The 57671-nt window shown below is 33.0% G+C and carries 53 protein-coding genes and 1 pseudogene; 23 read left to right on the top strand and 31 right to left on the bottom strand.

Going from position 1 to position 57671, the window contains the following annotated elements:
* Nucleotides 1-252: 252 nt before the first annotated feature.
* The 4 genes and pseudogenes from MK119_RS16300 to MK119_RS16285 all read right to left on the bottom strand — a co-directional run bounded on the left by MK119_RS16300 (nucleotide 253) and on the right by MK119_RS16285 (nucleotide 4530).
* Nucleotides 253-816 (bottom strand): hypothetical protein, encoded by a 564-nt coding sequence (locus MK119_RS16300; protein WP_290680734.1) that lies wholly within the window; start codon nucleotides 814-816, stop codon nucleotides 253-255.
* Nucleotides 817-894: 78 nt separating this feature from the next.
* Nucleotides 895-2979, bottom strand: a complete 2085-nt coding sequence (locus MK119_RS16295; RefSeq protein WP_290680732.1) for a DUF2306 domain-containing protein — start codon at nucleotides 2977-2979, stop codon at nucleotides 895-897.
* 146 nt (nucleotides 2980-3125) lie between these two features.
* Nucleotides 3126-3866, bottom strand: coding sequence for a LytTR family DNA-binding domain-containing protein (locus MK119_RS16290; RefSeq protein WP_290680730.1), 741 nt, complete (start codon nucleotides 3864-3866; stop codon nucleotides 3126-3128).
* Nucleotides 3867-4005: 139 nt separating this feature from the next.
* Nucleotides 4006-4530, bottom strand: a pseudogene (locus MK119_RS16285) (peroxiredoxin-like family protein).
* Between the two features lie 320 nt (nucleotides 4531-4850).
* Between MK119_RS16285 and MK119_RS16280 the strand changes: the two are divergent.
* Together MK119_RS16280 and MK119_RS16275 are read left to right on the top strand one after the other, a co-directional pair.
* The gene (locus tag MK119_RS16280) at nucleotides 4851-7361 is read left to right on the top strand and encodes a YCF48-related protein (RefSeq protein ID WP_290680728.1); all 2511 of its coding nucleotides are present in this window, start codon (nucleotides 4851-4853) and stop codon (nucleotides 7359-7361) included.
* A complete protein-coding gene (locus MK119_RS16275; RefSeq protein ID WP_290680726.1) occupies nucleotides 7361-7777 on the top strand; it encodes a hypothetical protein in 417 nt (138 codons plus the stop codon). Before MK119_RS16280 ends, MK119_RS16275 begins: the two co-directional genes overlap by 1 nt.
* A 165-nt stretch (nucleotides 7778-7942) precedes the next feature.
* On the opposite strand, the gene MK119_RS16270 is transcribed toward MK119_RS16275, so the two are convergent.
* Entirely contained in the window at nucleotides 7943-9940 is a 1998-nt protein-coding gene (locus MK119_RS16270) for a dehydrogenase E1 component subunit alpha/beta (RefSeq protein WP_290680724.1), read from the bottom strand.
* Between the two features lie 325 nt (nucleotides 9941-10265).
* On the opposite strand from MK119_RS16270, the gene MK119_RS16265 reads away from it, so the two are divergent.
* From MK119_RS16265 to MK119_RS16240, 6 genes are all read left to right on the top strand, one after another.
* Nucleotides 10266-11216 (top strand): 2-oxoglutarate and iron-dependent oxygenase domain-containing protein, encoded by a 951-nt coding sequence (locus MK119_RS16265; protein WP_290680722.1) that lies wholly within the window; start codon nucleotides 10266-10268, stop codon nucleotides 11214-11216.
* Nucleotides 11217-11328: 112 nt separating this feature from the next.
* Nucleotides 11329-11679, top strand: coding sequence for a translation initiation factor (locus MK119_RS16260; protein ID WP_290680720.1), 351 nt, complete (start codon nucleotides 11329-11331; stop codon nucleotides 11677-11679).
* Nucleotides 11680-12609, top strand: a complete 930-nt coding sequence (locus MK119_RS16255) for a DUF1835 domain-containing protein (protein ID WP_290680718.1) — start codon at nucleotides 11680-11682, stop codon at nucleotides 12607-12609. It abuts the gene before it with no gap.
* A complete protein-coding gene (locus tag MK119_RS16250) occupies nucleotides 12602-13471 on the top strand; it encodes a nucleoside phosphorylase (protein ID WP_290680716.1) in 870 nt (289 codons plus the stop codon). Before MK119_RS16255 ends, MK119_RS16250 begins: the two co-directional genes overlap by 8 nt.
* A gap of 11 nt (nucleotides 13472-13482) precedes the next feature.
* Nucleotides 13483-14334 carry a substrate-binding domain-containing protein gene (locus MK119_RS16245; protein ID WP_290680714.1) on the top strand — a complete coding sequence of 284 codons (852 nt, stop codon included), beginning with the start codon at nucleotides 13483-13485 and terminating at the stop codon, nucleotides 14332-14334.
* 345 nt (nucleotides 14335-14679) lie between these two features.
* On the top strand, nucleotides 14680-14841 hold the full coding sequence (locus MK119_RS16240) for a hypothetical protein (protein ID WP_290680712.1): 162 nt from the start codon (nucleotides 14680-14682) through the stop codon (nucleotides 14839-14841).
* 188 nt (nucleotides 14842-15029) lie between these two features.
* On the opposite strand, the gene MK119_RS16235 is transcribed toward MK119_RS16240, so the two are convergent.
* Nucleotides 15030-15695 (bottom strand): uracil-DNA glycosylase, encoded by a 666-nt coding sequence (locus MK119_RS16235; RefSeq protein WP_290680710.1) that lies wholly within the window; start codon nucleotides 15693-15695, stop codon nucleotides 15030-15032.
* A 116-nt stretch (nucleotides 15696-15811) separates the two neighbouring features.
* Between MK119_RS16235 and MK119_RS16230 the strand changes: the two genes are divergently transcribed.
* A complete protein-coding gene (locus MK119_RS16230; RefSeq protein ID WP_290680708.1) occupies nucleotides 15812-17983 on the top strand; it encodes a DNA mismatch repair protein MutS in 2172 nt (723 codons plus the stop codon).
* A 43-nt stretch (nucleotides 17984-18026) separates the two neighbouring features.
* On the opposite strand, the gene MK119_RS16225 is transcribed toward MK119_RS16230, so the two are convergent.
* On the bottom strand, nucleotides 18027-18362 hold the full coding sequence (locus MK119_RS16225; RefSeq protein WP_290680706.1) for a tRNA-binding protein: 336 nt from the start codon (nucleotides 18360-18362) through the stop codon (nucleotides 18027-18029).
* Between the two features lie 44 nt (nucleotides 18363-18406).
* Here MK119_RS16225 and MK119_RS16220 point away from each other — a divergent pair, with 44 nt between their 5' ends.
* Nucleotides 18407-18961: a thioredoxin family protein gene (locus MK119_RS16220; protein WP_290680704.1), complete on the top strand. Its 555-nt coding sequence runs from the start codon at nucleotides 18407-18409 to the stop codon at nucleotides 18959-18961.
* Nucleotides 18962-19016: 55 nt separating this feature from the next.
* Here the strand turns inward: MK119_RS16220 and MK119_RS16215 are convergent, their stop codons facing one another.
* Both MK119_RS16215 and MK119_RS16210 read right to left on the bottom strand, forming a co-directional pair.
* Nucleotides 19017-19526 (bottom strand): YfiT family bacillithiol transferase, encoded by a 510-nt coding sequence (locus tag MK119_RS16215; RefSeq protein WP_366512831.1) that lies wholly within the window; start codon nucleotides 19524-19526, stop codon nucleotides 19017-19019.
* A gap of 82 nt (nucleotides 19527-19608) precedes the next feature.
* Nucleotides 19609-20541 (bottom strand): peptidylprolyl isomerase, encoded by a 933-nt coding sequence (locus tag MK119_RS16210; RefSeq protein WP_290680701.1) that lies wholly within the window; start codon nucleotides 20539-20541, stop codon nucleotides 19609-19611.
* Nucleotides 20542-20989: 448 nt separating this feature from the next.
* Here MK119_RS16210 and MK119_RS16205 point away from each other — a divergent pair, with 448 nt between their 5' ends.
* From MK119_RS16205 to MK119_RS16195, 3 genes are all read left to right on the top strand, one after another.
* Complete coding sequence (locus tag MK119_RS16205; protein ID WP_290680699.1) at nucleotides 20990-21154, top strand: hypothetical protein; 165 nt, start codon at nucleotides 20990-20992, stop codon at nucleotides 21152-21154.
* Nucleotides 21155-21247: 93 nt separating this feature from the next.
* The gene (locus MK119_RS16200) at nucleotides 21248-23245 is read left to right on the top strand and encodes a sensor histidine kinase (protein ID WP_290680698.1); all 1998 of its coding nucleotides are present in this window, start codon (nucleotides 21248-21250) and stop codon (nucleotides 23243-23245) included.
* 15 nt (nucleotides 23246-23260) lie between these two features.
* Nucleotides 23261-23932 (top strand): response regulator, encoded by a 672-nt coding sequence (locus MK119_RS16195; protein WP_290680696.1) that lies wholly within the window; start codon nucleotides 23261-23263, stop codon nucleotides 23930-23932.
* Nucleotides 23933-24006: 74 nt separating this feature from the next.
* Here MK119_RS16195 and MK119_RS16190 read toward each other — a convergent pair whose 3' ends face one another.
* Entirely contained in the window at nucleotides 24007-26205 is a 2199-nt protein-coding gene (locus tag MK119_RS16190) for an ATP-dependent DNA helicase RecQ (RefSeq protein ID WP_290680694.1), read from the bottom strand.
* 85 nt (nucleotides 26206-26290) lie between these two features.
* Between MK119_RS16190 and MK119_RS16185 the strand changes: the two genes are divergently transcribed.
* From MK119_RS16185 to lptB, 4 genes are all read left to right on the top strand, one after another.
* Complete coding sequence (locus MK119_RS16185; protein WP_290680692.1) at nucleotides 26291-27259, top strand: KpsF/GutQ family sugar-phosphate isomerase; 969 nt, start codon at nucleotides 26291-26293, stop codon at nucleotides 27257-27259.
* 20 nt (nucleotides 27260-27279) lie between these two features.
* Nucleotides 27280-28077, top strand: coding sequence for a twin-arginine translocase subunit TatC (gene tatC, locus MK119_RS16180; RefSeq protein WP_366512830.1), 798 nt, complete (start codon nucleotides 27280-27282; stop codon nucleotides 28075-28077).
* Complete coding sequence (locus MK119_RS16175) at nucleotides 28070-28417, top strand: carboxymuconolactone decarboxylase family protein (RefSeq protein ID WP_290680688.1); 348 nt, start codon at nucleotides 28070-28072, stop codon at nucleotides 28415-28417. Before tatC ends, MK119_RS16175 begins: the two co-directional genes overlap by 8 nt.
* Before the next feature lie 138 nt (nucleotides 28418-28555).
* A complete protein-coding gene (lptB, locus tag MK119_RS16170; RefSeq protein ID WP_290680686.1) occupies nucleotides 28556-29311 on the top strand; it encodes an LPS export ABC transporter ATP-binding protein in 756 nt (251 codons plus the stop codon).
* Nucleotides 29312-29375: 64 nt separating this feature from the next.
* Here the strand turns inward: lptB and MK119_RS16165 are convergent, their stop codons facing one another.
* Entirely contained in the window at nucleotides 29376-30683 is a 1308-nt protein-coding gene (locus tag MK119_RS16165) for a right-handed parallel beta-helix repeat-containing protein (RefSeq protein ID WP_290680684.1), read from the bottom strand.
* A 4-nt stretch (nucleotides 30684-30687) separates the two neighbouring features.
* Nucleotides 30688-31440: a CDP-alcohol phosphatidyltransferase family protein gene (locus MK119_RS16160; RefSeq protein WP_290680682.1), complete on the bottom strand. Its 753-nt coding sequence runs from the start codon at nucleotides 31438-31440 to the stop codon at nucleotides 30688-30690.
* A 143-nt stretch (nucleotides 31441-31583) separates the two neighbouring features.
* Here MK119_RS16160 and MK119_RS16155 point away from each other — a divergent pair, with 143 nt between their 5' ends.
* Both MK119_RS16155 and MK119_RS16150 read left to right on the top strand, forming a co-directional pair.
* Nucleotides 31584-32645: a PorV/PorQ family protein gene (locus MK119_RS16155; protein ID WP_290680680.1), complete on the top strand. Its 1062-nt coding sequence runs from the start codon at nucleotides 31584-31586 to the stop codon at nucleotides 32643-32645.
* Nucleotides 32646-32729: 84 nt separating this feature from the next.
* Nucleotides 32730-33923, top strand: coding sequence for a DUF4105 domain-containing protein (locus tag MK119_RS16150; protein WP_290680678.1), 1194 nt, complete (start codon nucleotides 32730-32732; stop codon nucleotides 33921-33923).
* A gap of 40 nt (nucleotides 33924-33963) precedes the next feature.
* Here the strand turns inward: MK119_RS16150 and MK119_RS16145 are convergent, their stop codons facing one another.
* From MK119_RS16145 to MK119_RS16130, 4 genes are all read right to left on the bottom strand, one after another.
* Complete coding sequence (locus MK119_RS16145; protein ID WP_290680677.1) at nucleotides 33964-34146, bottom strand: hypothetical protein; 183 nt, start codon at nucleotides 34144-34146, stop codon at nucleotides 33964-33966.
* A 183-nt stretch (nucleotides 34147-34329) separates the two neighbouring features.
* Nucleotides 34330-35187, bottom strand: a complete 858-nt coding sequence (locus MK119_RS16140) for a patatin-like phospholipase family protein (RefSeq protein ID WP_290680675.1) — start codon at nucleotides 35185-35187, stop codon at nucleotides 34330-34332.
* Between the two features lie 119 nt (nucleotides 35188-35306).
* On the bottom strand, nucleotides 35307-36686 hold the full coding sequence (locus MK119_RS16135) for a sugar transferase (protein WP_290680673.1): 1380 nt from the start codon (nucleotides 36684-36686) through the stop codon (nucleotides 35307-35309).
* Nucleotides 36687-36713: 27 nt separating this feature from the next.
* Nucleotides 36714-37991: a phenylacetate--CoA ligase family protein gene (locus tag MK119_RS16130; protein ID WP_290680671.1), complete on the bottom strand. Its 1278-nt coding sequence runs from the start codon at nucleotides 37989-37991 to the stop codon at nucleotides 36714-36716.
* A 161-nt stretch (nucleotides 37992-38152) separates the two neighbouring features.
* Between MK119_RS16130 and MK119_RS16125 the strand changes: the two genes are divergently transcribed.
* The 4 genes from MK119_RS16125 to MK119_RS16110 all read left to right on the top strand — a co-directional run bounded on the left by MK119_RS16125 (nucleotide 38153) and on the right by MK119_RS16110 (nucleotide 41351).
* A complete protein-coding gene (locus tag MK119_RS16125; protein WP_290680669.1) occupies nucleotides 38153-39031 on the top strand; it encodes a methyltransferase domain-containing protein in 879 nt (292 codons plus the stop codon).
* A gap of 254 nt (nucleotides 39032-39285) precedes the next feature.
* Entirely contained in the window at nucleotides 39286-40002 is a 717-nt protein-coding gene (locus MK119_RS16120) for a hypothetical protein (RefSeq protein ID WP_290680667.1), read from the top strand.
* Between the two features lie 33 nt (nucleotides 40003-40035).
* Entirely contained in the window at nucleotides 40036-40533 is a 498-nt protein-coding gene (locus MK119_RS16115) for a hypothetical protein (RefSeq protein WP_290680665.1), read from the top strand.
* A 185-nt stretch (nucleotides 40534-40718) separates the two neighbouring features.
* Nucleotides 40719-41351 carry a hypothetical protein gene (locus MK119_RS16110; RefSeq protein WP_290680663.1) on the top strand — a complete coding sequence of 211 codons (633 nt, stop codon included), beginning with the start codon at nucleotides 40719-40721 and terminating at the stop codon, nucleotides 41349-41351.
* A gap of 4 nt (nucleotides 41352-41355) precedes the next feature.
* Here MK119_RS16110 and MK119_RS16105 read toward each other — a convergent pair whose 3' ends face one another.
* The 15 genes from MK119_RS16105 to MK119_RS16035 all read right to left on the bottom strand — a co-directional run.
* Nucleotides 41356-42360, bottom strand: coding sequence for a glycosyltransferase family 4 protein (locus tag MK119_RS16105; RefSeq protein WP_290680662.1), 1005 nt, complete (start codon nucleotides 42358-42360; stop codon nucleotides 41356-41358).
* Complete coding sequence (locus tag MK119_RS16100) at nucleotides 42357-43037, bottom strand: class I SAM-dependent methyltransferase (protein WP_290680661.1); 681 nt, start codon at nucleotides 43035-43037, stop codon at nucleotides 42357-42359. Before MK119_RS16100 ends, MK119_RS16105 begins: the two co-directional genes overlap by 4 nt.
* 10 nt (nucleotides 43038-43047) lie before the next feature.
* On the bottom strand, nucleotides 43048-44016 hold the full coding sequence (locus MK119_RS16095) for a hypothetical protein (protein ID WP_290680659.1): 969 nt from the start codon (nucleotides 44014-44016) through the stop codon (nucleotides 43048-43050).
* A gap of 44 nt (nucleotides 44017-44060) precedes the next feature.
* Entirely contained in the window at nucleotides 44061-45653 is a 1593-nt protein-coding gene (locus tag MK119_RS16090) for a hypothetical protein (protein ID WP_290680657.1), read from the bottom strand.
* A complete protein-coding gene (locus MK119_RS16085) occupies nucleotides 45650-46606 on the bottom strand; it encodes a glycosyltransferase family 2 protein (RefSeq protein WP_290680655.1) in 957 nt (318 codons plus the stop codon). Before MK119_RS16085 ends, MK119_RS16090 begins: the two co-directional genes overlap by 4 nt.
* Nucleotides 46603-47919 (bottom strand): hypothetical protein, encoded by a 1317-nt coding sequence (locus MK119_RS16080; RefSeq protein WP_290680654.1) that lies wholly within the window; start codon nucleotides 47917-47919, stop codon nucleotides 46603-46605. Before MK119_RS16080 ends, MK119_RS16085 begins: the two co-directional genes overlap by 4 nt.
* A complete protein-coding gene (locus tag MK119_RS16075) occupies nucleotides 47920-48987 on the bottom strand; it encodes a glycosyltransferase (RefSeq protein ID WP_290680652.1) in 1068 nt (355 codons plus the stop codon). It abuts the gene before it with no gap.
* Between the two features lie 48 nt (nucleotides 48988-49035).
* A complete protein-coding gene (locus MK119_RS16070; RefSeq protein ID WP_290680650.1) occupies nucleotides 49036-50088 on the bottom strand; it encodes a hypothetical protein in 1053 nt (350 codons plus the stop codon).
* The gene (locus tag MK119_RS16065; protein WP_290680648.1) at nucleotides 50089-51204 is read right to left on the bottom strand and encodes a glycosyltransferase; all 1116 of its coding nucleotides are present in this window, start codon (nucleotides 51202-51204) and stop codon (nucleotides 50089-50091) included.
* A 1-nt stretch (nucleotide 51205) separates the two neighbouring features.
* Complete coding sequence (locus tag MK119_RS16060) at nucleotides 51206-52231, bottom strand: glycosyltransferase (RefSeq protein WP_290680646.1); 1026 nt, start codon at nucleotides 52229-52231, stop codon at nucleotides 51206-51208.
* Nucleotides 52232-52238: 7 nt separating this feature from the next.
* Nucleotides 52239-53081, bottom strand: coding sequence for an FkbM family methyltransferase (locus tag MK119_RS16055; RefSeq protein ID WP_290680644.1), 843 nt, complete (start codon nucleotides 53079-53081; stop codon nucleotides 52239-52241).
* The gene (locus tag MK119_RS16050) at nucleotides 53081-54220 is read right to left on the bottom strand and encodes a glycosyltransferase family 4 protein (RefSeq protein WP_290680642.1); all 1140 of its coding nucleotides are present in this window, start codon (nucleotides 54218-54220) and stop codon (nucleotides 53081-53083) included. Before MK119_RS16050 ends, MK119_RS16055 begins: the two co-directional genes overlap by 1 nt.
* Nucleotides 54220-55620 (bottom strand): hypothetical protein, encoded by a 1401-nt coding sequence (locus MK119_RS16045; RefSeq protein ID WP_290680640.1) that lies wholly within the window; start codon nucleotides 55618-55620, stop codon nucleotides 54220-54222. Before MK119_RS16045 ends, MK119_RS16050 begins: the two co-directional genes overlap by 1 nt.
* Nucleotides 55605-57179, bottom strand: coding sequence for a hypothetical protein (locus tag MK119_RS16040; RefSeq protein WP_290680638.1), 1575 nt, complete (start codon nucleotides 57177-57179; stop codon nucleotides 55605-55607). Before MK119_RS16040 ends, MK119_RS16045 begins: the two co-directional genes overlap by 16 nt.
* Nucleotides 57176-57671, bottom strand: a 496-nt coding sequence (locus MK119_RS16035; protein WP_290680636.1) for an acylneuraminate cytidylyltransferase family protein, incomplete at its 5' end; no start/stop codon positions are given. The genes MK119_RS16040 and MK119_RS16035, both read right to left, overlap by 4 nt.

Here is a 57671-nt window from a genome sequence, read left to right as displayed (position 1 = left end):
ATATCTGTTTTTGACACTATTTTTTTATTTGTAAAGAAGCTACTGGATTGTTTCATGGTATCAAAACTTGTGAAACGTTATTTAATAAAGATGATTTGAAAAGTTCTACTAACTTCTCAATGAGGTACAAATACCCATATCATCTCTTATGTAGAATAGATTGTAAAAATCTACATTAAACAAATAATATGGGTATTCGCGAGTGCTTATACAAATCATCCTATTAAACAAAATTAGGAAGAAGTGCTGCAGTTATCGTTGTTGCAACTTGTTTTTGATTTCATTTCTAAAAAGAATGATTCCAAAAGCAATAAAAGTGAAAGAATACCCAAAAAGTAATCTATGAGGTGTTGGAATGACATGCCATAAAATCAATGTAGCAATACATAAAACTCCTATTCCGATTTTTTCAGTCTTAAGATAATTGAAACTTAAAATAAGTAAGCCCAAATTAAATACCTTTGAACTTGGTCCTATTGTCATAAACGTTTTCCAAACCGATGGCACTTGTACTAGATGTTTGGCAAATTCGTTACGTAGCTCATCATTTGGGTAACTCCAAAAAATGAAGTCAATTACACACATTCCGATCATACAGGTGATTCCTATCATAGTAATCGGTATTCCGATAAAACCCATTGGTTTTTTAGGGAAAGAAATTACTTGTGGAATTAAAAGAACAACTCCAACCAGCAAACACCAATGAGCAAAATCAATTGGTTGTAAATTGTAGACAAATTCATTCCCTTTTGATAGAATAATTTGCCCTATTAGGATAAAGCCAATACCAGTTTGAAATAAAATTTTGTTAGTCATATTTTTTTTCGTTTTTCAGTTTAAAGACATACACACTACAGATTTTACTGAGTGCTTACGGTGATGATATATTGATTCCTATGATTTTAATCGCTCAATTTCTTCTCCCAATTCTTTGTTCCAAGGATTTACCTTGAACGACCTTTCCATCCATGGCAATACTTCATCTTCTCTTTCAAGTGCTCGTAAACTTCTTATATAATTGTCATACGCACGATGTGTATAATAACCTTCTGGAAACAACGCTATAACTAATTCATAAAATTGAATCGCTTCTTTATGCCTTCCTTGTTCAGCTAGCGATTCACTATATCTATTGATTAAGCCTTCAGAAATATTATATCCTGAATCATTTTTGTATTCAGCCTTAATAAATGCAATAACTTCGTCCGTCGACTTATCTTTTGCCAATTCAGCAATCGATTTTCCATTCAACATCAACTTTTGTAAAATCCACCAATAACGCCAAGCTGGAGTTGATGTTCTATTCGAAAAACCTAATAGTGTATAAACATCTGGAGTTGTTTTGTGCACTACTACAACATTTCGTTTTGGAATCACTGTAATGTATTGTCCAAATGCACCTCTGGCAGTATATGCACCTTCAAAACTAGGGTTGTCATAAAATCGATCAAATACCCACCACATATATCCATACGAAAATTGAACTGGTGACGAAACATCTTCATTGTAACGTTTGTTTACAGTGTCTTTCGGAGTAATGAGAGTCGTGATCTTTTTAACCCAATCTTTAGAAACTAATTGTTTGCCTTTCCACTTTCCTTCTTGCAACATTAATTGACCAATTTTTGCCATATCACGTGTTGAAAGGTGCATGTGATAAGCGGAATAACGTGACTTTTCAGGATTTACAGTTCGATCTTGATTCTGGATATTCCAATCTTGAAAACCCAATGGAATTGCTAATTGTTCTTGCAGTTCTTGATAGACTGTTTTCCCTATTTTATCTTCTAGAATAAATCCTGCTACATTAAAATCCCAATTGTTGTATAAAAAATATGCTCCGGGTTTTACACTTCCTCGTTTCTTTAGATTTTGAGTGTCATAACCTCCATTTACTGGTTGATGAAATACACCTGATCGCGCAGTAATAATATGATCAATGGTGGCTTGTTTTTCAATAGGAAGCAATCCGTCATCTTCGTCAATTCCCATATTACCTATAGTTTGATTCAAATCGATAGTTCCATCTTCAACATATTTTCCATACAATATTGCCAGAATACTTTTTCGCACTGAGGCATTGTAACTTATTTCAGAAACATCTCCGTATTCATATACGACTTTTCCATGTTCTAACACAATCATGCTTGTCGTTTGCGATTCTTCCTTAAGATAGGTTTCAATTTTCTCAAACTTTTCTTTTGTAAAGAACGAATTGGTCAAAAAAGATTGTTTTTTAAGGGCTTCTCCTTTAAACGCAGCAGCTTTATACAACCATGTTTGTGGACTCATATAAGAAACTAGTAGCATAGTTCCCACTAGTAAAAACATACCAATTAAAACTTGCTTGATTCTGTATTTTTCATAAATCGAAACTAGTAAATCCTTTTTGTGAATCCATAAATACGCAATTCCAAAATTTGGCAACCAACTTGCCCATACAGAAATACTATAGGCAAACGCAAAATCTCCCGTGATATTAATTAGCGGATAAAGGATAAAACGCAGCATTACGGCAGCAAAACTTCCTACATAACTATAAATCATATATTCTCTATGTTTTGCAACGTTTCCTTTTCGAATGGCATTGTACGCTATATAAGTAACTACAAACCATATAAATGCTCCAAACGTGAATCCAACTTGTGTGACAATACCACCACTAGCAAAAAATCCAATATAAAAACCAACAGGCGCACTTATCAATACAGAAAGCACATATATTTTTCCAATAATTCGATGTGCTTTTCTGAATTTATCACGAAACTTTTTAATGAATTGTACCCAACCAACGAGTAACGCAATTCCGCCAAAAGTGATGTGAATGTAAAACGTTGTCATATATACAACACTATTTAATACTTCATCGGGTTTGTTAGCGAGTAAATCAATTGGTCCATCTGCTAAGAAATATTTGAATGGACGAAAACTAATGTAGAGACATAAATAGGCAAAGATTAGCCAAGCTATTTTTTTCATTTTTAATATTCATTTTGATTGATGAATTCAAAAATAATATCAAAAACAGCCTTTTAAAATAGGTAAAGGCTACAAAGGTATAAAGTCAGTGATTTTGGTTGAAAACATGGGTTTTAGGTATAAAATATGTGATTTTAGGTATAAAATTACAGTGCCAAAACCTTTTCTTTATAATTTTTAGATACAGGAAGTTCCATTTGTGTCAATAGAATGGTAGAAGAATCTTTCCACGATTTAAAATGTGTTGGGTTTATTAAATGTGATCGATGGATTTGTAATAGAAATTCGAAATCGTTTTGCAGTTTTTTCAATGAACTTCTAATTAGTTTTGATTTCAATTCTCCATGTTCTACATAGAAAATTTCCACGTAATTTTGAGCATTCGAAATTGAGATTAAATCTGCCTGTTTGATTTTCAAAATATCAAGCTTGTTCTCTCCTTTTATGGTAATGCTATCATCTTTTACAGGAATCAACTTGATAGTATATGTTCGTATTAAAATTAAAATTGGTGTTATAATCAGTGCAGAGTTTAAAATAATTTCTCTTGAAAAAGTTGTAAAACTGTACACTCCTTTTATTATTGGGCTTCTATAAAAAATATACGTGACAATGGTATAGAGCATAAAGAAGAGTAACAATGTAATGACTTCAAGTAATATACTCCATTTTGATTGTTGTTGATATACTATTTTTTGAAAAATAATGATAACTCCATAGCATACAAAAGCTAAAATACTAAAACCTAAACTCACCTTAGTCCAAACTAACAAATCCATTGTTCCATGCTCAAAAGGACGAATAAAAAAAGCAAATAAAAATATCCATACACTCAAAAGTACTCCGATAACTATATGCAATTTTATAGATGGGTTTAGTTGTTTCATGCTACAAAAATAAAAATGTTCTAAAAATAGACACCCATTTTTATACTTTGTTACAGTTGATTTACCAATTTTCAATAAAAAAAGAGATTACACAAAATCCATTTTATATAATCCTTATTAAGTAGCTAATCAATATTGTTTACAAAGCCACCAAAATATCTTGCGGGTCAGCTCTTATTTTGTAATCTTCTTCTAAAAAATGATATGAAATTGTACCATCTTTCTTTACGACATAAGTAGCTGCAATTGGCAATTCTTTATTTTGATTTCCTTGACTTGAATCTAAATCAATTCCGAATTTCTTATATAGTTCTCGCAAGTCTGAAGGTAATTTGTATTCTAAATTTAGACTGCGAGCAACATGCATGTCAATGTCTGATAATACTTCAAAAGTCAATTCATTCTTCTCTTTTGTTGTCAATGAATTATCAGGTATTTCTGGACCAATCAATACCAACTTTGCTCCTTTTACTTCAAATGCTGGAATTACTACTTGAAATGCTCTTAATTAAATATTGCAATACGGACACCAATTTCCACGATAAAAGGCAATAATTACTTTGTGCTCTTTCAAAATATCTTGTACTCGTACTTGTGCTCCTATGGCATTTCCTAAAACAATTTCAGGAAGGATATCTCCAGTTTTATAGGCTTTACTAATCATATAGGAAGCTATCAAATCGTCAATAGCTTTTTTCATAATAACTTGTGCTTCTCCTTGATGACGTTGTGCACTTGCGTCTGCATATTTCTGTAATTCAATAGTTAAACTCATTTTGATCTTTTTTTAGCTTTGGACATAAAAAAACTATAAAAATTACAGGATTCGCAAAATATTTCACAATTAACTAAACATCAACATTGTAAATTTTATGTTTCAAAATCATTCTTAATTATTTATTGTTAAAAAGTAGGGTGTTTTAGAAATAGACTGTTTTACTTCAAAATTGTTAACTAACGCTAAACTAAACAAACGCTTACTTTATGAAAAGGAAACTCTACCTTGCCTTAGCAGGAATTACTATTTTTGGTTTTTCTGTAGAAACTCAAGCACAAAATTATCGAGCTTCTGTTCTCGATGAAGACAGTAACTTTTTTGAAATTGTTGAACAAGAAAATCAAATTTTAGCTCCAATTAGAAGTAACCAAGATCGAAAAAGTAAAAAGCAAATCAAACAATTTGAACGCTGGAAAGCATTTTGGAAAGATCGTATATTGCCTAATGGACATTTTATGTCTGCAGCACATACTGCAAATCTATGGGCTTCCGAACAAGCACGTCATGCAAATGCTATTGCTAATGGCAGAAGTGTAGCTTCTGTAGCTTGGAGCTTATTAGGTCCAACCACATTTCCTGTTTCTAATATTGGATTTTACCCTGGTATGGGACGATTAAATGCCGTAGCTTTTGCTGGAAATGATACAAACACCATGTATGTTGGCGCGCCAGGCGGAGGTGTTTGGAAAACTACGGATGCAGGAACAACTTGGACACCGCAAGGTGACGAATTTCCTAATATGGGAATTTCTGATATTGTTATCAATCCTACGAATACTAATGTTGTATATGCTGCTACTGGTGACGCAGACGGATTTCAAAACAGATCTATTGGCGTATTAAAAACAACAGATGGTGGCGCAAACTGGAATATTACAGGGTTAGCATTTACTTTAGGTCAAAATAATATTATCACTAAATTATTGATAGACCCTAATAACCCTGATACCGTTTTTGCAACTACTCGAAATAACATTAAAAGAACTACGGATGGCGGAGTAACTTGGACTGATGTTTTTACACAAGCTAATGCTCGTTTTAATGATATAGAATATAAGGCGGGTAGCAATACTACGTTATTTGCTACGTCAAGAGCTGGACGTTTTTATAGATCTACTGACAATGGTACTACTTGGGTACAAGTTTCTGCTCCTACATTTAATAGATTAGACATGGCAATTACAGCTGCAAATTCTAATTTAATTTTAACATTAGATTCTAATGGAAGAATTCGAAGATCAACAAATGATGGAGATACTTGGACATTAGTTTCAAATATTCCAGGATTTAATTCTCAAGGTGGATACAATATAACATTGGCAATTTCTCCATTAAATGAAAATCTAATACTAGCAGGCGGTGTTGATGGATGGCGTTCTACTGATGGAGGTCAAAACTGGGAAAAATATCTTGATGGTTATTGGACAGCAGGAAATCCTTATTTCTATGTTCACTCTGATCATCACGATATGAAATTTGTACCAGGAACTAATATGGCAATTTCCGTAAATGATGGTGGAATTTTTATAGGTAATGCACAGTTTGATAATGCTTGGGCAGATTTGTCTTCAGGAATTGCTATTACACAATACTATAATGTATCTGGAACTCCACAAAATGCAAACTTATTAATTGCTGGAGCACAAGATAACGACATAGGACAATATGATGGAACAGATTGGATAGGAAGAAATCCTGGAAGTGATGGTGTAGAAGGTTTATGGGATTACTCAAATAGTGATATTGCATGGACATGTAGTCAAGCAGGATCTATGTTAAGAACTACCAATGGTTTTACTACTTCTCAATTTATAAGCACACCTAATGGCGCACCATTTGTATGGGAATTGGAAATTCACCCAACAACTCCAACGACAATATATGGAGGATTCGGTGATATTTACAGATCCACAGATCGTGGAAACACATGGACAAACTTAAACTCAAATGTAGGTCCAGTTGAATTCATATCAATTGCTCCTTCTAACCCTTTTGTTATTTATGTTTCTGGAAACGGTACTGTAAGAAGAACAGATGATGGCGGTACTTTTTGGACAACACTTCCGCTTCCACAAGGTGGAAATGTAAAAAGTATTGAAGTTAATGCTACCAATCCTGCCGAAGTGTACATTGCGTATTCCGGATATCAAGCTGGAAAAGTATATAAATCTAATGATAGTGGTGCTACATGGACAAATATTACAGGAAGTTTACCAAATATTCCTACACATAAAATTTTATACAAAACAGGAACTACAGACGAAGAATTATTCTTAGCTACCGATTTAGGTGTATACTATAGAACTGCTTCTGTTGGTGACTGGGTTAAATTAGGACAAGGATTACCAAATGTGATTGTAAATGATATTGAAATCCACTATGCTACAGAGAAATTACGAGCAGCAACTTTCGGACGTGGTGTTTGGGAAGTAGCTATTGATCAAAATTCTCTTTCTGTTGAAGACAATCAATTAGCATCAAATGCAGTACAGGTATACCCAAATCCAACTGTAGATAAAAGCTTTACCATCAAACTTAATGGCTTATCAGGTGATACAGACGTATTAGTATACAACTTGATTGGCTCAGTAGTAAAACAAATGAAAACGACTTCTTTAGAAGAAAAAATTGATTTGGCAGGTTTTGCTGGTGGTTTATACTTTGTAAAAATTACAAATGATGGAAAAAGTCTAACAAAGAAAATTGTTGTTAATTAATGAAGCGGTTTCTGATTTTATTGATTCTAAGCACTATTACACTCAATATAATGGCTTGTAATGAAGGTATTAAGCTGATAACTTCTAAAAAACAAACCATTATACAAGGGATCAAAAAATCAGCTCCGTATACTAAGTATCTTTTTGAGATAGCACTTGATAACACTGTCGATATTAACGTCGACAGTGTTATTGTATTTGATTCAAATCGCTGTTTAAAAGTTAATCATTACTTATCAAAAAGTACAACAGGAAAGAAACTCACCCTACAAGCTTCTGTGAAAGAAGGAAATTTTACAGTATTAAAAGACTGCAAAGGTTCTTCTGAAAAAGTTTTGATTCATTACAAAGTCAACAACAAAAGCGGAAAATTAAAAGTATCCTCTTTTCAAAAGGAAACTGTGACAAGAAGATAATTCTTAAGCACTCTATTCACTACTACTAAATATGCAAAAATCCCGATACGCTTCATTAACGTTCGGGATTTTTTATGCTTTAATTTCTGTCTACATCTCGACTCCGGTAGTATATAGAAATGAGAAGAGTCTATATTTCTAAAAAAACCTAACAATCTAGCTAATCTAGTAGTCTAAGACTTCTTTCAATGCAGCTTCAAATTCATTTTTAGGCAAATATTGTTGTTCCAATCCTTGATCAAAAGGAATTGGCGTTTCCATACTAGCAATACGCTTTACAGGTCCGTCTAAATACTCAAAGCAGTTTTCCATAATCATGGCAGAAATATCACTTGAAATACTTCCAAAAAGAGAGTCTTCTTGCAGTATAATAGCTTTTCCTGTTTTCTTAACTGATGCGTAAATTGCTTCTGTATCTATAGGTTGTAAGGAACGTAAATCGATCAAATCAGCAGAAACTTCAGGATTATTTTCTAAAGTATTTAACGCCCAATGCACTGCCGAACCGTATGTTATTATAGTAATATCATTTCCTTCCTTCAACAAAGAAGCTTTTCCTAATGGTAAAGTATAATAATCAGTCGGCACATCTTGATACACACTTCTATACAATGCTTTATGCTCAAAAAACAATACCGGATTTGGATCGTTCACAGCAGTAGCTAGCAAACCTTTTGCATCATACGGAAATGCAGGATATACCACTTTTAAACCTGGTGTTTTGGTAAACCAAGCCTCATTGGTTTGTGAATGAAAAGGTCCAGCTCCAACACCTGCTCCACATGGCATACGCACAACAACATCTGCATTCTGATTCCAACGATAGTGTGATTTTGCTAATAAATTTACGATCGGATTAAAACCACTTGATACAAAATCTGCAAATTGCATTTCCATCACTGCTTTCATTCCGTTTACCGAAAGTCCGTAAGATGCTGATACAATTGCCGATTCACAAATTGGCGTATTTCGCACACGTTCTTTTCCAAACTGATTGATAAAATTGTTTGTGATTTTAAAAACACCTCCATATTCCGCCACATCTTGCCCCATAATGATTAAATCATCATGTTTTTCCATCGATTGTTTCAATCCTTCAGATACTGCATCTACAAAACGAATATTCTTTGTTTCAGTATTTGGTGTTACTTCTTCGTATGCAGTGTCTCTATATACATCGTTTAATTCAGCTTCTTTAGTAGATGTAATTTTTTCTTCATCAAAAGCTAGCTTAAGATTTTCATTAATTTCAGTAGAAATTTCTGCTCTAAACGCTTGCTCTATTTCATCTGTTAATACACCTTCTAGCAATAAATAATTACGGTAATTATCAATTGGATCTTTCGCAGCCCAAGCATTCATCAATTCTTTTGGAACATACTTTGTTCCACTAGCTTCTTCATGTCCACGCATACGGAAGGTTTTGAACTCTAATAAGATTGGTCTTGGATTTTCACGAATACTATCCGCTAATTCAGAAACTTTTGTATAAACTTCCAAGATATTATTTCCATCAATAATATGCGATTCCATACCGTACCCTTTTCCTCTATAGGCCAAGTGCTCGCAATTATATTGTTCTGCTGTTGGTGTTGAAAGTCCATAACCATTATTTTCAATACAGAATAGCACAGGTAAACTCCACACAGAAGCTACGTTTAAAGCTTCATGAAAATCTCCTTCACTCGTTCCTCCTTCTCCTGTAAATACGGCACAAGCATGTTTGCTATCTTTCAATTTATTTGCTAATGCAATTCCACTTGCCACGCCTAATTGCGGACCTAAATGTGAAATCATTCCCACAATATTATAATCCTGTGTTCCAAAGTGAAAACTACGATCACGTCCTTTGGTAAAACCGTTTGCTTTTCCTTGCCATTGAGAAAACAAGCGATACAATGGAATTTCACGTGTTGTAAATACACCTAAATTTCGGTGCATTGGTAGAATATATTCATCCTTTGTCAGTGCAGAAGTCACACCGACTGCAATGGCTTCTTGCCCAATTCCGCCAAACCATTTTGAGATTTTACCTTGACGCAGAAGAATCAACATCTTCTCCTCTATCATTCTCGGTTTTAGCATTTTTTTATATAAACTGATCAACGCTTCGTTGGTCAAATTTCCTTTTTCGTATACCATTGATTCTTTTGTGGTTGGCATGAGTTGTCTTTCTTTATAATAGATATTCAAAAATCAAGAAAAAAAACGGTTCATCAAAGCACAAAGAGATAATTTTTTCAATTGTTAATAACTCTCTTTTTTCAACCGTATATTTTTAGCTACATTTGTAAAAACAAGCCTTTAACGGTTATAAAGTTATTAACAATTGGTTTTTACGAACGACACCTAATTTTACATAATACCAAAAGTTTCGTTAAAAATTAAACTTGAATTACATGAACCGAGCATGCAGAAAAGTAAATCATTTAACAATGGTGATGATTCGTTAACTATATGTGACCGTTGAAACAATAAATATAAACACATGAAAAATATTCCAAGCGTAGATCTTACCGATTTCTTGTCTGATGATCCAACTAGAAAACAAAAATTTATTGATGAAATAGGAAAAGCCTATGAAGATATTGGTTTTGTTGCTCTGAAAGGACATTTTTTAAGTAATACATTGGTAGAAAATCTATATGAAGAAATTAAGAAGTTCTTCTCAATGCCTGTTGAAGCGAAGAGCAAATATGAAATAGAAGGTATTGGAGGACAACGTGGATATGTTTCTTTTGGAAAAGAAAGTGCCAAAGGAAGAAAAGTTGGAGATTTAAAAGAGTTTTGGCATTTTGGTCAATATGTAGAAGATAATGACGCGCTAAAAGCTGAATATCCAGACAATGTAACAGTTACAGAATTACCTGAATTTAATGCTGTTGGAAAGGAAACCTATAAAATGCTTGAAAAAACAGGTGTATTTGTATTAAGAGCATTGTCTTTATATTTAGGATTAGATGAATTTTATTTTGATAATTTTATTAAAAATGGAAATAGTATTTTACGTCCAATTCACTATCCACCAATTACAAGTGAACCAAAAGATGCAGTTCGTGCAGCAGCACATGGAGACATCAACCTGATTACCTTATTAATGGGTGCACATGGAAAAGGATTGCAAGTGCAACGTCATGATGGTGAATGGTTAGATGCAATTGCCGAACCAGATGAATTGGTAATTAATGTAGGTGATATGTTATCACGTCACAGTAATAATAAGCTAAAATCAACAATACACCGAGTAGTAAACCCACCAAAAGAACTTTGGGGAACTTCTCGTTACTCTATTCCTTTCTTTATGCATCCAATTAGTGAAATGCCATTGGATTGTTTAGACAATTGTATTGACGAAAATAATCCGAAACAATTTGATGATATTACAGCTGGTGAGTTTTTAAATCAGCGTTTAATTGAATTAGGATTAATCAAAAAGTAATAAAATTACAATTCTTAGATAGTTTATATAACACTGATAGCGGCTGCTATTGGTGTTATTTTTTGAAGATAAATCGGTGATTTTTTATACATTCACTATATAAAATTAAAGTATGGCAAAGAAAAAACTCAATAGTTTGGAAGATTTGGGAGGATTTGTATTCTCTACAAATGATGATTTTGAATTGGAAAACGAAACTGTTGAAGATACCCTAGTTCCAAAAGAACAACACTTAGAAGCTCATTTTAGCAATAAAGGTCGTGGCGGAAAAGTTGTCACGGTTGTCAAAGGTTTTGTAGGAACAGAAGATGATTTGAAAGCCTTAGGAAAATTATTGAAAGTAAAATGCGGTGTTGGAGGAAGCGCAAAAGATGGAGAAATCATCATTCAAGGAAACTATAGAGATAAAATTGTACAAATTCTTGAAAAAGAAGGATACAATGTAAAACGTGTTGGCGGATAAATGCAGCAACGGACACTACATATGTTAAATGGAGATAGCTTAACACCTAGACTCGCAGCAATAAATATCAAAGATGATCAATTGGTTTGGCGTGAAATGCTTTGTGAAGGAAAAACAAGTTATGACTTAAGGTCTGAAACATTCAAGCAAGAACGAATTTCATTCTTAACTCCGTTTGGAGCTGATGGAAAAACCTATACGGAATCATTTTTAAACCCATTACTTACTACAAATTTCTCAAAATATACTTCTATTGTACTGTGGTTTGAATACGATTTATTCTGTCATATTAATATGATAGCCGCATTGAGTTATTTACAACAATCAAACGTTTCAGCGGAAATCTATTTGGTATGTAGCGGATGGATTGAAAATGACCCGAATTTAAAAGGACTTGGAGAACTATCACATAAGCAACTTATATCACATTACCAACAAAAAATCAAGTTGACTACTTCAGATATAGAATTGGCAGATAGATTGTGGCGATTGTATTGCACAGACAATCATGTAACGTTTAAAAATTATGTTACACTTAGCTCTTCATTTCCATACCTTTCCAACTGCATCAATGCACATTTAAAACGATTTCCATCGGTTACTAACGGATTGAACGTTTTAGAGACACATATTTTAAAGATCATTCACAAAGAAGAAATAAAAAATACACGACAACTTACAGGATATATATTACAGTATCAAGGGTATTATGGTTTTGGTGATTTACAAATCGCAAAAATCATAAAAAAATTAGCTGATTTTTACGAATTAAAATCCAAAAGATTATCTCTTAACAGAGATGGTTTGTTAGCCATTGGCGGTTTACAAAATTCCTATGACAAGTTATCAGATGATACCGTTTTTGGCAATTGCAACAAATATGAATATTGCTATCATCCTGAACAACAAATATTGACAAAACATGAATAGAATAGCAGAATCTGAATTAATTATAAACCCTGACGGGAGTATTTATCATTTAAATCTACTTCCTGAAGATATTGCAACTACCATTATTACGGTTGGTGATCCTGACCGAGTTGGTTCCGTAAGTAAATATTTTGATACTATTGAACTGAAAAAAGCAAAACGTGAATTTGTAACGCATACAGGAACACTTCGCGGAAAGCGCATTTCAGTCATTTCTACCGGAATCGGAACTGATAATATTGATATCGTATTTAATGAGTTAGATGCATTGGTAAATGTAGATTTCAGCTCACGAACAGTAAAAGAAAAATTTACAGCTTTAGATATTGTTAGAATCGGAACATCAGGTTCTATTCAATCTGACATTCCTGTAGATAGTTTCTTAATTAGTGAATATGCTATAGGTTTTGATAGCTTATTACATTTTTATGAAAGTGATCATGTTCTACAAACAGAATACTCTGATGCTTTTTTACAACAAACAAATTGGTCTTCTCGAAAGTCAGAACCATATGTAGTGAAAGGAGATCAAAAGTTAATCGACCAACTAGCGTCCGAAAGAACTGTATTAGGCTTTACAGCCACAAATGTTGGTTTTTACGGTCCACAAAGTCGAAAAATACGATTAAATGTACAAGATGAACAATTAAATGACAAACTTGCTACCTTTAGTCACAACAACAAAAAGATAACAAATCTAGAAATGGAAACGGCTGGTATCTATGGATTAGCAAATCTATTAGGACATCGTTCCGCTTCTATGAATGCCATCATTGCTAATAGACCTCTTGGTGAATTTATCAAAACTCCTAAAGAAACGGTAGATGAATTGATTCAGTATACTTTAGGTAAATTAGTATAAAAAAGTCCCGAATGAAGAAAATTAATATTGGAGGTGTTCCTGAACATTTCAACTTATCTTGGTATTTAACATTAAAAGAACGTGCTTATGAAAAAGAAGGCATCAGTCTACGCTGGAAAGATTATCCTGGTGGAACTGGCGCTATGTGTAAAGCACTTCGAAATGAAAAAATTGATATTGCTGTCATTCTAACAGAAGGAATCATTAAAGATATCATTGCTGGAAATCCTGCTAAAATTGTACAAACTTTTGTGCAATCACCTCTAATATGGGGAATTCACGTTGCTGCAGATGCTTCCTATGACACGATAGGAGATTTAGAAGGAACCAAAGCCGCTATAAGTCGTTATGGATCTGGTTCACACTTAATGGCGTATATAAATGCAGAAAACAATGGTTGGGACACTGACAATTTGGGTTTTGAAGTCATCAACAACTTAGAAGGTGCTATTGATGGATTGAATAAAGGAAAAGGAGATTATTTTATGTGGGAACATTTTACCACGAAACCTTTAGTAGATCAAGGAATCTTTAAACGTGTTGCTGATTGTCCTACACCTTGGCCATGTTTTGTTATTGCCGTTCGCACAGAATTGTTAGAAGAAGATGAAGAAACCGTAAGGACCATTTTAAATATTATCAATGAAATGACGGCGAAATTCAAAAGTCTTCCCAATATCGACGAAACGATTGCAGCGCGTTACGAACAACAATTAGAAGATGTTCAAAAATGGTTGTCATTGACCGAATGGAGTCAAGAATTAATTGATGAAGAAACCATTGAAAAAGTTCAAAAAAAGCTACTCAGCTTGGATATTATATCTGAAAAATGGGATTACAACGATTTGACACACAAAATGTAATAAAAAATTAAGTGGATTTTGTAAGTCGCTAAGTAATTTTACAACAGATTGAACAAATTTTCATAATCCTGCAACTTGTAAACCACGTAGAAATACCTGAATTCTCAGGGGATTTTCCCCCTTTTAAACAGGGGCTTTTTGTCGACGAATGGATCATTTCACCCTTTGAATCGACAAAAAAGAACGTTTTTATGTCATTTAACGAGAATTTAAACAGGTAATCGAGAAAATGTTTCGATTAATAGTCGGCACACTAAATTTGGCATCAGAAAGTAATAAGGGCAAAACGTTACTTTCAAAAAAAATCAAATTTATCAGATTATTAACATTACAAGTACTATCATTATGAAAAAATCAATCTTATTATTAGCTGCAGCAGGTTTATTATTAGCGTCATGTGGATCAAATTGTATGGGTAAAGGAGTTAACTTTGCTGATACAGACGACGCAAAGGAAATTTACATTATGACTGCAGACACAGCAGATAACTGTGTAGAAGTATACTAGTAAAACACTTTCCAATTACATATAAAAGGTTACAATATTTTATTGTAGCCTTTTTTTTAACTTAATTCAACAAAGAAAACCTCTTGCTAATAAACATATGTACTTAGTATAGAAAGTTACTCTAACCCTACAGAGAAAAATATTTTTATCTAGTACGCTCCTAAAAAACCTAGAATTAGTAAGTATAATTACCAACGAACACCTTCAATACGTTGGCTAACTAAATAATCATTGCAACGACTAAAATGCTTATTGTCAAACCAATATCCACGATTTGCACTTAAAGGAGATGGATGTCCAGATGTTAAAACGTAATGCTTACTTTTATCAACCTTTGCTCCTTTTTTCTTGGCATAACCGCCCCAAAGCAAGAAAACAACATTTTCTTTTTTCTCTGAAATCACTTTAATTACCGCATCTGTAAAAGTTTCCCATCCTTTTCCTTGATGACTTCCTGCTTGGTGTGCTCGTACAGTCAACGTTGCATTCAACAATAAAACACCTTGTTTTGCCCAACGTTCTAAATTTCCGCTAACGGGTGTATCAACACCAATATCACGTTTAATTTCTTTAAAAATATTAATCAACGATGGAGGATGCGGAACACCATCATTTACGGAAAAGCACAAACCATTCGCCTGTCCTACTCCATGATAAGGATCTTGACCAATAATGACAACTTTTAATCGATGAAACGGACAATGATCAAATGCTGCAAAAATATCTTTCCCCTTAGGAAAACATTGTTGTTGCGTATATTCTGATTTTACAAAATTTGTCAATTGTTTAAAATACGGTTGTTCAAATTCGTTCTCTAAATGAAATTTCCAACTTTCTTCAATTTTTACGTTCATGGATTTCGTTTTTCGTCATGTTGAAATTCATTTCAAATTCAACATATAAATAAGTACCTTTGCCATCGGCTAAAAATCTGTGCTACTATGCCGATTAAAATTAGCTCAAATTTACAATGATTAAAATACATTCCAAAACATTAGATGATTTAGAGTTTGAAACGGTTTTACAACAAGTTTCAGAACATGCCGTTACGACTTACGGAAAGCAAAAAATTAACAACACACAGCCTTTTGCAGATAAAGATGTGTTGTTAACAAACTTGTCGTACGTTAATGAGTATCTAGCATCTTTCGAAAATGAAAACGTGATTCCGAATCACGGTTTTGAAGGAATTTCACTGGAAATTAAGATGTTAGCGATTGAAAATAGCTTCTTGGAAGTTCAAGGTTTTCGTAAAATTTCTGCAATTTCAAGCGCAGTGAATTTACTGATCAAGTTTTTTAAAAAATTTCAAGAATACTATCCAACATTACAATCACGAGCTGAACAAATTGAACTTACTAAAGTTCTGATTACTGAAATAGACAGTGTTATCAATCGTTTTGGAGAAGTAAAAGATACTGCTTCACCAGAATTGGCTCGTATTCGTCGTGGAATTTTAAGTATACGCGGAAAAATCAATCAAAGTTTTTCTTCAGCATTGAGCAGATACAGTCAAGCAGAATATTTAGATGAAATTCGTGAAACTGTGGTTGATAACCGTAGGGTTTTGGCAGTAAAAGCCATGCATAGACGGAAAGTCAAAGGTGCAATCATGGGCAGTTCTAAAACAGGAAGTATTGTGTATATTGAACCAGAGATTACACTGCAATACTCAAGAGAATTGACCAATTTAGAATATGAAGAAAAAGAAGAAGTTACGCGTATTTTAAAAGAATTGACTGACTTTACACGTCCATTTACGCCATTATTAGAAGAATATCAGGATTTTCTAAGTGATTTAGACGTAAGTTACGCAAAAGCAAAATATGCGACTTCTATGAATGCTATTCTTCCTGAAATTTCAGAAAATCGTGAATTATTCCTAAAAGATGCATACCATCCACTACTCTTTTTAACCAACAAAGAGCGAAATGAAACTACCTATCCACAGACAATTGAGTTAAGTAGCGATAATAGGATTATCGTGATTTCTGGACCCAATGCTGGAGGAAAAAGTATTACCCTGAAAACCATTGGTTTATTACAAGTAATGCTACAAAGCGCAATGTTAGTTCCTGTACACGAACGTAGTAAAATGTGCTTATTTGATCGTATTTTAACAGATATTGGCGATGGACAATCTATTGAAAATCATTTAAGCACCTATAGTTATCGCTTAAAGCAGATGAATTACTTTTTAAAGAAATGTAACAATAAAACACTGTTTTTAATTGATGAATTTGGTACAGGAAGTGATCCAGAATTAGGAGGTTCTTTGGCAGAAACTTTCTTGGAAGTTTTTTATGAACGTGAAGCATTTGGAATCATTACAACGCATTATTCTAACTTGAAGCTATTGGCAAACGAATTACCACATGCAACCAATGCTAATATGATGTTTGATCGTAAAACTTTGCAGCCAATTTATCAGTTAGCACTAGGACAAGCGGGAAGTTCGTTTACGTTTGAAGTCGCGCAGAAAAATGGTATTCCATATAGTTTGATCAACAAAGCAAAGAAAAAAATTGAACGTGGAAAAGTACGTTTTGATGCCACTATTGCCAAGTTGCAGAAAGAACGTAGTGCCATGGAAAAGACTTCAAAGTTGCTTCGTGAAGAAGAAATCAAAGCACGCGAAGAAAACGATCGATTGGAAACGTTAAATACCAAGATTAAGTCAAAGTTAGAAAGCTACCAACAATTGTACGATCATGATAAACGCATGATTCATTTGGGAAATAAAATCAATGAAATTGCAGAACGTTATTTTGACAATAAAAAGAAGCGTCCGTTGATTTCTGAGTTTTTACGCATTGTAGAAACTGAAAATTCCAAACGTAAAAAACAATCTGTCAAAGAAAAGAAAGCACAAAAAGCCAAACAACAAGCCGCTAAAAAAGAAGTCATTCAAAAAGTAGCTGTAATTCGCGAAGAAAAGAAAATCGAAAAGAAAAAAGCAGCTAAAAAAGAAGCACAAAAACCAAAGCCTATTTTAAAAATTGGGGATCGTGTCCGCATGCCAGATGGAAAAGCTGTGGGAACTATTGACAGTCTTGAAAAAGGCAAAGCTGTTGTAAACTACGGACTTTTCACTACTACTATTTCTGTAGATCAACTGGAATTGGTACAGGCTAAGAAGTAAATCTTAGGCAGGAAAAGTTTGGTGTTTGGTGAAAATCATAAATCTAAGAAACCTTCAAACCATTTGGAATTTTTACAGAAGGCTGCATGAGAATCACATCATCACCATCTACAGCGCCCATAACGAGACATTCTGAGAAAAAATTTGCAATTTGTTTTTTAGGAAAGTTTACAACAGCCATAATCTGTTTACCTACCAATTCTTCTTTGGTATAACGTTTTGTAATTTGCGCTGAAGATTTACGGATTCCTATTTCAGCTCCAAAATCAATTGTAAGCTGATAAGCTGATTTTCTGGCTTTTGGAAAATCGTTCACCTCTACAATAGTACCAATGCGCATATCTACTTTTTCAAAATCGCTCCAACTTAAGTCTCCCATTGTATTTTTTTGATTAAATTTAGACTTTTAAAATTAAATTCCAAATGGCACTTACCCCATCAAACATGCTTTCTTTAGGAACAAAAGCTCCAGATTTCTCACTAATCGACACAATTTCAGACACTATTATTTCTTTGAATGAATCTAAAGGAATTAACGGAACTGTCATTATGTTTATTTGCAATCATTGTCCTTTTGTAAAACATGTAAATGAAGGAATAGTTCAATTAGCAAACGATTATATTTCGAAAGGAATTGGTTTTATTGCAATTTCTAGTAATGATGTAGAAAACTATCCTGCCGATGCACCACATTTGATGAAAGCAAATGCTGAAGAATTCAATTTTTCTTTTCCGTATTTGTATGACAAAACTCAAGAAGTTGCCAAAGCATATGATGCAGCTTGCACACCTGACTTTTATATTTTTGATGCAGAATTAGCATTGGTCTATCGTGGACAATTAGACGATTCTCGTCCAAACAATGGAATTCCAGTGACCGGAAATGACATGCGTACGGCCTTAGATGCTTTATTAAAGAATGAAAAAATCTCCGAGTTTCAAAAACCAAGTATTGGCTGCAATATAAAATGGTTTTGATTTAGCGAAGAAATTTACTAATCTAATAACATCTTGTAACTGAGCGTAGTCAAAGTCACTTCCACCCCTTACGAATCATTAGTTGGTTGATGTGCTCATAATGATGATTGCAATGCCAAGCATAAATTCCGATATTTTCTTGTAGGCTGACTTTTTCGTTTCCTTCTGGATGAATAAAAACTTGTTCTAAATCACTTTTCGAAAGTCCTTTTAAAAAGTACACCCATTTTGCATGTAAGGCTTTTATTGTATTGATTGACAATTCAATTGGAGCTGATTTACTATCAAATAATGCTGCCCAACGATCTTCATAATACGCTTTAATTACAGGTTGATTCTCTGTTAAAGTCCATTTAAAGCGTGTATAACTATTATGATGACTGTCTGAAATATGGTGAACTACTTGTCTAACTGTCCAACCTTCTGGTCGATAACAAGTATCTAACTGTACTTCCAAAAGATTTTCGACCAAACTTTTTAAACGTTCAGGAAAAACTTCTAATACTGTTATCCAATCTGAAATATGAGCATCTAAGATAACTTCAGGAATTTGTGGTTTCCCCATGGGATATTTTAATTTTTCTAAATCCATTATAATAAATAGAATAAAAAAACGCTCTGAGATTTTCAGAGCGTTTTTGTATAATTTATTTTACATCCATCAATTCAACATCGAACATTAACGTGGCATTAGGAGGAATAACACCTCCAGCGCCTCTTGCTCCGTATCCTAAATGTGGTGGAATTACAAATCGTGCCTTGTCTCCTACTTTCAACAATGCTATTCCTTCATCCCAGCCGGGAATTACATTTCCTTGTCCTAATGGGAAATCGATTGGTTCATTTCTCTTGTAAGAAGAGTCAAAAACTCCACCATCAGGGAACATTCCTTTATAATGTACAAAAACTGTTTTTCCAGCTTCTGCTTGTACTCCGTTACCTTCTTGGATAATTTTATAACGTAATCCGCTTTCTGTTTTATCAAAACCAGTTGCGATTTCTTCTAATTCTTTTTCAGCTTTTTCTTTAGCTGCCTTTTCTCTTTCAGCTTTAGCTCCATTAAATATTCTAAACGCTTCTATAGCATTAAAAGCTTCTGCTTCTGCTCCTACACGAATAATTTCAACTTTTTCGATTGAATCTCCTTGAGCAACTGCATCCACTACTTCTTGTCCGTGCGCAACATGTCCAAAAACTGTATGCTTACCATCTAACCAAGGTGTTGGAACGTGTGTGATAAAAAATTGACTTCCATTTGTTCCTGGTCCAGCGTTTGCCATAGAAAGTACTCCTGGCTCGTTGTGTTTTAATTCTGGATGAATTTCATCATCAAAATTATAACCAGGGCTTCCTGTACCTGTTCCTAAAGGACAGCCTCCTTGAATCATAAAATCTGGAATTACTCTATGAAATTTAAGTCCATTATAATATGGTGTTCCTTGTGGTTTTGCATTGTTTTCTAAATTACCTTCTGACAAAGCCACAAAGTTTCCAACTGTTCCAGGTGTTTTTTGATATGTCAAGCTAACAAGGATTTCTCCTTTGCTCGTATGAAATTTTGCGTATAATCCGTCTTCCATCTCTATATTTTTAATTTACACTGCGAAGATACGCATCCTAAAACAATTTGGAAATACATAGAACAAAATAATACTTACATCGATATTATTGTATTCCCATATTTCTTTTACTGAAAAACCATACCTAAAGATTATTTTTAGATAGTAACTTGATTTTTGAAATCAAGTTATAAAACTATCAAATTTCAATTGCTGATTTTCAGGTAGTTAAATTGATTTTAAGTTCTTAAAAACATCAAAAAACAAAATGTAAGGTGAATAAACTAGAATTTTAAGAAAAGCTTCTAGAATAATTAGGAAGTATAATTAGTTTTTTGATAATAGTGAGATTTAAAACAAGAAAATTAGTAAGGTAATAACCTAAAAATCACTTTTATAGAGCTTTACAGAGAAATAGGAAAAAATGACAAACCAAATAGAACTAGTAACTTAATTAAAATTTAAAGAGATGAGAAAAGTATTCGGATTATTCGCATTATTATTAGTAGTAAACTTAGGATTTATAGCTTGTGAGCCAAACAGCACATCAGACGCAGGTGATGATAATGTTTTTGAAAATGTAACAGGAACAGAAGATGGTGACATTGAAGATGACCAAAACCCAAATGGATAAAATATCACTTTAGGATAAGAAAAGTCTTAAACAATTGTTTAAGACTTTTTTTTTGTAAAAAATAAAAATAACTTTGTTAGAAACCTATTTTTTATGGACAAGCATTTCATTTTAATAATATTCTTTTTTTCTTTATTATGCACAGCTCAAAATAAAGAAAAAAATGAAGTGCAAATACTTATTGATAATTCTAGAAATCAAAAAATTAGCATAGCAGAAAGAATAGCAGCTATTAACAAAGCCTATATATTACTTTCAAAAAGTAAATATCAAGATTCTATAAGAAGTAAGCAATTACAAAGTATTTCAAAATCTTATTTCAATTTAAATGATACTATTAACTTCAAAAAAACTTATAGAGAGGGATTAGATTTTGCATTCAAAGTAAAAGATTCAATGTCTGCAGCTAACCATTATTGGAATATTGCATTTTATTACAGACGGAATGATATTAAAGATAGTGCCTTCTATTTTTATGATAGAGCAAAAAATATATTTCAACATATAGATCCTGAACATCAAGACATAGGAAAATTACTTCTCAATATGGCTAGGATTCAAAAAGAATTAAAAGACTACTCTGGAAGTCAATTTATGCTCACCAATGCCATAAAATTATTTGAGTTACATAACGATAGTAAAAGATTATATAGTTGCTATAATAATTTAGGTATTATTTCTATGAATCTCGAAGATTATGAAAAATCTCTAGAATATCATAATAAAGCATTAGAATATCTTCAAAAGATAAAAGAAAATGATAGATTGAAGACATACACACTGAATAACATAGGACTTGTTTATAGAGATCAAGGTAAATATAAAGACGCAATAGATAATTTTGAACAGGCACTGAGTTTTGATAGTTTACATATAAAAAATCCTAAGCATTATGCTACTCTGTTAGATAATTTAGCCTATTCAAAATTTTTGTCAAATGATACTTTAAAACTACCCAATTTATTTTATAAATCATTAAAAATAAGGGAAAGTTTAAACTATAAGTCTGGTATTGCTATCAGTAAACTACACCTTGCAGAATATTACCATAAAAAGAGAGATACCGTTTTAAGTCAAAAATATATCTCACAAGCTAGGACAGCCGCTATAGAGTCTAGCAATATGAAACAATTATTACTTTCTTTATTGGCATCTTCAAAAATTGACAGCGACAATGGTACTGCTTATTTAGAAACTTATATCCATTTAGATGATAGTTTATTAAGGCAAGAACGAACACAATTAAATAAGTTTGCAAGAATCCAATTTGAAACGGATCAATATATAACCCAAAACCAAAGACTAAGTCTCCAAAATACATGGATTGTAGCAATCTCAACCGCAATTATCTTTTTTGGATTTTTGATTTACGTGATTACGCAACAACGCACGCGTAACAAGGAGTTAGAAATGGAACAACAGCAACAACGTGCCAATGAAGAGATTTATAACTTGATGATTGATCAACAAGATAAGATCGAAGAAGGTAGAAAACGTGAAAAAGAACGTATTTCTTTAGAGTTACATGATGGAATTTTGGGAAGATTGTTTGGAACTCGTATTAGTTTGGGAAGTTTAAATGCAAAAGATGATGTTAATTCTAAAAAGGTAAGAGAGCAGTATATCAATGAACTTCAAAGTATTGAAGAAGAAGTTCGGAACATATCCCATGAGCTCGGATTGGATAATTTTGATAAAACAACGAGTTATAGTACAATGATCACAAATCTTTTGGAAGAACAATCCAAAATAACTAACTTTAAATATCAAATTGAAGAAGATGATAGAATCGTTTGGACGGACATTCCGGGGCATATAAAAATTAATATTTACCGTATTATTCAGGAGTCCATCCAAAACATAAATAAATATGCGCAAGCAGAAAACACAATACTAGATTTTAAGAAGAATGATGATCGCATTATCCTTACCATAAAAGACGATGGCGTCGGTTTTGACCAAGATAAAAGAAGTAGCGGTATTGGATTAAAGAATATGAAATCGAGAGTCACTTTACTTCATGGACAATTTACCATTAACTCCATTCCAGGTAAAGGTACTTCTATCAGTGTTGACGTTCCTTTAACATAGAACTAACCTTACCATATGAATAAAGATATAAAAGTACTGATAGTAGATGATCATCCAATGATCATTGAAGGCTATAAAAATGCCCTTTTAGGTATTAATTCTGAAGAAATGACTTTGCGAATTGATACTTCTGACAATTGCGATGGCGCTTATGCAAAAATTAAAAATGCTTCCACTGGAACTGCATACGATGTTGTATTTTTAGATATTAAATTACCTCCATCAGCAGATGGAAAAATTATTTCAGGAGAAGACTTAGGAATCAAAGTAAAAGAATTGTTACCCGATACGAAAGTTGTAATCCTTACCATGTTCAATAACAACTTTAGAATTCACAACATCTTGAAAAACATCAATCCTGATGGTTTTTTAGTAAAAAGTGATGTCACTTCAGATGAATTGATGCGTGCCTTCCAAGTAGTATTAACCGATCCGCCGTATTATAGCCATACGGTAACAAAATTATTGCGAACCCGAATTATCAACGAAGTAGTATTGGATGATATTGACAGAAATATTCTTTTTCACCTATCAAAAGGTATTAAAACTAAAAATCTAACGGAACATATTCCTTTATCGTTGGCAGCTATAGAAAAACGTAAACGACATTTGAAAGAAGTATTTGATGTTGAAAAGAAAGGAGACGAATCTCTACTAGAACAAGCAAGAAATACAGGCTTCTTATAGAAGCCCAATTACATAAAAGCAAAAAGCGGTTTGATAATTTATCAAACCGCTTTTTGTATGGGTATATTTTTGATCTAATTTGCTACATCACTAATAAATTTGATACGATAGAGTCGCAATTCTTCATCGTCATAATCACCATCAAATTCTTCCATAGCTTCAGAAATTTTATCACTTTCAGATTCTAAAAAGTATTCATGAATTTCTTCTTGTTGATCTTCATCTAAAACTTCATCGATCCAATAGGTAATATTCAACTTTGTTCCACTATATACAATCTGCTCCATTTCCTTTATAAAATCATGCATTTCGAGCCCTTTAGCAGCTGCAATATCATCTAATGGAAGTTTTCTATCAACACTTTGAATGATATATAGTTTTAGTCCAGAATTCATTCCTGTACTCTTCACTACTAAGTCATCTGGGCGAACGATATCATTTTCATCTACATACTTTTTGATGAATTCGATAAAGTCTTTACCATACTTTTTAGCTTTTCCATCACCTACTCCATGAATGTTTTTCATTTCATCGATAGATATTGGATATTTTAACGCCATATCTTCTAAAGAAGGATCTTGAAAAACCACAAATGGCGGAACACCTAAACGCTTAGAAACTTTTTTTCGTAAATCTTTCAGCATGCCCATCAATTTTTGATCGGCTACAGCACCACCACTTTTAGATGCTGTTATAATACTGGCATCATTTACTTCATCAAAATTATGATCTTCTGTCATCATAAATGAATCAGGAGCTTCCAAATATGCCAAACCTTCTGGTGTCAATTTAATAACACCATACGATTCAATATCTTTTCGCAACAATCCCGCAACCAATACTTGACGTATTAATGCCATCCAATACTTGTCATCATGAGATTTTCCAGTACCAAAGAAAGGTTGTAAATGTGTTTTATGCGATTTAATCAGAGCATTTTCATTCCCGATTAAAACATTTACCACGTTGCGCGATTTATATGTTTGTTTTGTAAGTTGTATCGTTTTTAAAAGTTCTACAACTTGGTCTTTTGCTTCAACTTTACTTTTTGGATTACGAACATTATCATCCATATCAGCTCCTTCTCCATCATCTGGGAATTCTTCTCCGAAGTAATGCAATATAAATTTTCGTCTAGAAATAGAAGTTTCTGCATAGGCGACTACTTCTTGCAGTAAGGCATGACCAATTTCTTGTTCTGCCACTGGTTTTCCAGCCATAAATTTTTCTAGCTTCTCAATATCTTTATAAGCATAAAATGCCAAGCAATGTCCTTCTCCACCATCACGTCCTGCTCTACCTGTTTCTTGGTAATAACTTTCAATACTTTTTGGTATGTCATGATGAATTACAAAGCGAACATCTGGTTTATCGATTCCCATACCAAAAGCAATTGTTGCCACAACTACGTCGCAATCTTCCATCAAAAACATATCTTGATGCTTGGCTCTCTTTTTAGGATCTAAACCTGCGTGATATGGAACTGCATTAATTCCGTTGACCTGAAGTACTTGTGCCAACTCTTCTACACGTTTACGACTCAAGCAATATACAATTCCACTTTTTCCTTGATTTTGCTTAACAAAACGAATAATATCTGCATCAACATTTTTCGTTTTTGGTCGTACTTCGTAGAATAAATTAGGTCTATTAAAAGACGCTTTAAAGGTATTAGCATCCGACATTCCTAAGTTTTTCAAGATATCTTCTTGAACTTTTGGAGTAGCAGTCGCTGTCAAACCAATAATAGGTATATTATCTCCTATCTTTTTAATAATGTTTCTTAAATTTCTGTATTCGGGACGAAAATCATGTCCCCATTCTGAAATACAATGGGCTTCATCAACCGCCATAAAAGAAATTTGAACAGTACGCAAAAACTCAACGTTCTCTTCTTTGGTTAATGATTCTGGAGCTACATACAATAATTTTGTAATTCCATTTGTAATGTCTTCTTTAACTTGTCTTGTCTCCGCTTTCGTAAGTGAGGAGTTCAACACATGTGCAATACCATCTTGGGAAGATATTCCGCGTAAGGCATCTACTTGGTTCTTCATTAAGGCAATTAGGGGAGAAACAACAATCGCTGTACCATCTTTCATTAACGCTGGCAATTGGTAACATAAAGATTTACCACCTCCAGTTGGCATGATAACAAAGGTATTATGATCACTGATAATGCTTTTAATAACTTCTTCCTGTAGTCCTTTGAATTGACCGAACCCGAAGTGCTTCTTTAGTTCCTTGTATAAGTCAATTTCTACTAAACTCATTCTATCTTTTTACTATTTTACATACATTTGCATACACTAAAGATACTATTTTCTTTAGTAATGACAATTATTAAAATTAAACATTTTGAAATATAAAGATAGTATTATTAGTGTTGCTAAGCAAACCATTGAAACAGAATATAATGCAATAAAAAATTTAATCCCATTAATCGATGATGAGTTTGCCGAGGCTGTCTCGTGTATCTACAACTCCAACGGTAGAGTTGTGGTTACTGGAATTGGAAAAAGCGCCAATATTGCTACCAAAATTGTAGCCACACTGAATTCTACAGGAACTCCTGCAATTTTTATGCATGCTGCAGATGCTATTCACGGTGATTTAGGTATTATTCAAGAACACGATACCGTAATTTGCATTTCCAAAAGCGGTAATACTCCTGAAATCAAGGTTTTAGTTCCACTAATTAAGAATAGTAAAAATAAATTGATTGCTATTACCTCCAATAGAGAATCGTTTTTGGGAACGCAAGCTGATTATGTATTGCATGCATATGTTGAAAAAGAAGCTTGTCCAAATGGTTTGGCGCCAACAACAAGCACAACTGCTCAATTAGTATTGGGTGACGCTTTAGCTGTTTGTTTGTTAGAATTACGAGGATTTTCAAGTAAAGATTTTGCTAAATATCATCCTGGTGGCGCTTTAGGTAAAAAATTATACTTACGTGTAAATGATTTGTCTTCCGTAAATCAAAAACCTAAAGTATTTGCTAAGAGTTCGGTAAAAGATGTCATTGTAGAAATTTCTAAAGGAATGTTAGGCGCTACAGCAGTTGTAAATGATGCTGATGAAATTTTGGGTGTAATTACCGATGGAGATATTCGACGTATGTTATCTGATAATGATTTTATTGGTAATTTAACCGCAGAAAATATCATGTCGTCCAATCCAAAACGAATTGAAAACGAAGCCATGGCAGTAGAAGCTTTGGAAGTCATGGAGGACAACGGAATTTCACAAATACTTGTAGAATCGCAAGGAAAATACGCAGGAATCGTACATTTGCATGATTTAGTAAAAGAAGGAATACTATAATGGGGAAAAATAAAAACGAAATGTCATTTTTAGCTCACTTAGAAGAACTAAGATGGCATTTGATTCGAAGCTTTGCTGCAATATTTATCATTGCCTGTGTCATTTTCGTATTTATTACACCAATTTATAATCACTTTTTGATTGTACATTTGGATGGTGAATTTATTACGTACAAATTCTTCTGTGAAGCCTTTCAATTGTTCAGTATTGATAGTGATTTTTGTTCATTAACTTTTGATGATAAATTGGTTAATTTGAACGTTACTGGGCAATTTACCATGGCAATTTGGACCTCTTTAATCTTAGGACTTATTTTAGCATTTCCTTATGTTTTGTATGAAGCATGGAAGTTTATTGCTCCAGGATTAAACCCAAAAGAACGTAGAAAATCGAGATGGTTTATCTTTTTAGCTTCGCTATTATTTTTAGTTGGTTTGGCATTTAGTTATTATGTAATTATGCCAATGTCATCGTATTTTTTCTATAACTTTTCTGTGACAGATTCTATTGAAAACACAATTACTGTACAATCGCACATTAGCTTACTAACAAACACATTACTAGGAGTTTCTCTAGTTTTTGAATTACCTTTAATTATATATTTCTTATCAAAATTAGGATTAATTACTCCTGCATTCTTACGTAAGTATAGAAAACACGCGCTAGTAGTTGTACTAATTCTAGCTGCTATTATTACACCGCCAGATGTTGCCAGTCAAATTGTAGTGGCAATTCCTATTTTGATCTTATATGAAGTTGGTATTATAATCTCAAAAAGAGTCGAAAAAAATTATAAAAAGAAATTTAAACATGGCTAATCCCGTAGAAGAATTTAATGAATACAGAGCTAAAATGAATGATAAAATTTTAGCTGACAACAATAAAATAATCAAACGTATTTTTAATCTAGATACCAATGCATTTACTGCTGGAGCTTTAGATGTACAAACAAAGGAATTACTAGGTTTAGTAGCATCAACAGTGTTGCGTTGTGACGATTGTATAAAGTACCATTTAGAATCCTGCTACAAAGAAGGTTTGAGTAAAGAAAAAGTGGTAGAAACTTTGAGTATTGCTACGTTAATCGGTGGAACTATTGTGATTCCTCATTTACGTAGAGCTTATGAATATTGGGAAGCTTTGGAAGCACAAAATTAGTTAGAGAGCTTCGCTTTTTAGACTTATTATATGAAGTCTAATTGAATCTAAAATAATACTCGAAGTTAATTTCGTATTAAAAAAGTATTAGCGTTGTAGCGAAATTGTTATTTTTACCCTTTATAATGACCAAATTATATGATTTTAAGAGCTGATAGTATCATGAAGTCCTACAAAGGACGAAAAGTTGTAAAAGGAATTTCCTTAGAAGTAAATCAAGGAGAGATTGTAGGATTGTTAGGTCCTAATGGAGCTGGAAAAACAACTTCTTTCTACATGATCGTAGGATTGATAAAACCTAATGGCGGAAAAATCTATTTGGACAACATGGAAATTACCAAGTTTCCCATGTACAAACGTGCACAAAATGGTATTGGATATTTGGCACAAGAAGCTTCTGTTTTCCGTAAATTAAGCATTGAAGAAAACATTTTAAGCGTGTTACAATTAACGAAGCTTTCAAAGAAAGAACAACATCATAGAATGGAATCGTTGATTGAAGAGTTTGGTTTAGGACATATTCGTAAAAATCGTGGAGATTTATTGTCTGGTGGGGAACGAAGACGAACTGAAATTGCACGAGCCTTAGCTACAGATCCAAAGTTTGTATTGCTAGATGAACCTTTTGCAGGTGTCGATCCAGTTGCCGTAGAAGATATTCAGCGCATCATAGCACATTTAAAAAATAAAAACATTGGAATCCTGATCACAGATCACAACGTACAAGAAACACTTGCAATTACCGATAGAACCTACTTAATGTTTGAAGGCAACATTCTGAAAGCTGGAAAGCCAAGAGAACTCGCAGAAGATGAAATGGTTCGAAAAGTATACTTGGGACAAAATTTCGAACTACGAGAAAAGAAACTCGATTTCGAAAATGCAAAAGAATAATGAAAGAGGCGAACTTTTCGCCTCTTTTTTGTTTTTACAAATTAGTGTTTATACCATGTATTTTTTATAAAATCTCAGTATCATCAACTTCGTTAAAAATGGCTCCATGTATCTGATCCGAGCTCATATTATTAGCAACTTTTACAGCACTCGGATATAGTTTTACACCTTTTATATTCGTGTGTTTAATAACAATTCCATATTGTTGAGTCAATTTTGCTTCTGATGCTAAATGATAAAATTCATTATTTTCCAAAGTAATATTGTGACTTGCATACTCTATTCTGATGCCTCCATACGGATGATTTCTGTAGATACCATCTCTAGTTTGCTCATTACTTCCGCATTTGTTGTGTACTAATGTCAGATAGGAAGATCCCCAAACGGCAATTCCACATGAATTGTTTTCTTCTGCTCTATTATGACTTATCTCACCTTCATGACAACGTTCAAAAGCAAAACCTAAATCACCAGAACCACAGGATACATTATGTCTACATTGAAAGTGTTTTACATCTTTTACCGAAATCAAATCTGCTGAACCTCCATTAAAAAACCCCAATCTTGGCCCTTCAACATGGTTGTGAGAAATATTTACATTGAGATGAAAATTTGAATTTCCGGTATAATCTTTATCTCCACAGGTCAAATAGATTGCACTAGAACTATCAGGTCTTCCTTTTGCTTTTCCATCCTTTCCGATGACAGACTTTTTGGCTGGTACTTTTACTACATTTCTTTGTATGCTAACATCACTGCTGTATTCTTCTTTTGAAGTATCTGTATTTCCTATAATTCGAATTGCAGTATTGGTAATTGTGTTTGAAAAAGTATTGTCTAACAAGGATATCCCAGAGTTTCGTTTCCATATTCCTATTCCAATGCAACTATCTTTAAAACAACAGTTCTTTATAGTTAACCCGTTAGTTTTTTGAATTCGAACTGCACAAGCGCCTTTTGTATTAATACCTTTAAAATCACAATTTTCTATTGTAATATTCGAATTCTCTATAGCTTTTTCTTTATACCCCGTAATCAAAATAGCCGCAACAGAAGGACTTTGGTGTCGTGTATCAAACACGATATTGGAAATATTTATATTAGCAACACTGTTTCCTGTAAAAAGATGTTTGGTTTCAGTATTCTGTGCATTGTAATATTTGATTCTAGCTTTACCACTATGTGCAGTAATTTTTACGTTACTGGGTAATGAAATAGATTTAGAAATACACACAAAAGCATCTTCTGGGAATATAATAGTTCCTCCGCCTATTCTTTGAATCTCTGCAAAAGCTGCTTCTAAGGCCTTTGTATCGTCATGAGATCCATCTGCGGAAGCGTTGAAGGGCGAACTTGTAATATCTATAAGCATATAATCATTTTTTTAATAGAGAAATCAACACATACAAAATGATGATGATTGGAATAGCAACAAATTGTAAGATGACCATTAATAACATACTTAAAATAATGAAAATATATTTTACCATATTTTTTTTAAAACTCCAATCTTTAAATTTTAAAGCGAATAATGAAATTTTAGCATTAAGCAAATAACTACTTAATAGTGTCATTGTTATTAAAAACCACTTGTTTAAGATAATTGCATGTACATCAATAACCGTAATATCTTGATATGCCAGTATTAATGGAAATGATACGATTAATAAAGTGTTGGCTGGTGTTGGTAATCCAATAAAAGAAGAGGTTTGGTTTTCGTCAATATTAAATTTTGCCAAGCGGTATGCTGAAGCAAGCGTGATTAAAAGTCCTAAAAGTGGTAATATATGTACTTCATTTTGAAACCAATGCCAAGTATCTGACCAAGAATGTCCATCATTTACTTTCTCATGAATATCTAAAGCCCTGTTGAACAACTGGTACATTACAATTCCAGGGACAACTCCACTGGTAATCATATCTGCGAGCGAATCTAATTGTAAACCTAATTCGCTTTGCACCTTTAACAATCTGGCTGCTAAGCCATCAAAAAAGTCAAAAAAGATACCTAAAAACACAAAAAAAGCAGCTATTTCTAATTGGTTTTTTACTGCAAAAATTATTGCCAAACAACCGCAAAAAACATTTAATAATGTGATGAAATTTGGAATGTGTTTTTTGATATTCATGTACTTGATTTTTTGTAAAAATAAATAAACTTTACAAACTCTATAGTCCATAAGTAGATATGTTGATTATTTCCGCACAATATCTATGTGTTTTTTGAGTTTATTAGGGTAGAAAATTGCATATTTGTATAAAAATTACACTCTTGAAAAAGTTACTTGTATTCCTCTTTATAATAATTGCACATGTTGCAAACGGACAATCTGTGGCTAAATATTCTAATGAATTCATGAATATTGGTGTTGATGCTGGCGCGTTTGGGATGGGAAATGCCGTAGTGGCAAATATTGGTGATGTAAACTCTGGATATTGGAATCCTGCTGGTTTGGTTCAATTAGAAGACAAGCAAATCGCATTGATGCACTCTAGTTATTTTGCAAATATTGCACTGTATGATTATGCCGCTTTTGCAATGCCTATTGACGACAGAAGTGCTTGGGGAATTTCATTGATTCGCTTTGGAGTTGATGACATCTTAAATACTACTCAATTAATCGATAGCCAAGGAAATATTGATTTTAACCGTATCAGCCTCTTCTCTGCTGCCGATTATGGAATTACATTTTCTTATGCAAGAAGAATGCCCGTACAAGGTTTAAATTGGGGAGTTAATGCTAAAGTAATCCGAAGAATTATTGGGGATTTTGCTTCTTCTTGGGGATTTGGTTTTGACTTTGGTTTACAATTTAGACATGACGATTGGAAATTTGGTTTGATGGCGCGTGATATTACCACAACATTCAACACATGGAGCATTGACGAGGATTTATTCAACAATGTTAGTGATCAAATTCCAACACAAGATTTACCAGAAACGACAGAGATTACCATTCCAAAATTACAATTTGGTGTAGCACGTAGCTTTACATTTAATTATGATTATACACTTACAGCAGAAGTAGATTTAAATATGCGTTTTGCTGAAACTAATGATATCATTTCTACATCATTTGCAAGTGTAACGCCTGCCGTTGGTTTACAATTTGCTTATACTGATTTAGTATTTTTAAGAGCTGGCGTCGGAAATTTCCAAAACGAAAACAATTTTGGATCTGAATCATTAACGTTTCAACCAAATTTGGGAATTGGCTTTAAGTATAAAGGAATTCAGGTTGATTATGCTTTGACAGATATTGGAGATCAAAGTGCTGCTGTATATTCAAATGTATTTTCGTTAAAAATTGATTGGAGCTTGTTTAGAAGATAAATCTTGCTTTAACATAAAAATAACGAAGCCGTTGTTTCCTCTCAAAGATAAAAAGTGATATTTTTATCAGATAAAGTCACACTGATGAAAAAACTTGTATTTCTTCTATTTCTTTATGTTGGAATTGTTTTTGGGCAAGAAAAAACACAAATTAAACTTTCTCCAGAAGCCACTTTTTCTGTTATTACTTGTGGTCCTGGTTCCGAGTTGTATTCTACGTTTGGACACAATGCATTTCGACTAAAAGATCCTGTATACGGTTATGATATGGTATACAATTATGGAACTTTTGACTTTAATACACCGTTTTTTTATATAAAATTTGCACAAGGAAAACTTCCATATCAATTAGGCAGAACACAATTTAGAAACTTTGTATATAGTTATAAACGTGAAAAACGTTGGGTAAAAGAACAAGTTTTAAACTTAACGCATGACCAAACACGTTCGCTTCTCGCCTTTTTAGAAGATAACTACAAAGAAAAAAACCGATCTTATGAATACGACTTCTTTTTTAATAACTGTGCGACGAAAATTAGAGAAGTAGTCAACAAAACCTTTGGTAATGACATAGTTTTTAAGGAAGAGCATATTACTACTAGCAAAACATTTCGAGAACTTATTCATGATTATGTAGTCCATAATTCTTGGTCTAGCTTTGGAATCAATATTGCTTTAGGTGCTGTTATTGATAGAAAAGCTACCGTATTAGAATATGAGTTTTTACCAGATTATGTGTTTCAAGCTTTTGAAAATGCAACAACTCAAGATGGTTCTCCATTAGTAAAAGAAGTAAAAGTGATTTTAAAAGAACCAGAAAATGCAAAAGTAGCAGGCAATATACTTATGAGTCCGTATGTAGTATTTTCTATTTTATTATTGATCACACTTATTGTGACGTTTCTAGATTTTAAAAATAAGAAGCGTACACGTTGGCTAGATGCTTTTATAATGCTTTTTAGTGGTTTGGGTGGAATTATGATTCTATTACTTTGGTTTGCCACTGATCATTCCATGACAGTGAATAATTGGAATATTTTGTGGTTTGCACCTATAAACATATTCTTTATCCGCAAGTTTTTTGTGAAACGGAAAGAGTGTAAAGCATTGTGGAAACATTCTGCAACATTGATTGGTTTAATCGTAATTATGCTGTTTTTGTGGCTTATTAATTTTCAAGTATTTGCTCTGGCTGCTATTCCACTCATTTTAAAGTTTTTAGTTCGTTATGTATATATCACGTACTACTTTTTAAAAATAGCAAAAGATAAACTCTAAGATAAAGTCCATCTTTTGCCATATTTACGATGCATAAAAGTTATGCTTGCTGAATATCACACATAGGATCCATTCCTAGAATTGTTGGACATCTAGGACACAGAGTAAGCGCTGATTGCGTCCTTTTAACACTACTATCGTGTCTTGCTCCTTTTATTTCAAACATTAACTTCGCAATTGACTTCTTGTCTAAATTTAATTCTTTTAACTTTCTTTTTTTCATGATATATAATTTCACTACAATATATAGAAGATAAAACATCTAGTATTACTGAAGTAAAATTGTGAAACACATGAGATAATCACTTTCTAACTATTTATTTTTAATATAATTATCAATAAAAAAGCAAACTACACCTCGATTGCGCTCAGTGTAGTTTGCTTTTAAATATTTTTGTTATGTTAATTACGAATTCTGCTTCAAATATGCTTCTGTTGACTGAAATCCTGAGTTATACAAAGCCTGTTCTTGCTCGTCAGTTATATCAAAGTCTATCGCCGAAATTCCTAAATCGTCAATTTTTACAGTCACTTTATTTTCAATAGAATCTTTATCAAAGTCTATATTTTGTGCATTCATCAGTGTTTCAAACAAATCTTTTACATAATGAACAATGCTATCATAACCTAAGTCAGTTACTTTTTCATCTTTACTATGCAAAAAGAAACCTAAAGTATTCTCTATAGGCTTAAATGCGGTAATTGGATAGTTATACACAGTTCCTCCATCTACATATAAATGGTCGTCCGGATTATTGTTTGTAAACTTCCACGCTTCAAAGAAAAATGGAATTGACATGGAAGCGCGTACAGCTTCAGCTACAACAACATTTGGTGTATGTGCATTTGAAAACTCTCGAACATTTTTAGTATTCAAATCTGTAGAAAACACATGCAAATCTCTGTATCCATCAGCAACTAACTCTGCAAATGTGATGTTTTCATTTCCTGTTTTTTCTTTGATGATACCTTTTAACCAATTCAAAAAATAATCACCTTCATACAATCCGTATTTAGTAACAATTCGCAATGGGTTAAATCCATCTTCAAATTTCTTAAAATTCGTAGCTGCTACAATTTCTTTAATTTTTGGTGCCGAATACTTTAAACTGACTAAAGCAGCAACAATAGAACCTGCTGAAGTTCCTGCAACACCCTTAATTCCATTTAATATGTTGTGATTTTCTAATACTTGAAGTGCGCCTGCATAAGCAATTCCTAAAACGCCTCCACCTTTAAAGACAAGGTTTTCAATGTTTCTCATGATGATTTTTTAAAATGGTTGGTTTGTAGATTTTATTTTACCTAACCAAGGTAGTTTTTTTCTGTTAGAAAGTTAGAAAGTTTTAATCAAAAAAATCCAGAATACCCAAGAAATATAAATTATCTACCTCTATAGAATAATACAGTACTTAGGGTCTTCACAATAATATTTAAATCCAAAAAGAAGCTTCGGTGTTTTATGTAGTATAAATCATATTGCAGCTTTCGTAAACTGTCTTCTACAGAAGCGCCATAATCTGTTTTTACCTGTGCCCAACCTGTTACACCAGGTTTTACAACATGTCGAATTTCGTAAAACGTTAAATCTTCTGACAATTGCTTTACAAACGCAGGTCGTTCTGGACGTGGACCAATCATGCTCATATCTCCTTTTAAGACATTTATAAACTGTGGCACTTCATCCAAACGTGATTTGCGTAAAAAACCACCAAATTTTGTAATTCGTGAGTCATTCTGAGTTGCCCAAACAGCGCCATTTTTTTCGGCATCGACAACCATACTTCTCAATTTGTAGATTTTAAACGGCACACCATTTTTTCCAACACGTTCTTGTGTGTATAGCAACGGACCACGATTTCCAATTAAATTCCCAATCAAAACAAATGGAATAAATACAAGACTCGCCAACAATCCTACTGAAGAAAGTACAATATCAAAAAAGCGATGAAAAAATAGATATAATTTATTTTGGTTGCTTCGACTGAACGGAAAATATTTATAAAAATCCTTTCCGATGTACTGAACAGGCACACGAAATGTCAATTCTTCATATACCTGAATGTATTCTTTGATAGGCAATCCAGTCTCCAACAATCCAATTAAACTATCAAACAAAGGCTTGCTTAACTCTTCACGCTGATTACTTGCTATGATAATTTCTGAAACATATTTTTCTTCTGCCACTTTGTTCAAATCCAAACTAGTGATTTCTTCCAAATCAGCCAATACTCCATTTTTTTCTTTATCGTTTGGGTTTGAGTTGATGTATCCTACAATTTTATAATACTTTGTATTGCGTTCAATAGCATCGGACATGATTTTGATTTCTTCCGTGTTTCCAATAATGTGAATATTTTTAAAGAAACGTGGAGACGAAATAAAGAAAATATAGGCACATCGCCACAAAAATATCGTAACCGCAATCGCTAAATAAAAGTAGAGAATTTGCAAACGATTCTCAGGCAATTCTGGCGTTAAAATTGGTGTCAACAAATAGCATAACACCGTAATAGAAACTGAAAGTATAATCCCCTGAAAAGTAGAATCATAACGACTCGATTTTTGCAAATCATACAATTCTAAAATCGTAGAAAATAATACATAATATACAATTAGCACGACGCTCCATAACCAGCGTTCTTCTGTAAATTTGAAATAATCAAAATTAAAAACATTCGAACCGACATATAGCCCGAAAAGTAGTGCCACTAAATCGACAACACGTAAAAGGAGTTTACGTTCCGATATTTCGAAATGCATATTTGAGGTTGAGGCCATGACTTGCTATTAAAGATAAGAGATAAAACTTTTAGTTTTTTCTTTACCAGCTTTCTTTTTCACATTTGGGCAAATAGTGTAGTCAATATCGCTAGCAAAATAATTATGAATCTCTTGTCTTAACTTTTTTTCATTTGTATTGCTTAAGTTTTCTTCGAGGTTAAATATAAGAATTCCTTTTTCTTTTTGGATAATTTGATACGTAAGTTTTAGGTTATGCTTGTTTGCTAAGTTTTTAAAGATGTAATAGAAGTACAAACTCGGGTAAATTTCTTTCTTTCCATAGACGTTCTCTCCTATTCTTCCTGTTACTTCTTCTAAAATGCAATGAACTTTCCCACAAGCACACTTTTTTTCTTTGGAGGCCAACTCAATATAATCGCCTAATTGATAGCGAATAATTGGAAACGACTTCATCTGTAAATTGGTAACTACAATTTGATGGTCTATTTCTTCAACAATTACACCTTCCATATTGATATGCATATTGCCTTCTTTACATTCAAAAGCAATGATTCCTGTTTCTGCAGCACCATATTCACTGATGATAGGCACACCAAAAGCTTTTTGAATTTCTTCTTTATAACTGTCATAGATCTTCTCAGAAGTTCCTTTGACCATTTTAATGTGCTTAGGTTTTGGAAGATTTTGATCATTAATCAGTTTTGCAGATTGGTAAATCATGGAGGAATATCCGTGAATATATCGTGCACGTTGTAATTTTTTAACAAACTTTTTAAATGCTTTTTCTTTGTAATCAAACACACGAAAACGATTCTGAAAGGCATCTAAGAGACAGATTTTAAATCGTTTAAAAGTTGAAAAATCAAATCCCCAAAAATAGCCATTACGCTCCCAAGGTTGTACATTGTGCCATGAATACCCTCTAAAAATAGAAGCTCTGTTAAATGAATCGGCGCTTTCTTCCCGTTGATATACTAAAGGATCTCCTGAAGAGCCTGAAGTTGTAGCATTAAAAACCTTTTTAAAATTATGTTTCGTGTGAATTTCTTCTGTGTGAAGCAATACGTCCTGCTTAGATAATAGTGGTAATTGTTGAATATCTTCTAGCGTAGAAAATGATGTTGGATCAATATTAGCAAACTTTTCTTTGTAATAGTCTGAGTTTGCTTTGGCAAAAGTTACCAATTCTTTCAATTGTTGTAACTGATAGGCTTCCAAAGCTTCTATTGACCATTTTTCAGACTGTTTTAAAAATGCAAACCACTTCCGTATCGAAGGATTTCGTAAGCGTTCACCTAATTGAAAAATAAACTTGTGGAGCATAATTTTAAAACTAATCAGTGGCGAAATGTACCATAAAAATTGGGGATTTCCAATCAATTCAAAAACAACTAAGCTTTATTACAAAAATTAATTGAATACATATAAAGAGGTGAAGATAATCCGTTTTTATTTGTTATTTTGCAAGCGAATCTATTCATGATATGAATCACAAAACCAAATCTTTTATTTTTAAGTCCTTAGATATTTTACCAAATTCATTAGGATACGGGATTTATCACCAATTGCAGAAGTTTCTCAACAGAAACAGTGTCAATTTTAAGGTAAAAACAAATGGTAGATCTTTTGAAGAAGCTCTGGAAATTCTTTCGAAAGAAGCTATTAATTTGGAAAATAAAACGATTTTAGAATTAGGTTCTGGTTGGGCGCCAATTATTCCCTATTCATTCATACATTCTGCGGATGCTGCGCTTGTTGTTACTTATGACATTAACGAGCATTACGATTCAAAAACAATCAACAAATTAAACACGTATTACAAAGAACATTACAATACAGATATTGCTTCAGAAAAGGGAAAGTATGCGCTACCTAACAATGTTAAATATTATCCTAAAACGAATTTAGCAGATACTTCTATAAACATTGGCGAGCATGTTGATCTGGTTTTTTCCCGATTTGTCTTAGAGCATATTCCTCCCGAGGATTTATTAAAAATTCATCAAAACTTTGCTAAAATACTACCGAAGTCGGCGTATATTTTACACATGATTTCGCCAAGTGATCACAGAGCCTATGATGACAAGTCTCTTTCGTATTACGATTTCTTAAAATATAGTCCAGAGGAATGGAAAAAGCAACATACAAAATTTGATTACCACAATCGCTTGCGCTTGCCAAACTATCTGGAAATATTTGAAAAAGCAGGTTATGAAGTCATTTCATTAGACTATGATACTTGCGACAAAAACTCTGAAAAATACCGTAAATTCAAAGAACTCACTCTTCATAAAGATTTTCAAAACTACACCGAAGAAGAATTATTAGCAGGTAGTATCAATGTGCTGCTAAAATTGGCATAATACGATACCGATAATCAAATTCAAAATTAGTTCTTGTTTCTTCAAATCATGCAGAAGCAAATTTCATGTATTCTTATATTTCAAATTAGCTGTATACAATATTGGTATTTACAAAAACAACTACTTCGTATATGATTAAGAAAAAATAACAAGTTTTTAAATGCAACTAAGTTGCGTTTAAAATTAATTGCATATCTTTAGGACAGTTAAAGTGGAACATTTAACTAACTATTTATAACACAAAATTATCATATATGTTACAAAGAAAATTCGACACTGTCGTAAAAGATTTTTTCCCAAATGCTATGGGAGCAAAAGATACTTCTATTCATTATTTAGGAAGATTACAAAATGAATACAATCTTGATGTTTCAAAAGTATTAATGGCTACTTCTGTATGCTCTGATGATATTAATATTCCTTCCACTACATTTTTTAATGTACTATTTGGACCTTTTGTAATGGGCGGTTTAGGAGGAATTCCATTTGTTGGACAAACAGGTATGACTGCTTTTGCACATCACATTCCAGATGATGGTAGTGCATTTATCTTTTACGGTCCGCATATTGGTGTTACTCTTGATGGAGATTTAGGAAAAATGTATCGTCCACGTCAAGAAGCTACTGGAAACTCTTGTGGAGCATTAATGTTAGCATTGAGCAGATTTCAAGAAGAAGGATATACTCCAAATACCGACAATGATGATGATTATCAACAAATGAAGTTAGAAGAAAGTTTATTGCCATACAAAAAACAAATTCTAGAAAGTGACAATCAAGAAAAAGCCATTACTGAAGCTACCTATGAAATCATCAATAAAAAAATTCATGAACATTTAAAGACATGTAAAGATGAATTTCATGTAGATAAAGTAACATTGCTTGGTGGTATTATCATTAATACAGAGTATGGAATTGATGATTATTTTGATGCTAGAAATTTTGAAGTTATTGATATGAAAAGTCTCTAAGACCTTAATTTTCTCACATTGCATACATTCTCAATGAAAAAACATTTATATTTTATTTGCCCTACCGATCATTTAGAAGCAGTCATAAATGATGTTTCCAAAAGTGAAAATTATTATATAACCTCACTAGGAAACTCTATTGTTTTTGATAAGGATACTATTGATGAAATAAGTGTATTAATTGCTAGGAAAGACATTGACGAAATTACTTTTGTTTTATCAGATACAAACAAAATCATTTTAGATGCGCTAGATCATGAAAATTTCACCAATATAAGAGGATTGAATATTTTGTATGATGAAATGAAAAAGCAGAAAGAGTATAAACAAATCATATGGGGAAATCGCGACCTTAGAACTCCTATTCTCTCCTATCATCTTAACCAGAAAGTGTATGAACTAATCTCAAAATTACACCACTGGAACCTTGACATTTTAAAAGTAAATGCCAAAATTTACAACAAGCAAGATGATATTTTTAATGATGTTTTTTCTGATTTGATCTATGAAAAGCATTTTAGTTTAAATTAAAGTATATTAATTAGAATCATAAAAAAAGAGCATTGACAATTGGTTGATGCTCTTTTTTTATGCGAGCTTCTCTAAAAAATAAAAACCTAAATATATAATTAACTCACTAAAAAGACATATTTACTCAATTAGTACAGTAAGTTTTCTAAAATAAAAGTAGTTTTAATGAAAATAAAATTCAAATAATGAAATTTTTAAAGTTTTGCACTCTATTTCTACTGGTATCTTGCACATCACAAGAATCAATTGTTGGCTTATACGGTAAATGCAAAAAAAACTATTTCGCCTGTAGTCAACTTGAGTTAAAAGCCGATAAAACTTTTGAGTATTTTGTATTTATGGATGTTGGCGGCGCAAATATTATCAAAGGCAATTGGAAGCAGATAGCTGCTGACAGCATAGTCCTAAATACTTTTGAACAACCAAAAAATCTAACCACCACATACATAGGTAAAATAAACCCTGAAAGAAAAGGGAACGTAAAAATTACGATAACAGAAACTGGACTTCCACTCTCATCTGCAAATATTATCATCAATAATGATATAAACAAAGGAGAAGTTGCAAATATTAATGGAATGGTAGAATTTGAAACTCAGAGGATTCAAACAATTACATATTATTTTTTAAATGAAAGCGAAACCATCATTATTGATAATCCAAATTATAATGAAATAGAAATTAAAACTAAAAACCTGAATAACAACAACATACAAAAATACCTAACCAATGAAGTAGTAGTTATAGATGGTAAAAAGCTATTTTTTCAAAAACTAAACGCAATGAAAAAAACTAGTTTAAAAAATAAACAATGGTAATTGGTTACATAAGCAACGATTTCCATTGTTCTTTAACTATTTCCCAATCAAAACTCTCTGCTTTTTTTCGTGCATTTTGTGATAATTGTTGAGCAATTTCTGGAGTAGTAACTAGTTTTTTAATGTGAAAAATCATTTCTATGGGATTATTTGGATTGACCAATATACCATCTTTTTGATCGTTTATCAAATACGGAATTCCACCAACATTGGTTGAAACAATTGGTATTCCGAGTGCCATCGCCTCTATTAAGCTCACTGGCGTATTGTCAAATTTTGTAGTATTGATAAAGATATCGTAATCTTCAGAAAGTGAAATCCAATCTTCTTTGGAAAGTCTTCCCGTAAAGGTTACTTCAACATCTAATTCTTTGGCAAGTTGTTGTGTTTTTTCAAACGAATCATCTTTTCGTGGTCCAACCATGCACAAAGATGCATCTACTCCATTCAATTGCAAACCATGTAAAACTCTAATCGCCAATTGCGGATTATAAATCTCAGCAAACGAACGAACCCATAACAACTTCGCTTTAACAGCTTTTCGTTCTTTAAAAGGATATACTTTTAATTCTACATTATTAGGAATGTGTATTAGATTTGAATAGCCGTATTTTTCAAAAACCGTTTTCAAAAATAATGATGGAGAAATGTTGGCGTACGCATTCTTAAAAATTAGTTCGCTTTTTGCTTTGCTGCTTTTTAAACGTTCTTCTAAATTTCCACCATGCAAAATAGGAATGTACTTTATTTTAAGTGAAATACACAGTTTACTCACATAATACGCATACAGAAAATTTGTGGTGCTATAGGTATCAATTAATACATAATCCAGCTTTTTTCGGTACTTAAAAACCGCCCAAAGCATGTCTGCTAAACGTAATATTTTGTTCTGTTTGTTGGAAGTCAATTTTAGCTCAAAACCTTCTTTTTGGAGTAATTTCCCCAACGTTTCAATGGTTGTTGCCGTTTTTCCGTGACCAGAAATGATATTTCCAACATAAACAATCATCCTTTTTTATGCGCTACAAAAACATCAAATAATGGTAAAATTGGTAAAATTTTCGCCAAACTTTTTACTTCATAGGTTTCACTGACAATCTTACGAATCGATTGAATTTCAGAATCGTGATAATCACCTGTGAAATCTTGTCCCGCCAATTTTCTTCCTAGTTTATATAAGAAATTCTCCGTTGGACCAGAAATAATTACTTCTCCTCCATCTTTTAAAAGACTTCTGAATTTCCCCATGTATTTGCGTAGCTGATCATCATTCATATGCTCCAAAACGTCTAAAGCAATCACAACATCAAAGGTGTTCTCTTCTAAATTTTTATCAAACAAATCACCTTCCATAAACGTAATTGAATCTGGATAGTTGATGTTTTCTTTCAATAGATTTACAGGTCGTAAGTCTAAATCTAAACCAACGACATCATGCGAATTCGTTGCTAATTCATAAGACATCACACCAGTTCCACAACCAAAATCGATAACTTTGAGTGATTTTTTATTTTTCTTGTGAATATAATTTGCTACGACTTTTAATCGCTTCCAAAAAATATGGTCGATTACTGGATTTTTATGAGCGTACGCTGGCAAAGCTGCTTCTGACAATACTTCATCTGTTCCTTGTGCTTTGAGTCGTTTTACAATTTCAGTTTTAAAAAGCTTTTTCGTTGCCTTCATTTGTTTTAGGTTAAAAGTTGTTTGTTAGGCTAAACGTAATTTTTTCTTTCCCATATCCATACCCATCAAAAATAGCTTTAAAAGTGCCATCTGGCAATTGATGAATATCAATATGATGCATTCCGTTTTTTGCCCAAGTTTCTCCTTGATTTTTTAGAATTGGGTTATAATCTAGCTGTGTTTCTTTGTACACTGTTTTTGAGATAGAATCAATTGAAAAACCATATACGGCACGGCCGTAACCGCCAAAGTGATCTTGTGCAAAACGTATCAATTGTCCATTATGTTTTAATAGTCTTCCTGCAGAACGCGTATAGTTTCCCGTTAAAATTGGTGATTTTGGATGTTGTGTCCATTCACCTTGCAAACTATCGGCTACATATAAGCGTAAAAGTTCGTTTTCTGTAGCAAATAAATAGGAAACATTGTCTTTTTCAAAATACGTTGCATCTACCAAGCGCTTGTCTTTAATGAGTACTTTATCCACTTCCCAATCAAATGGGAAATTGGAAGTTTTATACAATCGTACTTGGCTATGACGCTTGGTTTCAGGAATCATATAGGTAACGCTATCTTTTTCAAAGACTAATGGGTATGATAGATGAACCGTTTCATCTAATGCAATTCCTAGGTATTTCCAACTACCGTTTTCTTCGACAGCAACACCAATATCTGCATGTGTTGAACCCATGATTTCAAAAAACGCGTACCATTTTCCATCTTTTTGATGCAGAAAAGGATCTGCCATGAGCAGTTTCTCTGGAATATTATTATTTTCTCTATTGAAAACTTTAGCTTCTGAGACCTTCCATTCTAGCGGATTTTTGGTAGTTCCTGTAGCAATAGAAAAGTAAGCTCCTGTAATTTTTCTACCAAAAAAAGGAACAGGTTGTTTCGTAAAATAGCAATACGCGATGTAACTCGAAAAGAGAAATCCGATAATAACTACTACTATTGCTATTTTTTTTAAAAGTTTCAAATTATGCTAGATTTTGGGTTTTGGGTTTGGGTGAATTACAACACCTAATTACCTATTTTATACAATCGCCATCTTCCTTTTTGATAGAGCAATTCAAATTCCGGTAAATCTATATAAATTAATACATATTCCACTCCATAATCACGTAAAAATTGATTGGATTCTATGCGTGACAATTTATTGTAATTTTGATAGTCCTGATACCATTGCACAAAACGCTTTGGATTTCCTTCTATCAACATATTTGCACCTTTACTATCTAACACTACCGAACGTTGTCCGCCTGAACGACCAATATCTGGCGCAAATAAAATAGCATCTTTTGGCGTATTGTTTCGTATGTATTGTAACACATCGTTTAAATCTTCACTCTCTTGACCATTTACAATATTTGCAACCGATAATGAATTTGGCAATACTCGACGCACCATATCATTAGAAACAAATGGAATTTTATCCAATTCTTGGTTCTTGGCAAACACTAATAGCAATACGTAAGATCCAAAAATATACGGAACGACTTTCTTAAAAGTTTGATCTCTGTACAAAATATCCAACCCAAATAAAATAGCAAAGTAGAACGCTAAAATCAATAGTTTTTGCATGCGAACCAATTGAAATGACATTCTAATATTTAAGTCAAACATCGAGTTTACTCCCAATTCAACAAAGGTTACTAAATTCGGGAGTAGAAACAATAATCCACTTAAAATAAGCATATATTTTACACGTATCTTGTCTTTCCTGATTCCTTTTAAATTAGCAAATATGGCAAACGCAAATACTACCGAAAAATAGCTGATATATTTTATTGACAACCATTCTTTCCAAAACGTCGTTGGTTCCGTAATAAAACTTGGATACTTTAATGCTAAAGCTTCTTTATACAATGCCAGATCGTAATCTGCTTTTACAGAAATATTTGTCAAGTAATTCACAAAAAAAGGTAACATTCCTACAAAAATAATTGCTCCTAGAATGATATTTTGAAGACTAAAAATTGCTTTGAGTTGTTTCTTTTCGAGATACGAATGCATTGCTATGTATCCAACAAAAAGTAAAATACCACTCAATCCTGTTATTGGATGAAAATTAAAAAGCAATCCAATTAAAAATGTGGCCAAATACAATTTTCGCTTGTTGGTAAAACTGATCAGTAAAAATGGTAATGGCATGATGGCGTAATACACAACACGTGGCAACAATGACCACATATCCGAAATTCCCCAATATTCAAAACCTGGAACCCAAACAATACCGCGCATGAAGACAGAAACAATCAGTGCTATCCAAAAATTACTTGTAATTCGAAACAGTAAAAAATACCATAATAATCCAAATAGAATATGACAAATAAACGTGAGTAGATTCAATGCTTGCACATAATTTCCATCGGTAAAATTGGCAAAGAAACGCAGGGTTTCTATATAAAAAGGTGTATAATATTTTACATTTCCTAAGTCATTCGCAAAGGTATCATGCGGAAACAACGTTGGATCGTCCATTTTAAGACAAACCGGAATGATGTTGTGCAAGTCAGAGCTTAAATGTGTTTCATTCGAAGACAAATTCCCCAAATAATACCCAAAAGCAATGCAAACATTCAATATGATGACAAAGATGTGCTTGCGCTTCATGACACAGATTTTGGTGCTTTTAAGATATCAAACTGTATGGCTTGTAATAGCAATTGGAAACCGAGAATCAATGAAACCGTAATCAACATGATGGTTCCTGTTGGTGTAAACTCTCCAATGTTATAATAATAAATCCAATTGTATATACCGAAAATGACACCAAAAAGAAACATTGGCAAACCAAATAACAAGTAAATGGATGCAATGTTGAAATCGTAAATAAAATAGCTTTTAAAGATGCGTTTCCAGAAGGTTTTTGTCAATTTTGGAATAAAGATAAACGGAATTTTCCACACTTTCATACTTGACTTTTCATCCCCATAATTTGCGGGCATTGGTACATCCTTTATTCTTGCATCATGAAAATACAACTCAGCAATAAGTGACGATTCAAAGTAATAATCGCGGTGAATATTTTTGAAATCTAGTTTTTCTAGCAACTCAATTTTTACTGCGAAAAAGCCATTCGTAGGATCAAAGTTATTCCAATATCCCGAAGCTGCTTTTACTAAGAAGGATAAGCCAAGATTTCCAATTTTTCGAACAAACGGCATTTGTCGTAATGCTTTAAAGTCTTTGAAACGATTTCCTTTAGCATATTCCGCTTTTTTCTCAATCAGTGGTTGCAGCAAATCTGGAATATATTTACTATCCATTTGATCATCTGCATCTACTTTAATTACATAATCTAATCGTAGTTCAATTGCTTTTTTGAATCCATTTTTTGTAGCGCCACCAACTCCAGAATTCTTTTCGTTTCGCACAATAACGATACGATTACCTGTTTCAGATTGTTGCACCAAACTTTCAGGAATTGGTTCTTTTCCACAATCATCTACAATGATGACTTTATCTATATAATCAGGCAACTTTCGCACTACATTTTCTATATGTTTTGCGGCGTTGTAATATGGAATGACGACTCCTATAATATGTTCAGCAAAGTTGGTCATGTCTTTTTGTAATATCGAGGGCTTAGTAAAACTGCAGTTGCAAATAAAAATATGCCCAATATAGCAAAAACAGGTCGGTAAACATACAATTGTTCTCCAAATAATAATGTTACCATTGTTGCTAATACAAGGCCTTTTAACACGATTCCTAATTGTTTAAATTTGGTAAACTCTATACTAAAATAGCTTGTCAACCATCGTACATAGAAAAACAAGCCTAATAAGCCAACTTCATTGATCAATGTTAAATACATATTGTGTGCCGAGTTTCCAACTAAAATAAAGTTATTAAAGCCTGAACCTAAAGGAACTACATATATATTAGTAAGCAAATAATCAACATAGAGCAGCGATAAATTTTTTCTCCCTGAACCCAAATCTTCATACAATTGATCTACATTTCCTTGTGCTAATAACGATGGATCTGATATTTTACTGAATACACGTCCGTTAATTACATTTTCAATCATGGTAAAGATTTCTGAATTGTACATAGAAACAATTAAAAACCCTGCACCCAAGATGACTGACATATATATGAATTTCCCCGTTGAGCGGAAAAAGAAATAGACTAAAAAAACCAATAAACCAACATAACTTGTTCTGGAGCCACTCAAACCTAAAGCGATCATTGCAAAAAGAATTCCCGCTAAAAGCATTAGTTTGTTGATACGTAGTTCTCTTTGTAAAAAAACACCAATAAACGTCACCAGCGAAATATACATGACCATTCCTAAAACAATCTTATTCGGTCCTAGAATCCCCGAAAGAAAACCACCATAGGCTTTTCTATCTAAATCACTCCACAAATATGGAACTGCTCCAAAATGCTGTAATAATACCACTACCGACGCAATAATGACCAAAATTATGTGCAAATACACCATTTGTTTCAGTATTTTACTACGTCGCATCAGAATTAAAAAGAAGACAAACGAAAAGTAAAATATTAAGAAATGATACATAAACAGCGTTGTCCGTAAAATCCAAGTTAAACGCCCATTTAGATAACTAATAAAAAAGGTGAAAATCATCATGAACATACACCATTTGATGAATATCCATAGGTAATACAAGTATTTTTTTTCGTTGATAAACCACAGTAAAACCACACGATTTTGATAAAACTGATACAAAACAACCACTCCAACAAAATCGTATAAACGCAATTCATTATTTCCTGAGATACTGTAATAAAAAACCGCTAAATTGTAGAAATACGAAATCAGAATTAGGTATAACGTAAACTTTAGGAAATTTGATTTCCCTAGTAGTTTTAAGCGTTTTTCCATATATTCTGTCCGTGTTGCCATTTACAATTTGTTGTAAAAACTTAGTAACTGTTGTATGATTGCTTTTTGAGCAAAATTTTCTTGTATATGTTTGGTTAGTTCTTTTGCTTTCGCAAAACATTCGTATTCATTTTCAATTAATAACGCTAATTTTTCAGAAAACTGACTTACTTCATTTGGCGGTACTAAATAACCTTTCGTTTCATCAGAAACAACTCTGCTACATTCACCTACATTGGTAACAAGAGCGGCTAGTTCGTGTAATCCATATTCCAATAATGCAATAGGTAAACCTTCAGATTTCGAAGATAGTACTCCAATATCACATTGATTCAAAATATGAGACACGTCTTCCCTACTTCCATACACAAAGACTTTTCCGCTCAAATCATGATCGTGAATATACAATTTGATTTGTCGCGAATAATCATCCTCAAAATCTTTTCCTACCAAGTGCAATGTCCATTCTTCTTTTTGCACCATTTTAAATGCCTGTAACAATAACAAATGATCTTTTTGTGGACGTAAGTTTGCCAAACATACAATTCGTTTTCCATCAACTCCTTTTAACTTAGTGTTTGCTTTTACAGTTTCACTTTTTACCGGAAAGTTTGACAAATACACAACTTTTGAAACCGCTAAATTTTGTTCTGCCCAATCTTTCAAACGCTGATTAACAGAGATCACGCCATTCATCATGTATGAAGCCATTTTGATAGCAAAGGCTTTTCTTTCTGCTAAAAACTCACTATTTCCGTAATGATCATGCCAAACCATTTTAAATTTTGGATAGATCAATTTCGTCAAAAACACAATAAAAAACGAAGTTGCATGCGCATGTACAATCTTAATATCATTTTCTTTGATAAAGGATTTCAATCGCTTAATAGCTCCAAGATCAAAGGTGCTTTTACGATTCAAAAACAAATAACCGACTTCTTTTACTACTTGATTCTTCAATACTCCTTCTTTTCGTGTCGTACATAAAAACGAGGCTTCTACTTCTGTCGCCAACGCATTGGCATACGTAACCGCCAGTTTTTCAGCGCCGCCAGTATCCAGTGTATCTATGACTTGAAGGGTTTTCATTTTTGGGTGTTAGGTTATAGTTTTTTTATTCGTTAATATTTCAATTTGTTATTTATAATTTACATCTTTCAACAAATCATGAATTCTGGTAAAAAAGCTTACTAACGTTAAGTAGTCTTCCCATAACTTTCTATTCGCCTTCTGAATTTCTTCAAATTTCTCTTGTGTCAAGTTTTGATGAAATTCCAATAATCGTTGTTCCATTTCATGTTCTTTTCCTTGTGGAATACGGATGCAATGCTGCGTCCAATCAATGATTCCTTCTAAAGGCAATAAACAATCCGTATCAATCAATACCGGAATTCGTCCCATAGCTAAGGTTTGATAGAAACGTACTGAAAAGTTTCCTGCACCACGCAAATTGAATATATAATCGGAATCGTTGATGTTTTCATAAAACTCATACGTAGTCTTATCTGCCGAACGATTTGTACGTACACCAGCACGATAACGTTCCCGATAAATGATATTCGTTTTGATGTCTTTATGTTTTTCTAAACGTTTTAAATATTTGAAACGCATAAACGGAGCAGCAAACCATTGTTGTGGTTCTAAACGCGTTTTTCCTAAGTGAAATTTTAGATTTCTATATACGATCAAACCAATGTCTTTTGCTGCTTTTAGCAAATTTGGTGTGGCTTGGCCTACAAATCCAATCACAGGTTTTGTTTCTTTTACCCGAACTTGATGATCTTCTTTATTGATGTAATGTACCAGCGGATCTTTGAAAAAAGCAGGAAATGAAATCTGATGTTCCAATTTTTTACTCTTGTATCCACTATTTCGAAACACATATACATCTTTTCTTGTTGGCGTTACACCTTGGTCTCCCGAAATATACGTTAACACTTTTAGATTCTTTTTATGACATTCATCTATGAAATGTTCTGCTTCAGCTCGCAAATTTTGATTCAGGTAATAATTCCATGAAAATGGTAAAAATGCTACAGCTGCCTCTTCAATTGAATCTACCAATTGGTAATAGTTCTTCACTTCCATAAATTCATTGCGTTCATCAAACAACAAGGCATAAATCAATGGAAACTTCTCTCCTTTCGGATGTTTCTCTATGAATTTTGTATCTGTGTAAACATTCAGCATTTAGAGCAATGATTTTAGTTCGTTTTCAAAAGTATCAAGCGTGTATGTTCTACTCCATTCGATCGCTTTTTCTACTTTTTCTTGATATGTTGAAGGTGATTTTAACACCTTTTCTATTTCTGAAACTGCATTTTCTACTGTTGGATCAATTAAAATCCCGCGATTTCCTTCATCTAACATATATGGAACACAAGAAATTTTAGTCACAATTGGCAAACTTCCCCAAAACATCGCTTCTGCAACCACTTTTGGCCAACCTTCCGATTTAGATGGCAACATCATAAAATGCGCAGTTTTGTGTACTTTTTTCACTTCGTCAGCGGTTACATTTCCATGCAACGTAATGAATGACTCCAATTGGTTTTGTTTGATGTATGTTTCTAACTCTTCTCGTTTTGCGCCATCACCAAAAACATCCAAACGTACATTATAATTACGTTGACGCAATGCTTCCACAGTTTGAATGGTTAACAACGGACGTTTTCCTGGCGATAGTGAGCCTACAAAACTGAAACGAATCGTTTCGTCAAAAGTACGTTTTACAACCGCGGCTTTATCACTATCTCGATAAGTTGCAGTAAAAAACGATTTTATATTTTTTGTTTGATTTTTCCAATCCCCATATACCAAAACGTTCATTTTTTTGGTTAGAAATGTATTGGACAGTATTCTTTTTTGCAATCTATAACTCAATGGTTGCTTACTCTTGGGATCCCAATTTCCTGCATATTTTGCAGTTTTTGTTTTCGACGGAAAGAAAATTTGAGCAATACAACCTATCAATCCAATATTTCCTGGACAGCGCAAGTGAATATGATCTGCTTTTCGCATCGCGCCAATGATTTTAAAAAAGATAATAGGCAGCACCAAAAGCGTTTGTAAGCTTGACTTGATGCTTAATAGATTAAACGCCGGAATTGATTTGAAATCGATATTGTCATGCTCATATGCGATATCAATGGGACGAATTTCTTTGTCTTCCAACAATGGTGCTACAATCGTAACTTTATCTACATATTTCAACCACAAGTTCATTTCCTTTACATACGGCGCGTATGCGAGGTATTCAGAGGCTTTTTGAGCATGTAGAACATGTGTGATAATTAGAAAATTCATATTAATTTACAACATTTTTAACCGTATCTCGTTGTATTTTAGGTTTTTGAAACCAAAGTTGAAACCAAGCGGCAAATCTACCTAAAGCTTCTGTGAATGCTGCTTTTTTTTGTGATTGGGTAAATATATTTGTTAACCTTAAAAACGCCAAGAATAATACCGTTGCATTCCATTTGAAACGTGCTTTTAAGCTTGGATTCGCATATTTTACACGCCATACATACCAACCATTTTTTACGACCATTTTACCATACTTATACTGGTTTGGTCTTCCTGCTGCATCGTGATGATGTTCTAACTTTGCAGCTGTATTGACATATAATTGTCCCAATTTTGAAACTCGCAGTGTAAAATCGGCATCTTCATACAATCCGTATCCTTCAAAATAGGTGGAAAACTTAATCTTGTCTAAAATTTCTTTTTTGAATGATGAAACGCCACCCATAAAGAGTTCCACAGGATATATTTTATCCGTTGGCGGCAAGAAACTTACAGAACGTCCATGTGCGAACGATGGTAAATAACACGGTTTCGTAGCATCGAGTAAGCCAATTTTTTTACGCAATCTAAATCGTAACGATTCACTTCTAAACCAACCATCATTTATAAACGATTTCGCAGGTGGTTTTATGGTCTCTGTAATTTTCGTCCAGTATACTTCATTCGTAATAAAACCACCAACTCCAAGCGCTTTTGGATACGTATTATACGTTTCTATGAGGTTTTTAAAATACTCTTTCTCAAGAATAGTATCATCATCTAAAAAGCATACAATTCCACTGGTATTTGCTACTTTTTTAATTCCAAAATTTCGTTGTTTTGTTAGCCCACGATCTGCATCATCAACTTTAAAATAAAGTAGATTTTTGAATGGATTTTGGGTTAATATTTCCTTCGTTTCATCGTTTCGAGAACCATCAACAATTAAAATCTCATTTGGATACAATGATTGCGCAGCCACCGATTGCAATAGTGTTTGCAAGGGTTTTGGGCGCATGTATGTACAAATGATGAGACTAAATTGCATGAATTCCTTATTCTCTTACGAGTATTGTATTAAACTTATCTGTTCGGTATGATGTTTCCACCTGTATTTTGTGCTGTTCTACATCATACGAAATTGGCTTAAAACCGAAGGATGTCACAAATTCAAAGACTTTTTCGTCAGAAATTCCGAATTTATCGCCCGAATTGTTAAACTCTAACAATATATATTTTAAAGATGATTTTTGAAGTGTTTCTGTTGCACCTTTTAAAACGAAGTATTCAAATCCTTCAACATCAATTTTCAAAAACGTTGGTTCTTCACTTATCAATACATCATCTAACCTTTGGATAGGAACCGTAATTGTGGGAACGGTTTCATTTTCAAGCGCAACTCTGTTCATGACATCAAAACCTTTGGTAAATTTTAGTTCGCCTTTTTCTTCTCCTAAACCAATGTTTAAACATTCAACATTATCTTGTAAATTGTTTACATGTACATTTTTTAACAACTTTTCGTACGTGTTTGGAATTGGTTCAATCGCAATCGTTCGTGCTTTTGCCACACCGGAAGCCAATAAGGTAAAATGTCCTACGTTTGCCCCAATATCTACAAATACATCATCTTTTTTCAAATGTTTCATCAGAAACATAGAATCCTCGTAATCAGCTAGTTTTATGTATATATTTGATACGATTCCCGCATCACCTTTTTTAGCAAAAAACTTCAATCCATGAATCCAATTGTATTTTCTGTCTTTTGGACTTATGGTTTGAATCACATTAAATTTAATATATCTAAACAAAGCACCATTTGCATTTCCTTTGATTAAAGGATGACTTTGAAACTTTTTTCGCCGTTTTTTAAGCTTTGTAGGTACTTTATTGATCATTATTGTGTTATTAATGCGTTATAAACTGTTATGTTTTGAATTGCAATTTTAGTAATATCAAATCGTTTGATGGCTTCTTGTCGTGCTTTTTTTGCCATGTTTGAAGCCAAATCCCTATCTGTCAATAACAAATTGATTTTATCTGCAAATTCCGCATGTGACTTCGGATCGACTAAAAAACCTGTTTCCCTATCATCAACAATTTCTTCTGCCCACGGATAATTGGTATTTACAAATGGTTTCTCAAGCGCCATCGCTTCTATAGTCACCATTCCGAACGATTCTGCTAACGAAGGAAACACACAAACACTGACTTCATTTATCAATTCCTTCATACGATCGTAATTCACAACTCCGAGATAGTTTACTTTTTTTGCAGCTTCCGCCGAAAGTGTTTCTTGAAAGATTTCCCAAGTGGAACGCTGTTCTTTCGCATCTTTTGCATCATTTCCAACCAATAATAACTGACAGTTACTATTTTTCTGAATTAAATCGTTAAAAATATATGCCAATTCGAGAATGCCCTTTTTACGAATTAAGGTTCCAAAGTATAGTATTGTTTCTCCTTGTCTTTTGGATATAGCTGGTTGAAAATCTTCCACATATATTCCATTCGGAATTACCGTGATATCTCTATTTGTATTGAATAATGTGTTTGTCTTTTCAGCCACAATCTGACTTACCGCAATGATTTTAGTGGCTTTTTGAAGTGCTTTTTGTTCACGATTAAAATTAGCTTGCTTGATTTCTCTTCCCTCTAAATGACAAAAAAAAGTATCGCTTCCGTGCAAACGCATTACTTGTGGAATGGAAAAGTTCATATTTGCCGTAATTCCTGTCCAATCTACCACTTCCAATACATCAATTTTGTCTTTTTTGATAATTTTATTGATGTATTTGTTGATGATTCCTTCATTCAATTTCCATGTTAATACAGGATATTTACGAAGTTTTATTTTATGAATCGTAATGTCTCCATCTTGAAAAACTTCTTGTTTGTCTTGAAAATACGTAAACACGGTAATTTTCAATCCTTTATCTACCAGTGCTTTGAGCAAATTTTTCGTACTTGTCCCTATTCCCGCAGATTTCGGGAGCTTTTCATGTGGATATTCGCGAAGTAAGAAAGCAATATGCATTAGCTCAATACGTTTTGAAAAGCATTATACATTCGAGCACGAAACTCGTTTAGCGGATGTTTAGCAATACTTTTTGCCCAGGCAGCACGTTCATCTCTATTTTGTTGCTCTAAGGTATCAAAATCTTGTAAAATTCTTGCTAAAGCTTCTGGTTTTTGCAACAAATGAATCGCTTTTGGATGCTTGTTAAATGTTTTGAAATGGACAAATTGATACAAGCGATCTATATTAAAATCTTTGTGTCCATTTGTTTGCTTGTAATGACAATAAAATGCTGGTTTCCCTAACAGTATCGCATCTAATGCCATCGTTGAACCAATATTGAATATCGCACTACTGTAGTACAATGTACTGTCTAAAACACCTAAATTTGAGTTCAGTCTGTAAGTGTCTGGCAATGGAAATTCTTCATGATTCCATGTAGGAATGACTTCCGTAATAACATCTTTATATTCGGCTAAAATTGGAATGAATCCTTGATTGTAGTCTGCTGGATTTGCACGTAAAATAACATGATATTGCTCAGAGCTTGTTTGATTATGCGCTTTTACTGCTTCCGCTAGATCTTTTAAATACAATGGATCGTCCATACCAATAGATGTGAAATTTCCTGAAAAACAGAGTAATTTTTTGTTTATTGGTAAGTTGTATGCTTTGTAGAATAATTCTTTTTCAATTAGATATTCTGGTTTTGTGTAACATACAAATTGTGGTGTTCCTGTGACTTTAATATTGTTTTCTTTGACTTCATCGGGATAATACGCAGTCATTTCTTCCTTCATATAATCGCTCCAAACCAAGTAATAATCAGCTTTGAGCATTTTATTTCCTTTTGGAAGATTGTCCCATGAATGGATAAAACTCACTACAGGAATTCCCAAATCACGTGCTGCCAATACTGGCGCTAGCGATAAACTGGAAACTTGATGCGAACAATAAATCATATCTGGCGTATTTGCTTTAAGATATGCCAAACATTGATTGTAATATGTAGAAGTTCTCGTTTGATTAAAGAAATTATCCTCTAATTTTTGAATTCCTTTTTTGGAAGCGTAGCATCTTGATAACACGCTAATCAAACCAAATTTTAGTTTTTTCTTAAAATTACTCTTTCCTGGTGCAACTCGGTATAATAAATGTTTTTTCGTTGCTTGTGTTTTATCATTGTAACGCAAGGTTGACTTCGCTTTTAGATAGCGTAAAAAGTCAGTTTTTCCTTTGTAATCAAATTCAGGAAGTTGCTGCGTTTGAATGTCTTTTGGCAATTTTCCCAATGCTGATGACTTCACGTTGTGCCAAACCAACATGTCAATGTTTTCGGGAGTTTCAAAGAAATCACTTGCGTAATGATTTTCAAAACTTTGATATCCCACAAATATGGAAATTATCTTTTTTCGCATGGGGTAATCGCGTTATTGATATTGTCCACAAATATAGCCATTGAAAGGACTCTGAAAAGAAAATAAACTCCTCTATTCGGATTTTTTTGTTGCTTTTTTGCCAAAGCCAAGACTTTATTTGTGTCAAACACTAATTTTAACGCATCAATATGTTTTTCTAATAGTTCATACAACTTCTCTCCTATTTCATTGGAAATGCGATGATTCCAGTTTTGAACAGAGATATCGGACTGTACAGGATTTCTAAAAAACGCTAATAAATCCTGATTGGAATCATAAATAATTTGCTCATGAATTTGATCGTTTTTATAATGTTCATGTGGCAAATTGTGTGTTGTTTGAATGAATTTTTCGTGTAAAAAAGGTGTTATCTTATTTCTTAAGGCTGATAATATCTTGTGTCGATTCCCAAAATTCCCTGGTAAACGTCCTTTTCGATAAAAATTGACTAATATTTCAGCATTTGAGTTTCCTTCGTAATTTTTTATGATTTCTGAGGAAATATTCTCAGGATACGATTCAATAAACACTTCATAATCAGACACAAATGATTCAGCTAAAAATTCTTTTGGTGTTAAATAGTTGTGCATAGCTTTTGAAAGATTCGAATCTTCAGGAAAAAACATACGTACACATTCACCTGCTTCACCCATGACATAACTGTAATCGTTTGGAATTCCTTGATCTACAAATTTGAGCATATCAACATAGGAAATTGTTCCTAAACCACCAGAAATATTGGCGATTTCCTTGGCATAATGTTCAAATTCACTTTCATCACACAAAGTAGTATGATCGTATGAAATATCTAATTTTACGGCAACTTCCTTTCCTTGAATGACATCTGCGGAATAGACATTTCCAAAGTTTCCCACCTTTAAATGTTCATTTCCTTCCTTGACTTGACCTAACAATGCCAAACTGTCTTTTCCTGCTGTTGCGCCAAAAAATAACTTTTCAGTAGCTTTTGTGGTATTTTGTAATGAAAATGTTGGTTTTTCGTTTGAAAAAGTGATTGCCAATTCTTTTGTTGAATGATTCAAATCAGCATCAAAAGTGTGCAATTTTCCGCCTTGAATTCTAGAAATTCCTTTGTAGGGTAATGGAAACGGTTGCACTTGGTATCCAAAAGCAAAATGTCCTTGTACGCCAAGTGGATCGAATTGTAATGAAATTTGTAATTCTTTGAAATTTTGGAAGTTTAAGAAGAAAACTAGTTGATTTTCAACATTTAAATTAAAACTCCCACTAACGCCATGTAAATCACTTAAAACAAAAAATTTATCACTTTTGTTATTGCGAATAAAAATTTCAAAAATACCTCCCAAAACATTGTATGCTTTTTCTAAAGCTTTCTCAAAATTATCATGCAATTCTTCACAAAAAGCTAATATTTTTTCTTCATCATGATCCGATGAATACCAAACAATTTCATACGATTCACTTTCAAAAGTGTACAACGTACTTCCTTGATTTTCTTTTTTGAAAAGCTGCATATCAAAACCGTCTTTTCCAAAAGAAATATGAAAATTTGTTATAGTATGTTTTACAAGTTTCAAAGTGTAATTGTTTTTGCTAATTCTGACGCTTTTTCCCAATCTTCCAACGTATCAATGTTTACATAATATTTGTCTTCGGAAACAATATATGCTAATGAATTCCCATACAATGTATTTTCCTGCATTAGTACATTAGTTTTGGTAATATATACACTTCCATCTCTATGATAAGCTTTTGGTAATTCTTGTCGTCTTGGAATGATATTTTTTTCTCCTGTCGCGATTTGCAATATTCCATCTGTATTTGGCTCAAATGTCCAATGTGGATTATATTGATGCGGAACTTCTAATACAGAAACTAACGAATCAGTTTGTTTTTCTTTGAATGTTTCTAACGCTTTATCTAAAAATCCTTTTGGTCGAAATGGACTTGTAGGTTGCAATAAACAAATCGCATCAAAGTGTTTCCCTTCTTTTTCTAAGAAAGAAACCGCATGTTGTATAACGGGCAAGGTTGGTGTTGTATCTTCTGCCAAATTTTGTGGACGTACA

The sequence above is a fragment of the Kordia sp. genome (assembly GCF_022447245.1).
In the GTDB taxonomy this organism is placed as follows: Bacteria; Bacteroidota; Bacteroidia; order Flavobacteriales; family Flavobacteriaceae; genus Kordia.
Note: the sequence above shows the minus strand (reverse complement) of the source record. Positions and strands in the feature narration are given on the sequence as shown.

Coding starts and splice junctions, on each gene's coding strand:
- MK119_RS16190 (WP_290680694.1), bottom strand. CDS start 26,205: ATGAGTTTAGTAGAAATTGACTTATACAAGGAACTAAAGAAGCACTTC.
- MK119_RS16260 (WP_290680720.1), top strand. CDS start 11,329: ATGGCAAAGAAAAAACTCAATAGTTTGGAAGATTTGGGAGGATTTGTA.
- MK119_RS16175 (WP_290680688.1), top strand. CDS start 28,070: ATGGCTAATCCCGTAGAAGAATTTAATGAATACAGAGCTAAAATGAAT.
- MK119_RS16210 (WP_290680701.1), bottom strand. CDS start 20,541: ATGGAAGACGGATTATACGCAAAATTTCATACGAGCAAAGGAGAAATC.
- MK119_RS16105 (WP_290680662.1), bottom strand. CDS start 42,360: ATGATTGTTTATGTTGGAAATATCATTTCTGGTCACGGAAAAACGGCA.
- MK119_RS16300 (WP_290680734.1), bottom strand. CDS start 816: ATGACTAACAAAATTTTATTTCAAACTGGTATTGGCTTTATCCTAATA.
- MK119_RS16075 (WP_290680652.1), bottom strand. CDS start 48,987: ATGAAAACCCTTCAAGTCATAGATACACTGGATACTGGCGGCGCTGAA.
- MK119_RS16205 (WP_290680699.1), top strand. CDS start 20,990: ATGAGAAAAGTATTCGGATTATTCGCATTATTATTAGTAGTAAACTTA.
- MK119_RS16065 (WP_290680648.1), bottom strand. CDS start 51,204: ATGAATTTTCTAATTATCACACATGTTCTACATGCTCAAAAAGCCTCT.
- MK119_RS16070 (WP_290680650.1), bottom strand. CDS start 50,088: ATGCTGAATGTTTACACAGATACAAAATTCATAGAGAAACATCCGAAA.
- MK119_RS16050 (WP_290680642.1), bottom strand. CDS start 54,220: ATGCATATTGCTTTCTTACTTCGCGAATATCCACATGAAAAGCTCCCG.
- MK119_RS16160 (WP_290680682.1), bottom strand. CDS start 31,440: ATGAATATCAAAAAACACATTCCAAATTTCATCACATTATTAAATGTT.
- MK119_RS16195 (WP_290680696.1), top strand. CDS start 23,261: ATGAATAAAGATATAAAAGTACTGATAGTAGATGATCATCCAATGATC.
- MK119_RS16270 (WP_290680724.1), bottom strand. CDS start 9,940: ATGCCAACCACAAAAGAATCAATGGTATACGAAAAAGGAAATTTGACC.
- MK119_RS16090 (WP_290680657.1), bottom strand. CDS start 45,653: ATGAAGCGCAAGCACATCTTTGTCATCATATTGAATGTTTGCATTGCT.
- MK119_RS16145 (WP_290680677.1), bottom strand. CDS start 34,146: ATGAAAAAAAGAAAGTTAAAAGAATTAAATTTAGACAAGAAGTCAATT.
- MK119_RS16085 (WP_290680655.1), bottom strand. CDS start 46,606: ATGACCAACTTTGCTGAACATATTATAGGAGTCGTCATTCCATATTAC.
- MK119_RS16120 (WP_290680667.1), top strand. CDS start 39,286: ATGTTACAAAGAAAATTCGACACTGTCGTAAAAGATTTTTTCCCAAAT.
- MK119_RS16110 (WP_290680663.1), top strand. CDS start 40,719: ATGAAATTTTTAAAGTTTTGCACTCTATTTCTACTGGTATCTTGCACA.
- MK119_RS16280 (WP_290680728.1), top strand. CDS start 4,851: ATGAAAAGGAAACTCTACCTTGCCTTAGCAGGAATTACTATTTTTGGT.
- MK119_RS16125 (WP_290680669.1), top strand. CDS start 38,153: ATGAATCACAAAACCAAATCTTTTATTTTTAAGTCCTTAGATATTTTA.
- tatC (WP_366512830.1), top strand. CDS start 27,280: ATGTCATTTTTAGCTCACTTAGAAGAACTAAGATGGCATTTGATTCGA.
- MK119_RS16060 (WP_290680646.1), bottom strand. CDS start 52,231: ATGCAATTTAGTCTCATCATTTGTACATACATGCGCCCAAAACCCTTG.
- MK119_RS16100 (WP_290680661.1), bottom strand. CDS start 43,037: ATGAAGGCAACGAAAAAGCTTTTTAAAACTGAAATTGTAAAACGACTC.
- lptB (WP_290680686.1), top strand. CDS start 28,556: ATGATTTTAAGAGCTGATAGTATCATGAAGTCCTACAAAGGACGAAAA.
- MK119_RS16235 (WP_290680710.1), bottom strand. CDS start 15,695: ATGAACGTAAAAATTGAAGAAAGTTGGAAATTTCATTTAGAGAACGAA.
- MK119_RS16140 (WP_290680675.1), bottom strand. CDS start 35,187: ATGAGAAACATTGAAAACCTTGTCTTTAAAGGTGGAGGCGTTTTAGGA.
- MK119_RS16250 (WP_290680716.1), top strand. CDS start 12,602: ATGAATAGAATAGCAGAATCTGAATTAATTATAAACCCTGACGGGAGT.
- MK119_RS16150 (WP_290680678.1), top strand. CDS start 32,730: ATGAAAAAACTTGTATTTCTTCTATTTCTTTATGTTGGAATTGTTTTT.
- MK119_RS16230 (WP_290680708.1), top strand. CDS start 15,812: ATGATTAAAATACATTCCAAAACATTAGATGATTTAGAGTTTGAAACG.
- MK119_RS16295 (WP_290680732.1), bottom strand. CDS start 2,979: ATGAAAAAAATAGCTTGGCTAATCTTTGCCTATTTATGTCTCTACATT.
- MK119_RS16115 (WP_290680665.1), top strand. CDS start 40,036: ATGAAAAAACATTTATATTTTATTTGCCCTACCGATCATTTAGAAGCA.
- MK119_RS16290 (WP_290680730.1), bottom strand. CDS start 3,866: ATGAAACAACTAAACCCATCTATAAAATTGCATATAGTTATCGGAGTA.
- MK119_RS16225 (WP_290680706.1), bottom strand. CDS start 18,362: ATGGGAGACTTAAGTTGGAGCGATTTTGAAAAAGTAGATATGCGCATT.
- MK119_RS16255 (WP_290680718.1), top strand. CDS start 11,680: ATGCAGCAACGGACACTACATATGTTAAATGGAGATAGCTTAACACCT.
- MK119_RS16055 (WP_290680644.1), bottom strand. CDS start 53,081: ATGATCAATAAAGTACCTACAAAGCTTAAAAAACGGCGAAAAAAGTTT.
- MK119_RS16245 (WP_290680714.1), top strand. CDS start 13,483: ATGAAGAAAATTAATATTGGAGGTGTTCCTGAACATTTCAACTTATCT.
- MK119_RS16130 (WP_290680671.1), bottom strand. CDS start 37,991: ATGCTCCACAAGTTTATTTTTCAATTAGGTGAACGCTTACGAAATCCT.
- MK119_RS16220 (WP_290680704.1), top strand. CDS start 18,407: ATGGCACTTACCCCATCAAACATGCTTTCTTTAGGAACAAAAGCTCCA.
- MK119_RS16045 (WP_290680640.1), bottom strand. CDS start 55,620: ATGCGAAAAAAGATAATTTCCATATTTGTGGGATATCAAAGTTTTGAA.
- MK119_RS16135 (WP_290680673.1), bottom strand. CDS start 36,686: ATGCATTTCGAAATATCGGAACGTAAACTCCTTTTACGTGTTGTCGAT.
- MK119_RS16165 (WP_290680684.1), bottom strand. CDS start 30,683: ATGCTTATAGATATTACAAGTTCGCCCTTCAACGCTTCCGCAGATGGA.
- MK119_RS16080 (WP_290680654.1), bottom strand. CDS start 47,919: ATGGCAACACGGACAGAATATATGGAAAAACGCTTAAAACTACTAGGG.
- MK119_RS16215 (WP_366512831.1), bottom strand. CDS start 19,526: ATGGGGAAACCACAAATTCCTGAAGTTATCTTAGATGCTCATATTTCA.
- MK119_RS16240 (WP_290680712.1), top strand. CDS start 14,680: ATGAAAAAATCAATCTTATTATTAGCTGCAGCAGGTTTATTATTAGCG.
- MK119_RS16200 (WP_290680698.1), top strand. CDS start 21,248: ATGGACAAGCATTTCATTTTAATAATATTCTTTTTTTCTTTATTATGC.
- MK119_RS16275 (WP_290680726.1), top strand. CDS start 7,361: ATGAAGCGGTTTCTGATTTTATTGATTCTAAGCACTATTACACTCAAT.
- MK119_RS16265 (WP_290680722.1), top strand. CDS start 10,266: ATGAAAAATATTCCAAGCGTAGATCTTACCGATTTCTTGTCTGATGAT.